Origin of the sequence: Actinomadura sp. 21ATH, assembly GCF_041951345.1 — a bacterium.
Lineage (GTDB): Bacteria > Actinomycetota > Actinomycetes > Streptosporangiales > Streptosporangiaceae > Spirillospora.
The window spans coordinates 163413-220429 of sequence record NZ_JBGNUR010000006.1; the positions used below are offsets into that span (position 1 = coordinate 163413).

Sequence of the window (57017 nt, forward strand, 5' to 3'; positions counted from 1 at the left end):
GCCACCGTTCGTCGGTACGTATCCGACGTTCTCCGCGGTTCCGGACGTCGTACTTCCCCACATCGCGTGTCCGGAGGGGAGGGCCTCCCCGCCGTCGCCGTTCGTTTGGGGGGATTCAACGGAGCGGTCAGGCCGGCCCGGTCCTGTGCTCATGAAGACCTCTTCTTCCTGGACCCTTTGGTGCGCCGGGGGGCGCGTTCCCGTTCGGCGACCACACGGACAAGCGTCGTCGGCGGGTCGACCATACCGCGCCCTACTTGGAGCAGTTCGGCGGAGCGGACACCGAAGCGCTTCAGTACGGGCTGCGCCTCCTCCAGCTCCATCGCGGCGCGCTCGCCCTTGAGCGCCAGCAGCTCCCCGCCGGGCCGCAGCAGCGGCAGCGCCCACTTCGCCAGCCGGTCGAGCGGTGCGACGGCGCGCGCGGTGGCGACGTCCATGGAGAACTCCTGGACGACCTCCTCGGCCCGCGCCCGGCGCACCTCGACGTTCGGCAGCTCCAGCATCTCCACGCATTCCTGGAGGAACGTCGTGCGGCGCAGCAGCGGCTCCAGGAGGGTGACGGAGAGGTCCGGCCGGACGATGGCCAGCACGATCCCGGGCAGGCCGGCACCGGAGCCGATGTCGACGACGCGCGCCTCGTCCGGTACGGCCTCGGCGACCACGGCACAGTTGATCAGGTGGCGTTCCCAGAGCCGATCGACCTCGCGCGGTCCGATCAGGCCACGCTCGACCCCGGCGCTCGCGAGGAACTCCGCATAGCGTTCCGCGACCGGCAGCGTTTCCCCGAAAACCTCACTCTGAATCCCCACCGTACGAATCGTTCCACATAAGGCCGGGACGGCGCACAGCACACACTGCTCCGGAAGCCATAGGAACCTTACGGATCGCCGTGCGGGCAAGGGCGCACGCATACTCCTCGCCCTCAGGGTAAGGAACGGGCAATGCCGACCACCTGATCACGGAAACGGAAGGAGGCTCCGAACCATGGGGATCGGAGTCAGTCTCGCCTTCATCGCCATCGGCGCGATCCTCGCGTTCGCGCTCCAGGTCGACCTCAGTGGAATCAACATCGATCTCGTGGGCTGGATCCTGATCCTGGTCGGCTTGGTCAGCATGTGGTTCACGTACAAGTACACCCGCCCGCGCCGCCGCGCGAACACGATGGCCGGCGCCGACCCGGGGTACGTGGAGGCCGAGGGCGCCGCGCCGGCCGAGACGGTCGTCCACGAGGAGCGGATCATCGAGCGTCCCGTCGACGGCCCGGTGGAGCGCGTCGAACGTGTGATCGAACGCCCGGTGCCGCCGCGCGACCGCACCACCCACTCCCAGCCGACCGGCCATCCGGCCCAGGACCCCGCGGTGGCGCAGGACCCGGCGATCGCCCAGGACCCGGCCCGGGAGAACGTCACCCCGACCCGCCGCCGTTCTCCGTTCCGCCGCTGATTTCCCGGTACGACCCGCTTTCGGGATATCGGATCGGGACGAAAAGGGCCGCGCCACGCGCGACTGAGAGCCGGAGCGCCGCCGCGCGCGACGACCCGGCTTTCAGGAGAATCGTTCTCCACGAACTTTTCGACCCCCTCCCACCCCCGGACGAGGACCCGAAAAAGCGAATCGCTCCGCGTCTCTTCCCGCCCGAGGCGGAAGGTGACACGGAGCGATTCGGGTGCGGGCCGCGAGTGCGGGCCCGCTGACGCGAACTACTCGGGGTGGACGACCACGTACCGGTCCGGCTCCTCGCCCTCGGACTCGCTGCGCAGCCCCGCGGCCGCGACCGCGTCGTGGACGATCTTGCGCTCGAACGGGGTCATCGGAGCCAGCGGCTTGGCCCTGCCCTCCTGCTTGACCTCGTTCGACACGTCCTGGCCCAGCTTGGTCAGCTCGGCGCGGCGGCGCTCGCGGTAGCCGCCGATGTCGAGCATCAGGCGGGAGCGGTTGCCGGTCTGCCGGTGGACGGCCAGGCGGGTGAGCTCCTGGAGTGCCTCCAGCACCTCGCCGCGCTTGCCCACCAGCTCGTCCAGGGCACCGCCGACGACGGCCACCATCGCGCGCTCGCCCTCGACGTCCATGTCGATGTCGCCGTCGTAGTCACCGATGTCCAGGAGACCCTCGATGTAGTCGGCGGCGATCTCGCCTTCCTGCTCCAGGGCCTGGACGTCGACCTCGGTGGTGTCGGTCTGGCTCAACGGGGTCTCCTTCTTCGGCGAGGACAGAGGTCAAAACTAGCGCTTCGGGCTGCCGCTGCGCTTGCTCCGCGACTTGCGCGTCGGCTGGTTGCGCACGACCTTCGGCTTGGGCTCCGGCTCCGGCGCGGGCTCGGGGTCCTTGCGGAGCTTGGCCTTGACGCCCGTCGACTTCGCCGGCGCCGCGTTCTTGCCGCCCTTGGCCGGGGCGCCCTTGCCGCCCTTGTCGGCGGAGCCGTTGCCGTCGCCGTTGGCGCCGATCGGCGGGTACTTGGAGTAGATGTAGTGCTGCTGCACAAGGGTCCAGCTGTTCGACGTCACCCAGTACATGAGGACGCCCAGCGGGAAGCCGAGGCCGAAGAGGCCGAACACCGGCGCCAGGAAGACCATCATCTTCTGCGCCTGCATCATCGGGTTGTTCTCGTCCGTGACCGGCTGGCGCTTCATGCTGGACCGCACGGTGAAGAACGTCGTGCAGGAGCTGATGATCACGGCGATGCCGGTGACGGTGATCGCGCTCCAGTTGCGCGGGTCGCCGCTCCAGGCGTTCAGGAACGTGTCCGGGATGTGCGCGCCGAGGATGTTGGCCTTCTGCGCGCTGTCCACCAGCTCGGACGTCATCGCGTAGACGCTCTGGCCCGGGTTCGCGTCCGAGATCTTGCGCAGGACGTTGAAGAGGCCGATGAACACCGGCATCTGCACCAGAAGTGGCAGGCAGCCCGACAGCGGGTTGGCGCCGTTCTCCTGGTAGAGCTTCATGACCTCCTGGTTCATGCGCTGCTTGTCGTTCTTGTACTTCTTGCGCAGCGCCTGAACCTTGGGGTTCAGCTCTTGCATCTTCCGGGAGGCGTGGATCTGTTTGACGAACAGCGGCACCATCAGCAGGCGCAGCAGCACCGTCAGCAGGATGATGGAACCGCCCCACGCCCATCCACTGTCCTTGGGGACGACAGTGCTCAGCCCCGTGTGAATCCACACGATCAGCTGGGCGACGATTCCGTACAACCAGTCAAGCACCGGGCAGCTCCTTGGGCTCTGCTAGGGCGGGGCCGCTCTCCGCGCGGCCGGAGTCTGTGGAGGGGGCAGCGCCCTTCGCGGACGGTACGGGGTCGTACCCGCCGCGATTGAAGGGGTGACACCGGCCGATCCGGCGCGCGGTCAGCCAGCTGCCGCGCAGCGCGCCGTGCACCTGGAGGGCCTCCAGGCCGTACGCGCTGCAGGTGGGCTGGAAGCGGCACTGCTGTCCGAGCAGGGGGCTCAAGAAGCGGCGGTAGGCACGGACGAGGAGCATGAGCGCACGGGCCGCCGGGCTGACGCCTCCGGCCGCGCGCTCCGAGGGGGACCGCCCCTCTGGATGGCTCGTCATCTCCGCCCCTTGGACGTGGGCCGCAGCAGCCGGTCGAGCGCCGACTCGAGATCCGCGGCCAGGTCGTCGTTGCGCGCCGCACCCGCGGCGGGATTGGCGCGCACTACGAGCAGGCTACCCCGCGGCAGCCGGTGGAGGTGATCCCGCACCAGGTGCCGGAGCCGCCGGCGGGCGCGGTTGCGGACGACCGCGTTCCCCACCGTACGGGCCACGATGAAGCCGACCAGGGGGTCGGCCTCGCCGTCGGGAACGTCGTCCCGGCGGAGCAGATGCACGACGACGGTCGGCCGTCCCGCGCGGCGCCCGCGCCGGACGGCCAGGGTGAACTCGTCCCGCCGCCGCATCCGGTTACCGGAGGGCAGCATGCGAGGGGAGAGGTCAGACCGCGATGCGGGAGCGGCCCTTGCCGCGCCGCGAGGAAATGATGGCGCGCCCGGCGCGGGTGCGCATGCGCAGCCGGAAGCCGTGCTTCTTGTGGCGGCGACGGTTGTTCGGCTGGAAAGTACGCTTGCTCACTCGATGCTCCAGTGCTGCGGTCGGCTTGATTGACAGGCGCGATGGCTCGCATCGAGGGCCGCGTCCGGTCCCCCGCAGCGGGGGCCCGTCCGTGCCTGCCCGGGTCTCTCGGCGAGATGGTGGGACAAGACGGCGGGCACGCGTCATCTCCGTCGATGCGACTCGACCTCAGAACGTTACGGGCTACCAGGGCACACGGTCAAACGGAGCGGGGGTGTACGGCGGGAAGTGAATATCACATCGCCGCCATTCCAGGCCCTGTGGACGCCGCCGGCCGGGGCGCGCCTCTCCGTGCTCCCGAGGCCGGGCCGGGCGCGAATCCACCCGAAGTTCGCATGGCCTTCTTCCGGTTGCAGCCGAACATCGGGCTCGCTAGTGTCTTCCGAGCCGGTCGGCGCCCGTCCATCGGATCGCACCGGCCCGAAGTCTCCGAAGTCTTTCCACACCCGCCGCGTCGCGGGTACCTTCGCAAGCTCCTTCGTACGACTCTTCCTCGCACGTCCCTGTTCGACCCCCTTGCACGTCATCTCCGAGTCCTAGCGCCATCCCCCGGGTGGTGCCGTTCGTGCTCTGCCGGCGCGCCGTGCCGACTTATGCACAGGGCTCCCCATGTTCATGCACAGCGTGTGGACAACTCTGTGGACAACTCGTGAGAGAGTAAGTTCTCCGCGCCGTTCCGAGCCCAGCGGGACCACCGGGACGCGGCGCGGGCCATGGGGAAGCCGGGCAGTTCGGGTGCTCCGGATACGGAGTCGTTGGGGAGGGGACCTTGCGCATGGACGGTCAGGATCTCGCGTCGGTCTGGACCCGCACCCTTACCGCCCTGTCCGAGGGGGAGCTTCCGCCGAGCTACCGCGCGTGGCTTCCGATGGTCCGGCCGCTGGCCCTGGTCGAGGGCACGGCGCTGCTCGCCGCCCCCAACGAGTTCGCCAAGGACGCGCTGGAGACGCGGCTCCGCAACCTGATCACGCAGGCGCTCTCGCACGAGCTGGGCCGCGAGATCCGCGTCGCGGTGACCGTCCAGCCGGAGCCGCCGGCCGGCGCCGGAGCCGAGCCCGGCCCGGCCCACCACGACCGGCCGCCCGACTCCTTTACCGAACGGCCTTACTCCCCGGAGCAGTCTTACGGCGAGGGCCGCCCCTTCGAGGAACGGCCGTACGAGGACCGCCCATTCGGCGAGCCGCAGTACAGGGAACAGCCGTACGAGTCCTATGGGGACCGTTCCTATCCCGAACACGGCTATGGAGGGCCGCCCCAAGGAGGCTCTATCCACAGCCCTGGGGGAAGCGGTGGATATCCCGTCCAGGAAGAGGACCGCGGCTGGCCTCAGGGTGGGGATTCCGAGCACGGCGGTGGATATCCGCCGGCGCCGTCCCGCCCTCCCGCGTACGGCGGCGGCCCCCGCGGCGGCGGGCCCTTCGAGGGGCGCGGCTCACGCGGCGGCTATCCCGGAATGGGCGGCGGGAACGGCTCGGAAGGGTTCGAGGGATACGAGGGCTTCGAGGGATACGGGCCCGGCGGTCCCGGCGGTGAGGGCCGTGGCGGACGGCATGGGCAGCAGCCCTTGCAAGGACCCGCTCCTTCCCATCTGAACGACCGCACTCTGGGCGCCCCTCCGGCCCGCAACGGGGAGAACCAGAACGAGCCGCCGCGCGGCCGTACCAAGAACGACGACGCTTTCCCGCAAGGGCAGGGCGCCGAATCGTTCCGGGGCGAGGAGCCCTCCTATAGAGGAGAGGGTTCCGCGTTCCGTGACGATGAGGCGATGGGCGCCATGCCGGAGCCCCGCACCGGAGGCGGCCCTTCGGGCGGCGGCTCCGGGGGCGGCAGCGGCGGAGCCGGGGGCGGCGGCAACCCCGCTCCCAGCGCCGAGCACGCCCGGCTGAACCCGAAGTACACGTTCGAGACGTTCGTCATCGGGTCGTCCAACCGGTTCGCCCACGCTGCGGCGGTGGCGGTCGCCGAGCAGCCGGCGAAGGCGTACAACCCGCTGTTCATCTACGGCGACTCCGGGCTGGGCAAGACCCACCTGCTGCACGCCATCGGGCACTACGCGCAGAGCCTCTTCAACGGGGCGCGGGTGCGGTACGTGAGCTCCGAGGAGTTCACCAACGACTTCATCAACTCGATCCGGGACGGCAAGGCGGACGGGTTCCGCCGCAGGTACCGGGACGTGGACATCCTCCTCGTCGACGACATCCAGTTCCTTGAGGGCAAGGAGCAGACGCAGGAGGAGTTCTTCCACACCTTCAACACCCTGCACAACGCGAGCAAGCAGATCGTGATCTCCAGTGATCGGCCGCCCAAAGAGCTGGTGACGCTGGAGGATCGGCTGCGCAACCGGTTCGAGTGGGGGCTGACCACCGACGTGCAGCCGCCCGAGCTGGAGACCCGGATCGCGATCCTGCAGAAGAAGGCCCGGCAGGAGGGCCTGGCGGCGCCGCCGGACGTGCTGGAGTTCATCGCCTCGCAGATCGCGACGAACATCCGCGAGCTGGAGGGGGCGCTGATCCGGGTGACCGCGTTCGCCAGCCTCAACCGGCAGTCGGTGGACATGAAGCTGGCGGAGATCGTCCTGAAGGACCTGATCCCCAACGACTCCGGCCCCGAGATCACCGCCGCGATGATCATGGCGCAGACGGTCGAGTACTTCGGGACGACGATCGAGGACCTGTGCGGCCCGTCCCGGTCCCGGATGCTGGTGACCGCCCGCCAGATCGCGATGTACCTGTGCCGCGAGCTGACCGAGCTGTCGCTGCCCAAGATCGGCCAGCAGTTCGGCGGCCGCGACCACACGACCGTCATGCACGCCGAACGCAAGATCCGGTCGCTGATGGCCGAGCGCCGCGCGATCTACAACCAGGTCACCGAGCTGACCGGGCGGATCAAGCACCAGGCCCGCAAGCGCTGATCCCCGCCCGTCCCGCCCCGGTCGCCGCCACTGGTGACGGCCGGCCCGTACGGGCTTGTCCACAACGTGGATAACCTCTGGCGCGCCCTCTCCCGCGAGGTGGACAACCGTTCCGCACAGGATCCGAGGCTGTGGACGGCCGTGGCGCGCGACACGCCGAGCGAAGCGCCCCTGGACCCACAACCTGGGGAAAACTCTGGGGATCCCGGTGGATAGTCGGGGGACAACCTGCGGACAACCTGAGGACGGATGGTGGATGGTTTGTGGACCGGCCGTGGACGGCTACCGGCATCATGGGGACGCGCACGTGGACAACCTGGGGACGCCCTGGGGACGGGTGGGGACGGAGCCCGCGGCGGGCCCGCCGCGCCGTGCACACCCGTGGAGAGGCGTGGACGACCTGCGGAAAACCCGTGGACAACCGGGGGATGAGGTGAGGATGACGTGTGGGGACAGATTCTCCGTCCTCAGGCGGCGCTCGCCCGTCCACGGGCAGTGCACAGCCCCGGTGGACAAAAACAGGCCCTCGACCTGGGAGGACACCGCTTGTCCACACTATCCACGGCCCCTATGACGAGTACTGCTCTCTTTATCTATCCAAGAAAAGATCCCTCTCAACTCAGGGCCTGGGGATGAGCGCGCCGAGCGCGCGGATTCCCGAGGCGCGCCCCACCGTTGAACCGAAACCTGCAGGAGGCGGGTCCCCGTGAAGTTCCGCATCGACAGAGACGCCCTCGCCGACGCCGTGGCCTGGACGGCCCGGACGCTTCCGGTACGGCCCCCGGTGGCCGTGCTCGCCGGCATGCACCTGGAGGCCGGCGGTGAGGGCAACGGCGACCGCCTCAAGCTCTCGGCGTTCGACTACGAGGTGTCCGCTCAGGTCGCCACCGACATCGACGTGGAGGAGGCGGGGAGCGCGCTGGTGTCCGGCCGCCTCCTGGCCGAGATCTCGCGCAGCCTTCCTCCACACCCTGTGGAGGTGACCACGGACGGGGCCAAGGTGATGCTCCGCTGCGGCAGCGCGAAGTTCACACTCCTCACCATGCCTGTGGAGGACTACCCGACGCTGCCGGAGATGCCGCCGGCCGCCGGGTCCGTGGGGAGCGACGAGTTCGCCGCCGCCGTCAACCAGGTCGCCATCGCCGCCGGCAAGGACGACACGATCCCCATGCTCACCGGCGTGCGGGTGGAGATCGAGGGCGAGACGGTCACGCTGGCCGCCACCGACCGCTACCGGCTGGCCGTCCGGGAGATGCACTGGAAGCCGGACCGCCCCGACTTCTCCGCCGTCGCCCTGGTGCCCGCCAAGACGCTCGCCGACACCGCCAAGTCGCTGACCACCGGCGCCGAGGTCTCGATCGCGCTCGGCGGCGCGGGCGCGGCCGGCGACGGCATGATCGGCTTCGCGGGCGGCGGCCGCCGCACGACGTCGCGGCTGCTGGACGGCGACTTCGTCAAGTACCGCTCGCTGCTGCCCAGCGAGTACGCGGGCCTCGCCGAGATCCAGACCGGCCCGTTCATCGAGGCCGTCAAGCGGGTGTCCCTGGTCGCCGAGCGGAACACCCCTGTACGGCTCTCGTTCAGCCAGGGAGAGGTCGTCCTGGAGGCCGGGACCGGGGATGAGGCCCAGGCCGTGGAGGCGCTGGAGGCGACGCTTGAGGGCGACGACATCGACATCGCATTCAACCCCGGGTTCCTGCTCGACGGCCTGGCGGCGATCGGCTCGGACGTGGCGCGGCTGTCGTTCACGACCCCGACCAAGCCGGCGGTCCTGACCGGCAAGCCCCCGCAGGACGGCGAGAACCCCAACTACCGCTACCTGATCATGCCCGTCCGCCTCTCCGGCTGAGCGGCCGGGCAGGCTGGTCGCGCGTCCATGCGTAGGCGTACGTGTGCGGGTACTCCTAGGCGCGGACAGCCATGCGCGAAAGGGTCACGCCGGTCCTCCGGCGGTCGACGACGTAGAACGCTGAACACGGCAGGGACAGGGGAGAAGCAATGGAGCTGGGGATCATCGGCCTGGGCAAGATGGGCGCCAACATGGCCGAGCGGTTGCGCCGCGGCGGGCACACCATCGTGGGGTACGACCGCGACCCTGACATCAGCGACGTCGCCTCGGTGGAGGAGCTGGTCGGACGGCTTTCCGCGCCGCGTGCCGTGTGGGTGATGGTGCCCGCGGGCGGCCCGACCCAGGAGACGATCAACAAGCTCGGGGACGTCCTGGACGCCGGCGACATCGTCGTCGACGGCGGCAACTCGCACTATGTGGACGACCAGAAGCACGGCGAGGAGCTGGCCGCCAAGGGCATCGGGTTCGTCGACTGCGGGGTGAGCGGCGGCGTGTGGGGGCTGGAGAACGGCTACGCCCTCATGGTCGGCGGCGACGAGGAGAACGTGAAGCGGCTGATGCCGATCTTCGAGACGCTCAAGCCGGAGGGCGACTACGGCTTCGTGCACTCGGGCAAGATCGGCGCCGGCCACTTCGTGAAGATGGTCCACAACGGCATCGAGTACGCGATGATGCAGGCGTTCGGCGAGGGCTGGGAGCTGATCGAGGCGAGCGACGTGGTGACCAACGCCGCCGAGACGTTCCGCAGCTGGGAGCAGGGCACCGTCATCCGGTCGTGGCTGCTGGACCTGATGAACCGCGCGCTCCAGGACGATCCACAGCTCGACGAGATCCGTGGATACGCCAACGACTCCGGCGAGGGCCGCTGGACCGTCCAGGCCGCCGTCGACCACGCCGTCCCGCTGCCCGCCATCACGGCCTCCCTGTACGCGCGCTTCGCCTCCCGCCAGGAGGACTCCCCCGCGATGAAGGTCGTGGCGGCCCTGCGCAACCAGTTCGGCGGCCACGCCGTCGAGTCCGCGAAGGGCGCCGACTCCCCCGGCGCCGACGTGGAGGCCCCGCCCATGTGACGCGGGCGCCGTCCACAGGCTGTGGACGCGCCCGGCTCCCGCGCGGGCCCCTGCCTGCGTCGTCCCATAGGGCGGGAGGCTCTACTCTCTTTCGGGTGCACGTTGCCCACCTGTCGCTCCAGGACTTCCGCTCCTACGCCACCGCAGAGGTCGCGCTGGAGCCGGGGGTCACGGCGTTCGTGGGGCCGAACGGGCAGGGCAAGACCAACCTGGTCGAGGCCATCGGGTACGTGGCGTCGCACGGCAGCCACCGCGCGGCCACGGACGCCCCGCTGGTGCGCCAGGGCGCGCCGCGGGCGATCGTGCGCGCCGGGGTGGTGAAGGACGACCGCAAGGCCCTGATCGAGCTGGAGATCAACCCGGGGAAGGCCAACCGGGCGCGGCTCAACCGCTCGCCCGTCCCCAGGCCGCGCGAGATCCTGGGGATGCTGCGGACCGTGCTGTTCGCGCCCGAGGACCTCTCCCTGGTGAAGGGCGACCCGGGGGAGCGGCGGCGCTTCCTGGACGAGCTGCTGACGGCGCGCGCGCCGAGGTTCGCGGGCGTGCGCTCCGACTACGACCGGGTCCTGAAGCAGCGGAACGCCCTGCTGAAGTCGGCGGCGGCCCATCGGCGCTCCCCTGGGCCCGAGGTGCTGGCGACGCTCGACGTGTGGGACTCGCACCTCGCGCGCACGGGGGCGGAGCTGCTCGCCGCCCGGCTGGAGCTCGTCGCGGCGCTGCGCCCGCTCGTCGCGCGCTCGTACGCGGCGCTCGCCCCTGACAGCGGGATCGCCGATCTCATCTACAGGAGCTCGCTGGGCGACGTCGAGTTGTCCACAGACCGTGCACAGCTCGCGGAGCAGCTTCTCGGCGGTGTGGCCGAGGCGCGCCGGCAGGAGATGGAGCGCGGGGTCAGCCTCGTGGGGCCGCATCGGGACGAGCTCGTACTGCGGCTGGGGGAGCTGCCCGCGCGCGGATACGCCAGCCATGGGGAGTCGTGGTCGTTCGCCCTGGGGCTGCGGCTCGCCGCGTTCGATCTGCTGCGCGCGGACGGGGACGATCCCGTCCTGATCTTGGACGATGTGTTCGCCGAGCTGGACACGGGCCGGCGTGACCGGCTGGCCACGATGGTGGCGCCGGCGGAGCAGGTTCTCATCACCGCGGCCGTCCCCGCCGACGTCCCGGCCGAGCTGACGGGCGGCTCGTACACCGTCGCGGGCGGGCGGGTCACACGTGAGCAAGGGGAGCGCGAGCACGGTGATCGCCAGCACGGTGATCGCGAGCACGGGTCGGCCAAGGAGGGGACGCCGGGTGAATGACCGTCCACAGGGTGTGCATAACTCGCCCGACTCGGTGAATATCGAGGGCAGTGCCGACAGTGGGGACACCGCCCCTTCGTCCGCACCCTCCGGGGAAGAGGCCGGTCCGCCCGCCAAGTCCGGCATCGAGCTGGCCCGCGAGGCGCTGGCCCAGGCGAAGGCGGACGCCCGCAAGCGCGGTTCCGTGCCCGGGCAGGGCAAGCGCAAGGGCGGCGGGCGTCCCGCGGGAGCGGTGCGCGACCCCGGCCGCGGCGGCGACCCCAAGGCGTTCGGGACGGCGATCCGGGAGCTCATGGCCGCGCGCGGCTGGGAGCAGCGCGCCGCGGTCGGCGGCGTCTTCGGCAACTGGCCGGGCATCGTGGGCCCCGAGCTGGCCGAGCACACCCGTCCGGAGAAGTTCGAGGACGGCGAGCTCACCGTCGCGGCCGACTCCACCACCTGGGCCACCCAGCTGCGGCTGCTCGCGGCCACCCTCGTCCGGCGCCTGAACGAGGAGCTCGGCGACGGCACGGTCCGCCGGGTCAAGGTCGTCGGCCCGTCCTCGGGGCCGCGGCGGCCCGGCGCCTGGCGCGTCCGCTGATCCGCTGATGCGCGTACCGGTACGGAGCGGCCGCGGTTCCCACCCAGCGTGATCGGAACGGCCGCCGGCGGACACGAAGTGTCAGTGGCGTGTGACAGCCTTCGTTCCGCAAGAGCAAGACCACCACAAGAGAAGATGCGGACCGACGACCGGAACGTGATCGCCCGTGCACGCGGGGTGGCGGATCGGGTGGGAACATCTGTTCGGTGTGACGCCAGATGAATTCCGGCGCCAGCGCGCCGTGGGCTTCACAACCCCCCGGGGGCTGTGGGGGGAGTCATCTCCTCGCCTACTCGCCCGCCACACGCGCACACAGCGCCCGACAGTGCCACTTTTTGCCTGGGGACCCGGTAGAATGAAATCGGGTTCAGGATGCTGCGCCGCCATGGGTCGCCCGGGTCTCTGGCCGTTGGACCAGAGCGCGAGGGGCGCCCTTATGTGTGTTACGGGGCACGCCGCGTTCTCTTCGCGGGCGACGGGCATCCCCGGCAGGAGGATCTCCTTTGGCGTACGACGCTAGTTCGATCACTGTCCTTGAAGGTCTCGAGGCGGTGCGCAAGCGCCCGGGCATGTACATCGGCTCGACCGGGGAAAGGGGCCTGCACCACCTCGTCTACGAGATCGTCGACAACTCCGTCGACGAGGCGCTGGCCGGCTATGCCGACGACATCGTCGTGACGCTGCTCGCCGACGGCGGCGTGCGCGTCCAGGACAACGGCCGCGGCATCCCGGTGGGCGAGCACCCGGTCGAGAAGCGCCCCGCCATCGAGCTGGTGCTGACCACGCTGCACGCGGGCGGCAAGTTCGACGGCAAGTCGTACGCGGTCTCCGGCGGCCTGCACGGCGTCGGCTCCGCGGTCGTGAACGCGCTGTCCTCCCGGCTGACCGCCGAGGTCAAGGTGGACGGCCACGTCTGGCGCCAGTCCTACACCTGGGAGGGCCCCGAGGCCCCGCTGGCCAAGGGCGAGCCGACCGACGAGACCGGCACCACCATCTCCTTCTGGCCCGACGGTGAGATCTTCGAGACCCTCGAGTGGAACTTCGAGACACTCTCGCGCCGCATGCAGGAGATGGCGTTCCTCAACCGCGGCCTGTCGATCACGCTGCGGGACGAGCGGCCCGACCACTCCAACGGCGAGCCGCGCGTCGTCCGCTACCACTACGAGGGCGGCATCGAGGACTTCGTCCGCTACATCAACAGCAAGCGGGAGTCGGTCCACGACTCGGTCGTCTACTTCGGCGACGACACCGACGGGATGTCGGTGGAGATCGCCATGCAGTGGAACTCCTCGTACGCGGAGTCCGTCCACACCTTCGCCAACACCATCAACACGGCGGAGGGCGGCACCCACGAGGAGGGCTTCCGGGCGGCGCTGACGAGCATCGTCAACCGCTACGCCAGGGAGCAGAAGCTCCTCAAGGAGGGCAAGGACGACAACCTCACCGGTGAGGACGTCCGCGAGGGCCTGACCGCGATCATCTCGATCAAGCTGGCCGACCCGCAGTTCGAGGGGCAGACCAAGACCAAGCTCGGCAACACCGAGGCCAAGTCGTTCGTGCAGAAGGCGTGCCACGAGCACCTGCGGGACTGGTTCGACCGCAACCCCGGCGAGGCCAAGGAGATCATCAACAAGGCCACGCAGGCGGCGCGGGCGCGGATCGCGGCCCGGCAGGCGCGCGACCTGACCCGGCGCAAGAGCCTGCTGGAGTCGACCTCGCTGCCCGGCAAGCTGTCGGACTGCCAGTCCACCGACCCGGCCAAGTCGGAGCTGTTCATCGTCGAGGGCGACTCGGCGGGCGGCTCGGCCAAGGGCGGGCGCGCCGTGCAGTACCAGGCGATCCTCCCGATCCGCGGCAAGATCCTCAACGTCGAGAAGGCGCGGATCGACCGCATCCTCAAGAACAACGAGGTGCAGGCGATCATCACCGCGCTGGGCACCGGCGTGCACGACGAGTTCGACATCTCCCGGCTGCGGTACCACAAGATCATCCTGATGTCGGACGCCGACGTCGACGGCCACCACATCAACACGCTGCTGCTGACGCTGCTGTTCAGGTTCATGAAGCCGCTGATCGAGGCCGGCCACGTCTACCTGTCCCAGCCCCCGCTCTACAAGATCAAGTGGGACGCCCGGGGCCAGGACTCCGACTACGCCTACTCCGATCGGGAGCGGGACGCGATCATCGAGGCGGGCGTCACGGCCGGCAAGCGCGACCCCCGCCCCCGCGACCTGGTCCAGCGCTTCAAGGGCCTGGGCGAGATGAACGCCAACGAGCTGTGGGACACGACGATGGACCCCGACAACCGGGTTCTCCTCCAGGTCACGCTCGACGACGCCGCCCAGGCCGACGAGCTGTTCAGCGTGCTCATGGGCGAGGAGGTCGAGCCGCGCCGCGACTTCATCCAGCGCAACGCCAAGGACGTCCGGTTCCTGGACATCTGACGGTGCGCGGCCGGCCCGGCGGTGACGCCGCTCCCGGCCCCCGGGGCCTCCAGGGCTCCCGGGGCGCCCGCCGGAGCGCCGGCGCGATCGAGCTTCCTTCCACTACGTAGAAGAGGTCTTTCAGAGTGACGGACGTGACCACCGAGGGCGGGGGCCCCGGCGAGCGGATCGAACCGGTCGACATCCAGGTCGAGATGCAGCGCAGCTACCTCGACTACGCGATGTCGGTCATCGTCGCGCGGGCGCTGCCCGAGGTGCGCGACGGCCTCAAGCCGGTGCACCGCCGGGTCCTGTACGCGATGTACGACGGCGGCTACCGCCCCGACCGCGGCTACTTCAAGTGCGCCCGCGTCGTCGGCGACGTCATGGGGAACTACCACCCGCACGGCGACTCGGCCATCTACGACGCGCTCGTCCGGCTGGCCCAGCCCTGGTCGATGCGCTACCCGCTGGTCGACGGCAACGGCAACTTCGGCTCGCGCGGCAACGACCCCGCGGCGGCCATGCGTTACACCGAGTGCCGCATGGCGCCCCTGGCGATGGAGCTGCTGCGCGACATCGACAAGGAGACCGTCGACTTCTCCCCCAACTACGACGGCCGTTCGCAGGAACCGGACGTCATGCCGTCGCGGTACCCCAACCTGCTGGTGAACGGCTCCGCCGGCATCGCGGTCGGGATGGCGACCAACATCCCGCCGCACAACCTCCGCGAGGTCGCCGAGGGAGTCCGCTGGTACCTGGCGAACTACGGCGCCTCCGACGAGGAGCTGCTCGACGCGCTGATCGAGCGGATCAAGGGCCCCGACTTCCCGACCTCCGGACTGATCGTCGGCCGCAAGGGGATCGAGGAGGCGTACCGCACCGGCCGCGGCTCGATCACCATGCGGGCCGTCGTCGAGGTCGAGGAGATCCAGGGCCGCACCTGCCTGGTCGTCAGCGAGCTGCCGTACCAGGTCAACCCCGACAACCTCGCGCTCAAGATCGCCGAGCTGGTCAAGGACGGCAAGCTCGACGGCGTCGCCGACGTCCGGGACGAGACCTCCGGCCGCACCGGCCAGCGGCTGGTGATCGTCCTCAAGCGGGACGCCGTCGCCAAGGTCGTCCTGAACAACCTCTACAAGCACACGCAGCTCCAGGAGACGTTCGGCGCCAACATGCTGGCGCTGGTGGACGGCGTGCCGCGCACGCTGCGCCTCGACCAGTTCGTGCGGCACTGGGTGGCGCACCAGATCGACGTCATCGTCCGGCGCACCCGGTTCCTGCTCCGCAAGGCCGAGGAGCGCGCCCACATCCTGCGCGCCCTGCTCAAGGCGCTCGACCGGATCGACGAGGTCATCGCGCTGATCCGGCGCTCCCCCTCGGCGCAGGAGGCGCAGCGCGGCCTGATGGGCCTGCTGGAGATCGACGAGGTCCAGGCGCAGGCCATCCTCGACATGCAGCTGCGCAAGCTGGCCGCCCTGGAGCGCCAGCAGATCACCGACGAGTACGACAAGCTCATGGCGGAGATCGCCGACTACAACGACATCCTGGGCTCGCCCGAGCGGCAGCGCCGGATCGTCGGCGACGAGCTGGCCCCGATCGTCGACAAGTACGGCGACGAGCGGCGCACGCAGATCATCCCGTTCGAGGGCGACGTCTCGTACGAGGACCTCATCGCCGAAGAGGACGTCGTCGTCACCATCACCCGCGGCGGCTACGCCAAGCGCACCAAGACCGACCTCTACCGGGCGCAGCGGCGCGGCGGCAAGGGCGTGCGCGGCGCGCAGCTGAAGCAGGACGACATCGTCGACCAGTTCTTCGTCACCACGACGCACCATTGGATCCTGTTCTTCACCAACAAGGGCCGGGTCTACCGCGCCAAGGCGTACGAGCTGCCCGACGCCGGCCGCGACTCGCGCGGCCAGCACGTCGCCAACCTGCTGGCGTTCCAGCCGGACGAGCACATCGCCCAGGTGATGGACCTGCGCGACTACGACGTCGCGCCGTACCTCGTCCTCGCCACGAAGCGGGGCCGGGTCAAGAAGACGGCCCTGCGCGACTTCGACTCGCCCCGCACCGGCGGCATCATCGCGATCAACCTGGTCGACGACGACGAGGTGATCGCCGCGCGGCTGGTCTCGCCGGACGACTACCTGCTGATGGTCTCCACCGGCGCCCAGGCGATCCGGTTCCGCGCCGACGACGAGTCGCTGCGGCCGATGGGCCGGGCCACCAGCGGCGTGATCGGGATGCGGTTCGACGACGACCAGCACGTCCTCAACATGCTGGTCGCGCAGCCGGGCGCGGCGGACGTCCTGGTCGCCACCCAGGGCGGTTACGCGAAGCGCACGCCGATCGACCAGTACCCCGTCCAAGGGCGTGGGGGTAAGGGTGTTCTGACCGCTAAGATCGTGGAAACTCGCGGCGGATTGGTAGGGGCGCTGATGGTCGGCCCCGACGACGAGGTGTTCGCGATGACGTCGAACGGGGGCGTCATCCGCACCACCGCGGCGGAGATCAAGCAGTCAGGCCGGCAGACCATGGGGGTTCGCCTGATGAACCTCGCCGAAGGGCACAGCGTGGTCGCGGTCGCGCGGAACGTAGAGTCCATGGAGGACTCGGACACCGAGGCGGACGGGGAGAGCGACGGTGAATGACGCCTCCCGGTCCGTCCCCGAGCCGCCGGGGCGTGGCTCTCGGACCTCGCCCATGGCGGAGCCGACGGAACACGCCCTAGGCCAGGAGGACACGTGAGCACCCAGTCCGGCAAGAACAAGGGCCGTGCCGGCAAGGGTCCCGGCGACTCTGCGGGCGGTAAGCCGAAGAAGACCGTCGCCGCCTCGGCCGCCAAGCCGGGGCGGGACGAGACCACCGTGGAGATCGACTCCGCCGAGGAGACCAAGGTCGATCTGCCCCGGGTCGAGCCGGACGGCAAGAAGGACGGCGCGGCCGCCAAAGCCGACCCCAAGGCGGACAAGGACGGCGAGGCCGCGTCCCCCGAGATCGCCCCGGTGACGGACACGGCGGACGCGAGCTGGGCCAAGCCCGCCGAGCCGGCCGACTCGGTCTCCGCCCGCCGGGTGGAGCCGGAGGCGGCCAAGAAGCCCGCGGCGGGCTCCCCGAGCCCCGCCGCCGGCTCCGCGGGCCCGGCCGGGTCCGCCGGGCCCCGCCCGGCCCAGCCGCCGCAGCCCGGCGCTCCGGGCGGCCCCGGCAGCCCCCTGCCCGGGGCGGGCTCGGGCCCGACGTTCGCCGAGCCGCCGCCCGCGGCGGCCGCCTCGCCGTCCCCGAACTCCCCGGCCGGCTTCGCCAAGGCGATGCTCAAGAACCGCACGGCCGCCAGGACGCCCTCCTCGTCCGGCAAGACCGCACGCAAGGCCCAGCTCCAGCTGGCGCGGCTGGAGCCGTGGTCGGTCATGAAGTTCAGCTTCGTGATGTCGCTGGTCTGCTTCGTCGTCCTGCTCGTCGCGGTGATCGTCCTGTACGGCATCCTGTCCGGCCTGGGCGTCTTCTCGACGATCGGCGACACGGTCAACGACCTCACCCGCAACCCAGGTGAGACCTCTGGCGGCCTGGACGCCGGCAGCTGGTTCTCGTTCTTCCGCGTCTTCGGCTACACGATCCTGGTCGGCGCCCTGAACGTGCTGCTCATCACGGCCCTGTCGACCGTCGGGTCGGTCATCTACAACCTCGCCGCCGACCTGGTCGGGGGTATCGAGGTCACCCTGAAGGAGGCCGACTAGCCCGTGCCCGCCGCCGGGCCGCAATGGATTACCGATTGCCCTGCCAGATGGGGTAATCTCTCGTTGCGCCGCAAGGCGGCGGCAGAGCGGGCGTATAGCTCAGTCGGTTAGAGCGCATCCCTGATAAGGATGAGGCCCCAGGTTCAAGTCCTGGTACGCCCACCAGCTCAGAAGCCCCCACCGGGTACGGTGGGGGCTTCTTTGACGGCAGCCGTGACGGCAACGGCCCTAACTCCCCGGCTTCCCGAACAGCTCGCCGGCCACCCTGTCGAGCCCCGACTGCGAGACCTCATGGCCGCAGCACCAAGCGGCACCTGAGGGACTTCACCACAGAGATTGGGGTCCGTCTGTGACCGAGTCCGAACGCCGCAACTTCCTTTACGTCATCGTGTGCGCTGCTGGTCCCGCCTCCGGCGTCGGCGGACTCGTCACCCTCGCCCAGCAGCGGGGATGGGATGCGCAGATCATCGCTACCCCGTCAGCGCTGGAGTTCATCGATGTCGAGGCCCTTGAAGCTCAAACCGGCCGCCCGGTACGCCATCGGTACCGCAAGCCCGGGGAGCCCCGATCCCCGAAGGCAGACGCGATCATCGTCGCCCCCGCCACGTACAACACCATCAACAAGTGGGCCAACGGCATCAGCGATACCTACGCCCTGGGCATCCTCGCCGAAGCCCCCGGCCTAAGCGTCCCGGTAGTCATCCTTCCGTTCGTCAATACCGCGCTTGCGATGCGACGCCCGTTCCAACGCAGTATTGAGGCCCTCCGCCAAGAGGGCGCGCGGATCCTGCTCGGCCCCGGACAGTTCGAGCCCCATGCCCCCGGTACCGGCGGCGACCGCATGGACTCCTATCCCTGGCACCTCGCCATGGACGAGGCCGAGCGGCTGCACTCCCGAGCCGACGATCCGCAGCGCTGACCGCACTTCGTTGCCGAATCAAGCCGTTTGAGATCAAGGGGCGGCGGCGCTCGGGTCGCCGCACCGGCCGCCCGGCTCCGCCGGTCGGCGCGTGCGGCGTGGGCGCCGGTCACCGACCGGCGGCCCGGACGGCCGCGCACCGCGCGGCCACCGGCCGACTCTCCGGCTGACGGCGGTCACAGGGTCACGCGCCGCCGCCTTACGCTCACCGCATGCCACCCGAGCCGTCCAGCATTCCGCCAGAACTCAAAGCCGCACTCCGAGAGCTACGTCGAGTACGCGCCCAGCGCCCTGAACAGTCAGCCGATCCTCTCGCCTTCGCGAGCTGGCGCGAGGCCATGGCAGATGTACTAGAGGCCCTCTCCCAACACCTTGTCTTTGACAGTGACCGCACCCAGGCAGCCGACAAAGCCGCCGAGGCGCGAGAAGAGGCAGCCCGCATCCGCAACCAGAGCCAACGTGACGCCGATAGCGCCTCCGGCGGGGGCCTCTGACTCTGGGAAGCTCAGCCCGCAGGGTGACGGTTGCCGAAAGGTTGAGGTGGAAGCCTGATCGCCCCGCCTGCCGACGTCCCAGGCAAAGCCAAGCAGACCAGGGCCAGGGGCGAAGGTCGTTCATCCAGTGGGGCGCTCCGACTGCCGTCGCGCGAAGCCGATTGCCGCCCATCCTCTACTCAAGGGATGATCAGCCGGACAGACGGAGGCTCGAATGTCCGTGCTCGCAACTCTGCTTGAGACCACACAAACCCGCCCGACAGCAGGGGGAGTGCCGACGTTGCTGGGCGGAGTGGTCATGTCGGCGTTTGGTCTGCCTTTCGCGACCAACTACCGAGGCTGCTTGGTTCGCTGGGCTCGCTCCCAGTCGAAGCCGCGCCACGGTCCCCGTCCCCGTACGACCATGCAACTCGTCAGCACGATGTTCGCCGTACTGGGGCCGTTCGCCGTCCTTCTTGGTGTGGCCCGCATCCTGGTCGGCGACCTTTGAAAGCCGCCACAGTGACGGCAACGTTGACGGCAACACCAGCAGACGCCACCGAACTTGATCAGCCTTCAGCCGAAGGTCAGTTGTGTAACCCGAGGCTGTGGTCTTGGGGTCGAACGAACTGAAGGATGAGGCCCCAGGTTCAAGTCCTGGTACGCCCACCGCACCAGAACCCCACCGGACTCCCGGTGGGGTTTCTGCGTTGTACGGCGGGCTCACCCGTTCGGGGGAGCGGTTCCGCCGGTGGCGGGAGCCGCCCGCCGGGCGATCCCGGCAGGGTTGGGGACATGAATCCGTCTGTGGACCGGAACGTGCAGCGCTGGGCGGTCTGGACGGCGCACGCGGCGGCGCTCGTCGCCCTGCCGTCGAGCCTGTGGAGGGTCGGGCTTGCCCTGGGCCTCCCGCTCGGCTACACCGAGCAGGGCCTGCGGGACCTGATCGGGCCGGGCACCCTGGGACCGGTCGCCCTCATCGGCCTCAGCGTGCTGGCGGAGGTCGCGGCGGTGCTCACGCTCGCGCTGGTGCACCGCTGGGGCGAGGTGGTGCCGGGGTGGGTTCCGCGGCTCGGCGGCCGTACGATCCCGGCCAGGGCCGTGGTGGTCCCCTCCTGGATCGCCGTCGCGGCGCACGCGCTGCTGTGGACGCCGTTCCTCTACTGGTGGCAACTGCCGCACCCGGACATGACCGGGACGGGCCGGTTCGTGGTCGGCTTCCTGTACCTGCCGCTGGTGGCCTGGGCACCGCTGATGGCCGCGGCGACCGTCGCGTACCAGCGCCGCCGCGCCGCCTGGGGACGGCGGAGCGCGCAGGCTGTGGAGAGTGGTTATCCACAGGTTGTGGAAATCTGTGGATGGTTGTGCGTCGTCGCAGGTGAAGGACTTGTGAGGAGTTGTTTCACGGGAAACGATCGGGGGATGGGCGGTGGACGACGCGGCGGCCGGCTGGGGACGGGCGCCGTCCACATGTGGATGACCCCGCCCCGCCGGCCGTGTGGCGCCTTCCTCGCGGGTGTGGACGTCCTCGCGGGCCGGCCGGGAGGAATCGGCAGGTAACGACTTTCGGCGGTGGTTGTCGGGGCGGAGCGCTAGATTTCTGGGCATGGCTCGTGGATCCGCGTTTGGTGAGTTGCCGCAGGGACTGCCTCCCGGCCGCCTGGTCGCCCCCGATCCGGACTACTTCGACGATCCGACCTGGTCGCGGGACGTGCTGTGGGTCTCGGACGAGCGCGTCCCGGACGCCGCCGCCCGCTGGCACCACCTGTACGAGGACCGGGCGCGGACCGGCCTGTACCCGCTCCTTCTCGACACGCTCGACGGGGAGCCGGAGCGGCCGTGGCGCGCGGGCGAACTCAGCCCGGCGCCGGTCGGCACGATCGACCTGCTGAGCGCGGACGGGGTCCTGCGGCGGTTCTGGGACGACGTGGCGCTGCCGGAGGACGGCGGCTGGCCCGGGCTCGCGGCGCCGGGCGAGGGCGGGCGGGACGCCGACGACGCCGCGCGGGGGCTCGCGGAATCGCTGGCGGAGGAGCGGGACTGGTCGCTGGGGCTGGTGCCGGCCGCGCGGGGCGCGGACGCCCCGGCCCTGGTGGGCTGGGACGGGCCGTGTGATCACACCGACCACACGCAGGAGATCTCGGCCGTGCTGCGGTCGTGGGAGGACCGGTTCGGGGCGCGGGTCGTGGCGGTCGGGTTCGCGACGCTGGAGGTCGCGGTGGCGGCGCCGCCGGTCTCGATCGAGCACGCGGTGCGGGTCGCCGCCGAGCATCTCGCGTTCTGCCCCGAGAACTGGGTGGATCACTCGACGCCGGAGGACTACGCCGAGACGATCCTGAAGGCGGACCGCTGGTCGTTCTGCTGGGACTGAGGGCCGTCCACAGGCCGTGGACGGGGGCGTGGTGGGGGTAGCCCCACCCGAAGTCTGGAGCCTGCCCCGCTGATCCGGGTCCGCCCAGACGGTGGAATCGGTTGCATGAGCCCTTCTCCGCCGCGCTTCGTTCAGATCACGATCGGCACCGTGGTGGCCGCCGTGCTGGTCGCCGGGATGGTCCGGACGTCGCCCGCGCGTTCCACGGTGTCCGCGGCGTGGCGGGACGCCTCGACGACGGCGTCGTGGGCGGGCGCGTGGGGCGCGGCCGTGCAGCCTCCCGTGGACGGCTGGTCGAGGAAGGGCTTCGAGGACCAGACCGTACGGCAGGTCGTCCGGCTCAGCACGGGCGGCTCGCAGGTGCGGATCCGCCTGTCCAACCTGTACGGCACCCGGCCGCTGCGCGTGGACGGCGCGACGCTGGGGCGTTCCGCGGGCGGCGGGGCGGTGTGGCCGAGGACGCTCGCGCCGCTGACGTTCGACGGCAAGGCGAGCGTCGTCATCCCGGCGGGGCGTGACGCGGTCAGCGACGCGGTCGCGTTCCCGACGTCGGCCCTGGAGCGCCTCTCGGTCTCGCTGAGGTTCAGCGGGCGCACGGGGCAGGCCACGTTCCACCGGCACGCCATGAACGCGTCGTACCGCGCGGAGGGGGACCGCCTGTCGGACCAGGGGGCGGGCGCGTTCACGGAGTCGAGCCCGTCCTGGTACTTCCTGAGCGGGGTGGAGGTGTCGGGCGCGGCGGTGCCGCGCGACCGGAACACCGTCGTCGCGTTCGGCGGCGCGCTGGTGGACGGGGTCGGCTCGACCGCGGGCGCGGACCGGCGCTTCCCCGATCTCCTGGCCGAACGGCTGGTCGCCGCGCACCGCCCGCTGGCCGTGACGAACGCGGGGATCGGCGCGGGGAAGCTGCTGAGCGACTCCGACTGCGGGGGCGAGGAGGGGCTGACGCGGTTCCGCCGGGACGTCCTGGAGAGGCCCGGCGTCCGGTCGGTCATCGTCTCGCTGGGCGCGCAGGACATCGGCGCTCCGGAGAGCGGCGACCCGTGCGTCCGGCCGGCTCCGCGGGTGACGGCGGAGCAGGTCATCGCGGGGCACCGCGCCCTGATCCGGGCCGCGCACGCGCGGGGGATCAAGGCGATCGGGATGACGATCCCGCCGATGAAGGGGGCGCTGGTCCCGTACTGGAGCCCGCGGGGCGAGAAGGTCCGCCAGGAGGTCAACGCGTGGATCCGGTCCGGCGGCGCGTACGACTCGGTCGCGGACGCCGACCGGGCGATGGCGGACCGGGCGGACGCGCGGCTGCCGCGGTCCGGCTACGTCCATGTGGACGGCGTGCATCCGAACGACGCGGGCCATCTCGCCATCGCCGGGACGGTCGACCTCGACGCCCTGTGAGGTCGTGGGCGCCGGGCAGGCTAATCAAGTTTGACTAGCAGGCGGGGCGCGGCCTACGCTCCCGGCATGGCAGAGCGAACCGTCCCGATCTTTCCGTGCCGCTCGATCGACCGGACCGCGGAGTTCTACGAGGCCCTCGGCTTCGAGCTGCTCCTCCGGCAGACCCGCCCCAACCACTTCGTCCAGCTGCGCCGCGGCGACCTGGAGCTCCAGTTCTACGGCTGGAAGCAGCACGATCCCGCCGCCTCGATGCACATGTGCTACGTGCCGACCGACGACGTCGACTTGCTGTACGAGGCGTTCCGGGGCGGGCTGAAGGCGGCGTTCGGCCGCGTCCCGTCCCGCGGGCTCCCCCGCCTGGGGCCGCTGAAGGACATGTCGTACGGCGTGCGCCAGTTCCTGATGACGGACCCCGACGGCATCCAGCTCCGGGTGGGGCAGCCCATCGCCGAGAGCTTCGAGCACGTCGAACGGCCCAAGGAGAAGTTCGCGCGCGCCGTGCACGACGCCGCTCTCCTGGGCGACTCCAAGGAGGACCCGGAAGCGGCCGCCAGGGTGCTCGACCGGCTGCTCGAAGCGGACGACGTGGCGAAGACGCCGCCGCAGCTCGTGCAGGTCCTCGTCATGCGCGCCGACATGGCCGTCCGCGTGGGGGACCTGCCGCGCGCCGAGGAGATGGCCGCCCGGGCACGCTCGGCCGCCACGGACCTCGCGGAGGGCGAGCGCGCCGCAGTGCGGGACGACCTCGACCGGCTGGCGGATCTGGAGAGCGAGATCGCCGCCTCCTGAGGTCAGGGGGCGGCGGGGCCGAAGGCCGCCTTGAATCGGGCAGAGGCCCCTGAACAGGGCATCCCGGTGTGTCGGCTGGAGCGCGCCCGCGGGCACCCGCGAAGGTGTTGTGCACAGGCGGGTGCTGTTGACGCCACTGGGGAAAACCGGTGGGCAACGGATATCCACCGGAAGGCCCCCGCTGTGGACGTACTCCGCCCACAGGCTGTGAACGGGGTGTGGGCAGGCCCCGCGCCGAGGCCACCTCCTCGCTGGTCAGGAGGTTGTCCACGGCGTGGACAACCGGCGGGTCCCCATGGGGAGGACCGGTGGACGAGCGGGCGGGGCCGCGACCCACACCTTGTGCACAGAAGTTATCCACAGGGTGTGGATTCCACAGTGTGGACAAGCGGACGATCTTGAACGGGCGGCGCCGCCGGCGGATGTCCGAAAGGCCGGTTCTCCTGGGGATATCCGTGTGGATGCACCGCCCCGGAAGCCCCGCCCGCAGGGCCCGCAGGGTGTGCATGGGGCCGCCCCCAGCCTGTGGATAGCGGGCCCGGCGGCGGGAAAGGGGCGGCGTGGAACGGGCGTCCGACCGGGCGCGGCCGCGCTGTGGACACGGCCGCCGGGCTTGCGCCTTAATGTCGGGCATGAGGTCAAGGCCCGCGCCACGCCCGCCCCGCGGAATTCCGTGCGCGCACGAACCGCCGGCCCTACCGTGAGAGCCGCGCCCGCCACGCTTCCATGGCCTCCGACCTGCGAACACCAGTTCGAATCGGTGCTAGGCTCGCGAAACCATGGGGCACCTTCTCAACGAGCCGATCCGGGCCGAGCACGACCCGGCGGGGCGGCTCACCGCGTACGAGTGGCGGGGGTCGCGCTACGCCGTGGACGCGATCCTGAAGACCTACGGGACGTCCCGCGAGGCGCGCGTCTACCGGGTCCGGATCAACGGCGACGACGGGGTCGCGATCGCGGAGCTGAGCCGTGACGCCGACCGCTGGCGCATCCGCCACCTCTTCTCCGCCTGAGCCCGCCGGCCGGCCGGACCTGACGCTCCGGCCCGATCAGGCCGTGTGGACGCGGGTCGACGGGATCGGGGACTCGCCGCTGGACCTGATGGCCGCCCGGATCGGCCGCCGGCACTACGCGCCGCACGCGCACGAGGAGTTCGCGATCGGCGTGTGCACCGGCGGCACCGAGGTGATCGACTACCGGGGCGAGCGCCACCGGGTGGGCCCCGGCGGCGTGGTGATGCTGGAGCCCGGCGAGCCGCACACCGGCGGCCCGGCCGACGACGGCGGCTTCTCGTACCGGGTGCTCTATCCCCCGCCCGGCCTGTTCGCGGGCGCGGCGCTCCCGCACTTCCGCGAGCCGGTCGTCGCCGACGCGCGGCTGGCCCGCGACCTGTGGACGGCGCACCGCGCCCTCAGCGGCCCCGGGACCGTGGAGCCGCTCGAAGGCGAGTCGATGCTCCTCGGCCTCCTCGGCGGCCTCGTCCGGCGCCACGCCGACCGTCCCCTCATCACCGGCACCCGCGACGGCGCCGCCGACAGCGCGGCCGCCCGGATCGCCCGTACGGTCACCGAGCGGCTCGCCGACGAGCTGACCGCCCCGCCCACGCTCGCCGAGATGGCCGCCGACCTGGGCCTGTCGCGCTACCGGCTGCTGCGCGGGTTCCGCCAGGTGATGGGGATGCCGCCGTACGCCTGGCTCGCCCAGCACCGCGTCGCCCGCGCCCGCCCGCTGCTGGAGGCGGGGCACCGCCCGGCGGAGGTGGCGGCGATGGTCGGGTTCGCCGACCAGGCCCACCTCAACCGGTGGTTCCGCCGCGTCCTGGGGATCACGCCCGGCGCGTACCGCAACAGCGTTCAAGACAGCGTCCGCCTGCCGCGCCGACACTGACGGGGAAGGGGCAGGTCTCGCCCCTGGTCCGGAAGAACGCGCGGAGGTAAGTGTGAGTCGTCGCGGGTGGGTGCTGTTCGCGCTGATGAGCGTGCTGTGGGGGATCCCCTACCTGATGATCAAGGTGGCGGTGGAGGGCGGCATCTCGGTGCCCGTCCTGGTGTTCGCCCGGACGGCGCTCGGCGCGCTCGTCCTGCTGCCGCTGGCGATCTGGGGGTCCTCCGGCGGCGGGCTCGCGACGCTGCGCCGGCACTGGAAGCCCATCGTCGCGTTCGCCGCCCTGGAGATCCTCGGCCCCTGGGCGCTGCTGTCGGACGCCGAGCGGCACCTGTCCAGCTCGATGACCGGGCTGCTGATCGCGGCGGTGCCGATCGCCGGCGTGGTCCTCGCGCGGCTGGCCGGGGACGCCGAGCGGCTCGGGCCGCTGCGCTGGCTCGGCCTGCTGACCGGGCTCGCCGGGGTCGCGGTGCTGGCGGCGCCGCACCTGAGCGGGGACGGCAGCGCCTGGGCGATCGGTGAGATGGCGCTCGTGGTGCTCGGGTACTCGATCGCCCCGATGATCGCCGCGCGGCGGCTGGGGGACGTTCCGGGCGTCCAGATGACCACGGCCTGCCTCGTCCTCGCCGCGCTCGTCTACGCCGCCCCCGCGGCCGCCACCTGGCCCGCCGAGATGCCGGACGGGAAGGTGCTCGCGGCGCTCGCCGGGCTCGGCGTGGTCTGCACGGCGCTGGCGTTCCTGGTCTTCTTCGCGCTGATCCGCGAGGCCGGCACGTCCCGGGCCATGGTGTTCACATACGTGAACCCGGCCGTGGCCGTCACCGCCGGCGTCCTGCTCCTGGACGAGCCCCTCAGCGGGACGATCATCGCGGCGTTCGCGCTGATCCTCGGCGGCTCGGTGCTGGCGACGGTACGCGCCCGTACCGACGGCGAGGAGCCCGCGCGGCGGCCCGGCACGGCCGCGGAAGCGGACACGGACGACACGGACGACACGGACGACACGGACGACGCGGGCGCCCCGATCAGCGCAGAGTCACGATGAACCGCCGCGGCTTCCCGGCGTTCCCGGCCGGGTCGATCGCCCGGTACTCGATCGTGTGCCGGCCCTTGCCGATCCCGCCGTACGAGAGGTGGTCGATCACCGTCCCGTCCGCGGTGAACCGGAACGGCGCGGTGGAGTCGGTCGGCCAGCCGAAGTAGTGGTACCAGCCGTCCCCGTCCACGCGGAACTCCCCGACCACGGTGCCGGGGCGGTCGTCGGACGGGGACAGCCGCATCGTGAACGGGCCGTCGAAGACGTACTCGGGCGGGCGGCCGGGCCGCCGGTGCGTCGCCGCCGCCTCGGACAGCTCGTACGCGACCGCCGGCGGCCTCGCGTCGATCGTCCACGCGCGCTCCGCGTTCCCGACCCGGGCCGTCAGCCGGTGGGTGCCGGGGGAGAGCCGGATCCGGCCGAGGTCGATGGACCGCTCGCCGCCCCGCACCCGGCGGCCGTCGATCTCCCACCGGATCCGCGGGATCTCCCGGACGGGATGGGTCGTGTCGGCGTGGACGACGTCGCCCGCGCCCACGGCCCGGTCGGTCGGGGTCGTCCCGGTGAAGCCGGCGGGGACCGCGGCCGGCGGCGTCGCCACCCGCGTGTCGACAGCCCAGGTGCGGGTCTGCGTCAGCGCGGCGGACGCCCGGATCGCCGGATCGCGGACGAACTCGGTCGGATCGGTCACCGTCGCCGTGACGGTGTGGGTGCCGGGCTTCAGGCGCAGCCGCGCGAGGTCCAGGTTGCGGGTCCCGCGCCGCACGGTCCGCCCGTCGACCGTCCAGGTCACCTCCAGCTCGTGGGCGTTCGGCTGCGGGGTCTCCACCCACAGCACGCGGTCGTCGCCCACCGGCGCGGCGTTCGGCGTGGCGTCCTGGACGAGGCTCACCTTGCCGGAGATCCGCTGCGTCATCCGCTCGCGCGCGGGCTGGTCGAAGTAGTACCCGAGCGTCTTCATCATCGAGTGCCGGCTCGGCCGCCAGACGCCCTTGGTGGTGTAGAGGCCGCCTTCGTAACGGCCGATCGTCCCGCCGGACTCGCTCGGCTCCCCCAGCCAGCGCCACCACTTCAGCTTCCGGTCCCGCATCTCCTGCTCGGTCAGCAGCGTGTGGTGGATGGAGGCGGGTTCGGGACCGGTGTACGTCCCGCCCGGGACGCCGCGCTGGTAGTAGTCGTACTCGTCGTCCAGGCCGCCGAGGGAGTGGCCCAGCTCGTGCGGCGTGATGAGGGCCGACAGCGCGTTGCCGCCGGAGGCGGTCGCGTACGTCCCGCCCGCGCCGCCGTAGGTGTCGCTGTTGGCGAGCGCGAGGATCTGCCTGTTGGCGGCGGTCGTGCCGGTCACCATGTCGGCGTACGACTTCGCCGCGCCGGAGTCCATCGTGAGCAGCCGCTGCGGGCCCGCCTCCCGGCAGCCGCCCCAGAAGGCCATCTTCAGCGGCGTCGTACGGCGCGCCGAGGACAGCTCGGGGTCGCAGCCGACCCCCGACTCCGCCGAGTCGATCTCGACCGCGTAGACGTTGACGTAGTTGCGGTACGACTTGAACGGCTCGATCGTCCACAGGGCGTTCAGGTGCCGGTCCACATGCGCGCGGAACCGCGCCTGGTCGCCGGCCGTGTAGCCGTCCCCCAGGACCACGAGGTTGAAGCGCCGCGCCGGGTCCCCGGTGACCTGGACCGGGACGACCCGTGCCGCCGCGGCCTCGGCGGCCTCAGCGGGGACGGACACGAACGTGAGCGGTAGCGCGAGCGCGGTGGTGGCGGCGGTGGCCGCCAGGCCCTTCCCCATGCGCGGACCTTCCTGCGAAGGGCGCGCGGTGAGGCGGCGCGCCGGCTCGGCCCGCTGCTGATCAAGCGGACTGAGCCGGATTATCGCTACTGAATCGCGATTTGTCGCGGTTCGTACGGCGTAAATTCAGGCGAGAGCGTCCAGTTCGGCCACTTCCTCCGCGGTCAGCGAGATCCCGGCCGCCGCGTTGTTCTCGTCCAGATGCGCCACCTGGGACGTGCCCGGAATGGGCAGCATGACCGGCGACCTGTGCAGCAGCCAGGCCAGCGCCAGCTGCGCCGGCGTCGCCTCGTGCCGCTCCGCCGCCGCGGCCAGCACGCTCCCCGGACCCGCCAGCTTCCCGGTCGCGAGCGGGAACCACGGGATGAACGCGATCCCCTCGCCCTCGCACACCTCCAGCAGCTCCTGCGACTTGCGGTAGGTCAGGTTGTACAGGTTCTGGACCGAGACGATCTCGACGATCTCGCGGGCCGCCGCGAGCTCGGCCACCGACACCTCCGACAGCCCGATGTGCCGGATCTTGCCCTCGTCCCGCATCTCCTTCAGCAGCCCGACCTGCTCCTCCAGCGGCACCTGCGGATCGATCCGGTGCAGCTGGTACAGGTCGATCCGCTCCAGCCTCAGCCGCCGCAGGCTCATCTCGACGCACTGCCGCAGGTACTCCGGCCGGCCCAGCGGCGGCCACACGTTCGGCCCCGGCCGCGTCAGCCCGCCCTTGGTCGCGATCACCAGATCCGCCGGGTACGGATGCAGCGCCTCCGCGATCAGCTCCTCGCTGACGAACGGCCCGTACGAGTCGGCCGTGTCGATCAGGTTGACGCCCGACTCCACCGCCCGGCGCAGCACCCGGACGCACTCGTCCCGGTCCGCCGGCTCGCCCCACACGCCGGGCCCGGTGAGCTGCATCGCCCCGTACCCGAGCCGGTGCACCGGCAGATCCGTGCCGATCGCGAACGTCCCGCTCGCGGCCACCGTGCTCCCACTGGTCTCACTCATGCTCACGTCACTTCCCTCCTGAACCCCATTGGACCAGGAAAGGATCAACGTTCGCCGCGCCGCCCGCCCGCGAGCACCCGCCCACCACGCGGCGCCACTTCCGCCGCCCCGTCCTGGCCGGAACCGGACGGCCTCACAGCCCCGCCCGCCACAGCAGCAGGATCACCGACGACAGCACCAGCCCGGCCGCCCCCAACGGCACCTGCCCCATCGTGATCAGCGCCGTGCAGCCCGCCGCCGTCAGCGCCGCGACCAGCACCATCGCCCGCCCGCCCCCACCGGCGTCCGGCGCCCCGCACTCCAGCTCGCGCTCCCAGAGGCCGAAGTCATCCTCGGTGCCCATGGCCGGATTATCCGGCCGCCCGCCGCGCCCCGCGAGAACCCCCACCGCCACACCCGGCACACCACCGCCGGAACGCCCACCGAGTTGGACGATCGGTCCGATACCCCCGACTGGGGTGCGGACCGTCCGGGAACGGTTGCTAGGCTGCGGAGAGCCTGGGGGAAGCACCAATCGATCCGAACACCCTCAGGCTTGGCTTCATAGTCGAGGTGAAGGGGTCCCCACCGTGAAGAAGCTGCTCGTTCTCGCTGTTGTCGCTCTCGGTGGCTTCGTGGTCTGGCGTCGGCTGCAGCAGGACCGCGCCGAGCTCGACCTGTGGACCGAGGCGACGTCCACCGACTGAAGACCGCGCCGCGTTCCCGAAAGCCCGGCCGCAACACGACAGGCCCGGCCCCGGGCGAGCGCGACATCGCTTCGCGATCCGTCCGGGGAGGCTCGCCTCCGGCCCCGCCTCCCCGGACAGGCAACGCTCGCGCAGCCGATCGACATACCTGGCCGCCCGGGCTGACATCGCCGTGCCCGGACGCGTTCCCCGCACGTTGCGATAGCCTCTGAAGCGACTCGGGGTCATAGCTCAGTTGGTAGAGCGCCGCCCTTGCAAGGCGGAGGTCTGGGGTTCGACTCCCCATGGCTCCACTCGAGTTTTCTTTTTTGCCCTTGGCGTCGGGCGTTGGACGCCCTCCTTCGGCGGGCAAAAGCGGCGATCGCTGCATCGCTCCGACTCGCCCAGGGGCTCGCTGCGCGATCAGGACCTCGCTCGCGCTCGGTCCTGCCTTCGGACGCGATCGCAACGCCTCGGGGGCGTGACCGCCTCAGGCGGCCCTCAGGTCGTTCTCCATTGGCGGGAGTAGGCGGAGGGGGTCGTCTTCATAGTTCGGGTGAAGTGGTGGCGGAAGGTCGCGGGGGTGGCGAAGCCGACCTGCGCTCCGACCTTCTCGATGGGGAGGGCGCCGGACTCCAGCAGGGGGAGGCTCGCCATGACGCGCTGGTGGATGACCCAGCGGAGCGGGCTCGTGCCGGTCTGGTGGTTGAAGCGGCGGATGAACGTCCGGGGGGACAGGGCGGCCTGGCGGGCCAGGTCGGCGACCGTGACGGGGGCCGCCAGGTTGGCCAGGGCCCAGGCGATGCTGCGGGCTATGGGGTCGTCGGCGGCGGGTTCGGAGACCGCGGCGGAGACGAACTGGGCCTGGCCGCCCTCGCGGTGCGGGGGGACGACCAGGCGGCGGGCGACGGTGTTGGCGACGCGGGCGCCGTGGTCCCTGCGGACCAGGTGCAGGCACAATTCCAGGCCGGCAGCGCTGCCCGCGCCGGTGAGGACGTCGTCGCCGTCCACGTACAGGACGTCGGGGGTCACGCGGATCCGCGGGTAGCGGGCCTGGAGGACGCCCGCGTGGCGCCAGTGGGTGGTTGCCTCGCGGCCGTCCAGGAGGCCCGCGGCGGCCAGGGCGAAGGCGCCCGAGCAGATCGAGACGATGCGGGAGCCGCGGGCGCGGGCGCGGTGCAGGGCCTCGATGACGGGCGCGGGTACGTCGCCGTGGACGTCCGGTACGGCGACGACCATGACGGTGTCGGCGGACGCGAAGTCGTCCAGGTCGTGGCCGGTGCTCAGGGTGAAGCCGCCGACGGCGCGCATCGGGCCGCGTTCCAGGGAGCAGACGCGCAGGTCGTACCAGGGGACGTCCAGTTCGGGGCGGGGGAGGCCGAAGACCTCGACGACCGATCCCAGCTCGAACGGGGACATGCCGTCGAACGCCAGGACGGACACCGTGTGCATGGCGGGATCTTAGCGATATGCGGCGTTCATGCCGCTGTTGTGCCTGGTGGGCGGGCCGTCATGATTCTTCCTATGAACAGTGCGGTTGCTTACTTCTCGGGTCGGCTGGCGTTCGAGACGGACGTCGCGGACGTCGCGCGGGGGATCGACGGTGTCGTGGTGGACGCGCGGAACGCGGAGAGCTGGCGGCAGGGTCACGTGCCGGGGGCGGTCCACCTGCCGACCGCGGAGATCGCGGAACGGGCCGCCGAGGTCGTCGGGCGCGACGTCGAGGTGGTCGTCTACTGCTGGGGGCCGGGGTGCAACGGCGCGACCAAGGCGGCGCTGGAGTTCGCGCGGCTCGGGTACGCGGTCAAGGAGATGATCGGCGGGTTCGAGTACTGGGCGCGGGAGGGGTACCCGGTCGAGGTGGACGGCGTCGTGGAGCGGCGCTCCCCCGACCCGCTGACCGCTCCGGTCTCGGGCGTCGCGTGCGCCTGTTGAGGTGATGCTGGTCACGCGAGGGAGGTGGGAGAAAGGGGCGATGAAGGCGTTAAACGGTTTACATGCCGGGGCTCGGGCATAAGCAGGGGCGTCGCCGACGTTAGACTGACCGAATCACTCTTCGACGCCGTACGCGTCAGGCTCGTCCTTGCAGCCCACCGATCTGATCGTGGTGCCTCCCGAGACGTGCCCCCCTCTCGGAAGGTAATGCGTGTCATCTGTGCCTGCTGGTAACACCCTGTCCGTGCCGACGTTCGCCGAGCTCGGACTCCCCCAGGCCCTCGTCGCGGCGCTGTCGCGGCAGGGCATCGAAGCACCGTTCCCGATCCAGGCCGCGGCCATCCCGGACATCATGGCCGGACGGGACGTCCTGGGCCGCGGCAAGACCGGGTCCGGTAAGACGCTGGCCTTCGGGCTGCCGATGCTGGCCCGGCTGTCCGGCCGGCGCGCCGCGTCCAAGCGCCCGCTCGGGCTGATCCTCGTCCCGACCCGCGAGCTGGCCCAGCAGGTCCAGACCAACCTGGAGCCGCTCGGCCGGGCGCTGGGCCTGCACTTCAAGACCGTCATCGGGCAGACCTCGATGTACAAGCAGATCGACGCGCTGCGCCGCGGCGTCGAGATCCTCGTCGCCACGCCCGGGCGGCTCAAGGACCTGATGCGCCAGGGCGCCTGCGACCTCTCGGACGTCGAGATCGCCGTCCTGGACGAGGCGGACCACATGGCCGACATGGGGTTCCTGCCGGACGTGACCGACATCCTCGACCAGGCCCGGCCGGACGGGCAGCGGCTGCTGTTCTCGGCGACGCTGGACAAGGACGTCGACGTCCTGGTGAAGCGGTACCTGAACGACCCCGTCACGCACGCGATCGGCCCGGTCGACGAGCCGGTCGCCACGATGGACCACCACCTGCTGCTGGTCGCGCCCAAGGAGAAGGGCGCGGTCACCGCCGAGATCGCCAACCGCGAGGGCCGGACGATCCTGTTCGCCCGGACCAAGCACGGCGTCGACCGGCTGGCCAAGCAGCTCACCGAGGTCGGCGTGCGCGCCGCGGGCCTGCACGGCGGCAAGAGCCAGGGGCTGCGGACGCGGACGCTCGCCGAGTTCCGCGAGGGCTCGATCAGCGTGCTGGTCGCCACCGACGTCGCCGCCCGCGGCATCCACGTCGACGACGTCAGCCTGGTCATGCACGTGGACCCGCCGGCCGACCACAAGGACTACATGCACCGGGCCGGCCGTACGGCGCGGGCCGGCGAGCGCGGCACCGTCGTGACGCTGGTGCTGCCGCACCAGGTGCGCTCGACGTCCGCGATGACCCGCCGGGCCGGTATCAACGCGCCGCGCACCCGGGTCGCGGTCGGCGACGCGGAGCTGGTGAAGCTGACCGGCGCCCGCACCCCGTCCGGCATCCCGATCGAGGAGCCGATCATCCCCGAGCGGCCGCGCCGCGAGAACGGCCGCGGCGGGCGTCCGGGCGGTGGCCGGCGCGGCGGCGGCCGCGGCTTCAACGGCCGCGGGCCCCGCTCGTTCGACCGCCAGAACGGCGACGGCGGCCGGGCCCCGCGCCGCGAGGACGGCGACGGCTCGTACGCCCCGCGGCGTGAGGGCGGCGGCCACGGCGGCGAGCGGCGCGGTTCCGGGTACGGCGAGCGGCACGGCGGCACGCCGCACGGCAACCGCCGGAGCGGCCCGTACAACGGCGGCGGCAAGCGCCAGGGCGGCGGCGACCGCCGCGCGGCCCGCTACAACTGATCTGAGGAAAGGCCCCCGTCCGTCCGGGCGGGGGCCTTTTCAGCCCGCTTCCTCGCGGAGCTTGTCCTGGAGGATCTGCAGGCCCTCCAGCCCGTCCACCGACAGGGCGGCCAGCTCGTCGAGCGACATCAGCGGGGCGGTGCGCAGCGGCGGCTGCCAGCCCTCGTCCGCGTCGTACGTGCGGAGCACCTTGGCGGGCACGCCGCCGATCACCGAGTGGTCGGGGAACTCGCCGCGGACGACCGCGCCGCCCGCCACCGCGACGTTCCGGCCGAGCCTGGTGCCCGGCAGGATGATCGCGCCGGTGCCGATCCAGCAGCCGTCCCCGATCACCACCGGGTTGTTCTCCGGCCACTGCCGCCCGATCGGCATGTCGGTGTCGCCGTACGTGTGGTTCTGGTCGGTGATGTAGACGTTCGGGCCGGTGAAGACGTCGTCGCCGATCTCGATCGACTGGTGGCCGACGATGTGCGTGCCGCGGCCCATCGAGCAGCTCTTCCCGATCTTCACGATGACGTTCGGGCCGAGGTCCAGGCCCGGGACGAAACCGGCGGAGATCGTGCAGTGCGTCCCGACCAGCGTGTGCGCGCCGATGGAGATCCACGGCTCGTTGTAGATCGCTCCCACCGGGAAGCCGATGCAGGCGCCCTCGCCCAGGTGCGCGAACCGGCGCCGCCCGGGCGTCTGCGGAGTGATCTCGCCCTGCCGCTGGAGCCACTCCCATCCGCGGTGTACGGCCGTGTGCAGGAAACGGCGGACAGGACCGGTCATAGGCGACATGGCGTAACCGTACCGGGTGGTAGGGCATGTGAAAGGCCCGGCACCCGGGCCGGGCCTTCCACGCACAAAAGGCGGCTACGGCGTGCGCACCTCCGCGCGCTCCGTATCCGTCACGTCATGCGACGACCGCGCGTTGCCGCGCCGTGTCAGCAGCGCACCGGCCAGTCCGACCGCCATGACGCCGGCGAGCGCCGTCATGGCGAAGTTCCGGCCCTGCTTCTCGGGCTGGGGCGGCTCGACCCGGCGGGCGGCGTCCGACAGCATCGAACCCATCCGCGGCCCCAGCTCGCCTTCCACGTACCGGGACGCCTGGTGCAGCCGGGGCGCGCCCCAGCCGCGGGCCATCAGCATGCGCTCGGCGGCCAGGTCGCGGGTGCGCTGCGCCGCCGGGCCGATCCGCTCGGCCGCGCCGGACGCGCCCTGGCGGCACGCCGTCTGAACACGGCTCATCCGCGAGAGAGCCTCTTCTCGCGGCTTCCGGCGGATACTCATCGTTAGGGACACGCTAACCTCCCTGTTTGCGAGGTCCTGCCCAGCAGCCTTCCCGAGGTGCGCGGGGTAAACCACGTGTGATCATGCACTGCCGACGTCAACCGAGGAGGCGGCCCACCGTGGCTGAAGAACTCTTTGCGACCCTGAACACCAACCACGGCAAGATCGTCGTACAGCTCTACCCGGACAAGACCCCGGTCACCGTCGAGAACTTCGTCGGCCTCGCCGAGGGCACCCGCCCGTGGACGCACCCGGCCACCGGCGAGAAGAAGCAGGAGCCGCTCTACAACGGGACCATCTTCCACCGGGTCATCGACCAGTTCATGATCCAGGGCGGCGACCCGCTCGGCCGCGGCACCGGCGGCCCCGGCTACGAGTTCCAGGACGAGTTCCACCCCGACCTGAAGTTCGACCGCCCGTACCTGCTGGCCATGGCCAACGCCGGCCCCGGCACCAACGGCTCGCAGTTCTTCATCACGACGAACGTCGCCAACACGCGCCACCTCACCAACCGGCACACCATCTTCGGCAAGGTGATCGAGGGCACCAACGTGGTGGACGCGATCTCCAACGTGGAGAAGGGCGCGAACGACCGCCCGGTCAACGATGTCGTCATCGAAACGGTGACGATCGAGCGCCGCCAGTCGTAGTACTACATAGGAGAGGAAAACCGCCAGGCCGACGGAGAGCCGCCGCATGAGCACAGACCCCGAAACCCAGGTGCCGACCTGCTACCGGCATCCGGGCAGGGAGACCTACGTCCGCTGCACCCGATGCGACCGCTACATCTGCCCGGAGTGCATGCGGGACGCGGCGGTCGGGCACCAGTGCCCCGAGTGCGTGGCGGAGGGCAACAAGAACGTCCGCGAGGCCCGCACGGTCCTCGGCGGCCGCGTCACGTCCGGCCGCCCCACCGTGACGTACGGCCTGATCGGCATCTGCGTCGCGGTGTACCTGGCCGAGCTGGCGTCCACCGAGGTCGTCCGCGACTTCATGATGGTGGGCCTCGGGCTCGGCCGCGGGGGCGCGCTGATCGGCGTGGCCGAGGGACAGTGGTACCGCCTGTTCACGTCCATGTTCCTGCACCAGCCGCCGAGCGGCGGCTCCTTCGGCATCACCCACATCCTGTTCAACATGTGGGCCCTGTGGGCGATCGGCCCGGCGCTGGAACAGGCGCTGGGCCGCTGGCGGTTCCTCGCCCTCTACGTCCTGTCGGGCCTGGGCGGCTCGGTGCTGCTCTACCTGGTCGAGCCACTCAGCGGCGCGGTCGGCGCGTCCGGGGCCATCTTCGGCCTCTTCGGAGCGTTCTTCATCATCGGCCGCAAGCTGGGCGGCCAGGTGGGCCCGATCGTCTTCCTGCTGGTGATCAACCTGATCATCACGTTCGCGGTGCCCGGCATCTCCTGGCAGGGCCACATCGGCGGCCTGGTGGTGGGAGCCGCCCTGGCCGTCGCGTACGCCTACGCGCCGAGGAACCGCCGCGAGCTCACGGCCGTCCTGGCCTCGGCCGCGATGCTCGCGCTGCTGATCGTCCTGGTCGTCGTCAAGACCGCCGAGGTGACCGCGGCCACCACCTGAGCCCCGTCCACAGCCTGTGGACGACTTTGGTGGATTGCCCGGTCCAAAAAGGGGTACGCGCGCAGCGTTCGAGACCACCCCGGGCGGCCCGCCGAGGTGGTCTCGATTCCAGGCGCTCGGCTAACGCCACCTGGTCGAAAGGATGACGCCCAGGATGATGGCGGTGAAGCCGATGCCGAGGTTCCAGTTGCCGAGGTCGCTCATCCACGGGACGTCGGTGCCGGTGCTGGCGGTCACGTAGAAGGTCGCGATCCAGGCCAGGCCGAGGAGCCAGAGGACGCACATCGTGGGGACCAGCCAGCGCGGGCTGACCTGCGGTGCCGTGGACTTCTGCGGCGGCGTGTAGACGGCCTTCTTGCGCACTTTGGACTTGGCCACGTTGCTTCGGTCTCCTTGGGCGGCCGGAGTGCCGGTCCGCGCATGGGTGGTTTGTCGGCTAGCGTAGTCGCTGGTGAGCAGCGTACGGCGTTCGGCGTGGGGAAGCATCATCCCAGCCCTCACGCTTCTCGCGGGAACGTTGTTCGCGGCGAGCGCGAGCACGGCCCGCGGGACGGACCTGCGCGAGGACGGGCGGACCCGGCTCACCGAGCTGATCGGCGCCGAGCAGCGCCGCGCGCGCGGCACACGGGCAGACTACCGGCGGCTGCGCGCCGAGGTCGACGCGCTGTCGCGGCGGGCGGGCCGCCACGACGCGCGGGTGAAGGAGGCGCGGGCGCGGGCGGACGCGCTGGCGGCACGGTCCGGGTTCGCGCCGATGGCGGGTCCCGGCGTGCGGGTGACGCTGGACGACGCGGTGCTGCGGCCGCAGGGCGTCCGGGCGGACGACCTGGTGGTGCACGAGGTGGACGTGCAGGCGGTGGTGAACGCGCTGTGGGCGGGCGGCGCGACCGGCATGCAGATCATGGACCAGCGGGTGATCTCGACCAGCGCGGTACGGTGCGTGGGCAATACGCTGATCTTGCAGGGGGTCGTCTACTCGCCGCCGTTCAAGATCACCGCCGTCGGGGATCCGGAGCGGTTGCGGGACGCGCTGGGCGCCTCCCCGGAGATCACGGTCTACCGGAGGTACGTGCGGGAGTACGGGCTCGGCTACAAGGTGCGGGACGTGCCCCGGGCGGCGCTTCCGGCGTACACCGGGAACGTGGCGATGAAGCACGCGACGGTGCCGGACGAGGGCGACTGACGACGAGGGCGACCGACAGGGAGGACGCGCGGTGCGGGTGCTCATCCGCGGCCTGGGCGAGCTGTGCATCACGGCCGGGCTGGTGCTGCTCCTGTTCGTCACGTACGGGCTGTGGGGCACCGGCCGGTACACGCGGGCGCAGCAGGACGAGCTGGGGAAGGACCTCCAGGCGTCCTGGTCGTCGAAGGTGACGCGGGAGAGGGTGGCGCTGGGCGCGGGCATGGCGCTGATCAGGATCCCGCGGTTCGGGAAGAAGTACCGTTTCGTGGTGGTCGAGGGCGTCACCCAGAAGCATCTGCGCAAGGGGCCGGGACACTACCCGGGCAGCGCGATGCCGGGCGAGGTCGGCAACTTCGTCGTGTCGGGGCACCGGACGACGTACTCGGCGCCGTTCAACCGGATCGGCGAGCTGCGCAAGGGCGACCGGATCCTGATCGACACCCGGGAGAAGCAGTTCGTCTACCGCGTGACCGGGAGCAGGGGCGTCGAGCCGACGGCAGTCGAGGTGACGGCGCCGGTGCCGATGCGGCCCAAGGCGAAGCCGGACGAACCGCTGATCACCCTCACCACCTGCCATCCGAAGTACTCCGCCGCCGAACGGCTGATCGTCTTCGGTGAGCTGGCGGAGACGGTCCCCCGGGCCGGCTCGGCCGTCCGCTAGGAGGTTTCCGTGTACGCGTGGATCTGGCGCCGGCTGCCCGGCGACTGGAAGGTCAAGACCGCGGTGGCCGCCGCGCTCGTCCTGGTCGTGGTGCTCGTCCTCTGGTACGGCGTGTTCCCGTGGCTGGAGCCGAAGATGCGGTTCGACCACGGCGTCGTCGACTCGCCCGCGCCCGACCCGGCGCCCGGTGGCGGGTCCGGAAGCGGCTGACCGTGCGCGTCCTGGTCGTGGACAACCACGACAGCTTCGTCTTCACGATCGTCCAGTACCTGCGGGGGCTGGGCGCGGACTGCCTGGTCAGGGACCGGTCGGACGTCGTCCCGGCCGATGCCGCCGGGATGGCCGGCATCCTGGTCAGCCCGGGCCCCGGGCATCCGGCGGCCGCGGGGGTCTGCCTGGACCTCGTCCGGCACGCGGCGGTGCCCGTGCTCGGCGTCTGCCTCGGCCACCAGGTCATCGCCGCGGTGTACGGGGCGACGGTGGCCCGCGCGCCGGAGATCGTGCACGGTTCGACGAGCCGGATCCACCATGACGGCCGCGGCGTCTTCGCGGGGCTGCCCGAGCCGTTCACGGCGACGCGGTACCACTCGCTGGCGGTGGTGCCGGAGACCGTGCCGGCCGAACTGGAGATCACGGCCCGTACCGCCGGCGGGGTGGTGATGGGGCTGCGGCACCGCGCCCGGCCGCTGGAGGGGGTCCAGTTCCATCCCGAGTCGGTGCTGTCGGAGCACGGCCACGCGCTGCTCCGGAACTGGCTCGCGACCTGCGCATCCGCGGGACGGCCGGGGCCGCCGCGAGCCGTTCGCCGGGCGGCCGCGAAAAAAATCGGTGGAACACGTAACACTTCCGGCTCATGATCCGAAGTCCATGGTGAGGGCTTCCGCCATTGCCCCCGAGTGGCGGAAGCCCTCACTTCATGCCCGGAGAAGGTCCGGAGAGAGTCCGGGAGACGTGAACGGGCCCCGGCTCTCCTGCCGAGAGCCGGGGCCCGTTCGTCGTTCCGCCGCGTTCCGCCGGATCAGCCGTCGCCGGGACGCGGGATGTTCGGGATCTCCGGCCCGGACGGCGTCGGCTCCGGCTCCTCCGCGATCTGGATGGTGATCGTGTCACCGGGCGCCACGGTCGCGTCCGGACCGGGCGACTGGGCGAACACCTGGCCGGGCGACACCTGCCGGTCGGGCGGTGCCACGCCCTTCTCGGCCTTGCACTTGAGCCCCAGCTGGTTGAGCTGCTGGCAGGCCGAACGCTGGCTGGTGTTGAACAGGTCGGGCACCTTGATGTTGCTCGGGCCGAGCGACACCACGACGGTCACGTTCGAACCCTTGGCGATCTTCTGGCCGGCGCCCGGGCTGCTGCGGATGACGTTGTTGCGCGGCACCTCGTCATCGGTCTGCGTGTCGCGCCGCACGTCGAAGCCCCTGGCCTCCAGGAGCTGCTTGGCCACGACGTACGGCTTGCCGGCCACGTCGGGGACCTCGACCAGCGCCGGCGGCTTCTTGCCCTTGGACACCACGAGCTTGACCGTGCTGCCCTTCACCACGCTGGTGCCGGGGGCCGGGTCGGTGCTGATGACGTGGTCCTTCCTGACCTCGTCGTTCCAGTCCTCGGAGACCTCGCCGACCTCCAGCCCGGCCTTCTGCAGCGCGGCGCGGGCGTCGGTCTGCGAGGAGTTCACGATCGTGGCGGGCACGGCGACCTTCTCCTCGCCGCCGCCGCCCGACATCGCCCAGCCGATCAGGCCGGCGCCGCCGATGAACAGCACGGCCAGCGCCACCCAGAGCGCGGCCTTCTTGCCGCCGCCGCCGCGGCGGTCGTCCATCCGCTCGTCGTAGTGGACGGGCGGCAGGTCGTAGCCGTTGCCCATGGGCCGCTGCACCTGGGTGCGGGCCGGTCCGCCGCCCGGCACGGCGCCCATCACCTGGGTGCCCTGCGGCTGCGCGCCCATCATCATCGTCGAGGCCGCGGTGGACGCCACCGGCTGGCCCTGCAGGACGCGCTGGATCTCCTGCCGGAACTCGGTGGCGTTCTGGTAGCGGTGGTCGGCGTCCTTCGCCATCGCCTTGAGGACGATCGCGTCGGCCCACTGCGGGATCTCCGGGTCCACCTGGGACGGCGGGACCGGCTCCTCCCGCACGTGCTGGTAGGCGATCGCCACCGGGGAGTCGCCGGTGAACGGCGGCTGGCCGGTGAGCAGCTCGTACAGCACGCAGCCGGTGGAGTAGATGTCGCTGCGGAAGTCGACCCGCTCGCCGCGGGCCTGCTCCGGGGAGAGGTACTGGGCGGTCCCGATCACCTGCGCGGTCTGCGTCATCGTGGACGCGGAATCGGCCATCGCGCGGGCGATGCCGAAGTCCATGACCTTGACCTCGTGGTTGCGGGTCAGCATCACGTTGGCCGGCTTGATGTCGCGGTGCACGATGCCGCCGCGGTGGCTGTAGTCCAGCGCGCGCAGGATCCCGTCGGTGATCTCCAGGGCCTTGTCCGGCATCAGCGCGCGGTTCTCCCGGAGGAGGTCGCGCAGCGTGCTGCCGTCCACGTACTCCATGACGATGTACGGGATGGGGGTGTCGCCCACGACGTCCTCGCCGGTGTCGTACACGGCGATGACGGAGGGGTGGTTCAGCGAGGCCGCGGACTGCGCCTCCCGCCGGAACCGGGCCTGGAACGTCGGGTCGCGCGCCAGGTCGGAACGCAGGGTCTTGACCGCGACCACTCGATCGAGGCGCAGGTCTCGGGCACGGTAGACCTCGGCCATGCCGCCGCGCCCGATGACGACATCGAGCTCGTAGCGGCCGCCGAGCAGCCGAGGTTGACTCATATGTGCACTTTCCCTTGTACCTCTACACCTTGTCCTCTGAACCTAGTTCCCCGCTATCGGTGGGCGAGGGATCCGAGGTCGGAGTTGACGGAGTCGTGGTGCTCCCCGTCGGGCTCGGTGTTGGATCTGGGGCGCTGGGGGTCGCCCTGGGCGGTTTCCTGGTTGGCTTGTGTGAAGGGGACGCACGGGGATACCGGGGCGTTGACGAGCGGGGGTCGCGGGTTGGAGAGGGCCTGGTGGTCTCCTGGCCGGGGCGCTCGATCTCGTAGAGCCGGGTCGCCCCGTCGTCCGGGAGCCGCCGGGCGGGGTCGCCCTCGCCCGGTTGTACGGCCGGGAGCCTCTCCTGGTTCTCCCGGAGGGGTTCGGTGGTGCCGATGCCCCGCCACATTGTGCCCACCACGATGACGCCGAGCAACAGTGTCCCGGCGGCCACCGAAGTGTAGGCGAGTGCCGAGCGCCGTCGCGCGGTCACTTTCCCGGAGGCGAGGCTATCCGGCCTGTCTCCCCCGTCAAATTCCGACAAATCCCCCGAGGTGGTCGGAGTGCCGTCCATCCCCCGCCGCCCGGCGGCCGCGGGCATCCGCACCGTCCCGGCCGTGGCCGACACTTCATGCCGTACCGGACCCGGATTCTCGATCACGTCCTCGGCGCGAGCGGCCCGATCGGCGGCCGGGCTCGCCGGCGGGGTCCGGACGGGAACGGCCGGGGCCGGCGGGGCGGCGGCGACGGCCGGCCGGTGCGGGTAAAGGCCGGGACCCGGGCCGTGGCCGGGGCCGGGGCCGCCGGTCCAGCGGCGCAGCCCGGGACCGACGATCCCGGCGCGCTCGCGGATGGCCAGGGCGCGGTCGGCGGTCGCGTCGGCGCCGCCGGGACGGTCGCCGGGCAGCTTGCCGAGCAGCTCGTACACCAGGTCGCGGACCGGGGCCGGAACGCGCCCGGGCAGCGCGGGCGGGGCCTCGCGCACGTGGCGGAGCGCCACCGCGACGGGCGTGTCGCCGTCGAACGGGACGTGCCCGGTCAGGCACTCGTACGCGACCACGCCCAGCGAGTAGAGGTCGGCGGACGGGGTGAGCTCCTGCCCGGACGCCTGCTCGGGCGAGATGTAGTAGGCGGTGCCCATGACCATGCCGGTCTGGGTCTGCGAGACCGCGTCGCGCAGCCGCCGGGCGATTCCGAAATCGGTGATCTTGACGGTGCCGCCGCCGGTGACCATCAGGTTGGCGGGCTTGATGTCGCGGTGCACGATCCCCGCGTCGTGCGCGGCGGCCAGCGCCCGGCCGGCCTGGGCGAGCAGGTCCAGCACCGCCGCCGGCGGCAGCGCCCCGGCCCGGGCGATGACCTCCGCCAGCGGCTCGCCCTCGACCAGCTCCATGACCAGGTACGAGCGGCCGTCCTGGACGCCGACGTCGTACACCTGCGCGATGCCGTCGTGCTTGAGCGCGGCCGCGAACTGCGCCTCGGCCCGGAACCGCGCGCAGGCCGAGGCGTCCGAAACGAGTTCGGGCCGCAGCAGCTTGACCGCCACGGCCCGGGCCAGCGCCTGGTCGGCCGCTCTCCAGACCTCGCCCATCCCGCCGGTGGCCAGCCGTTCCACCAGCCGGTACCGGTCGTTCAGGACGAGGTCATGGCTCACTTGCGCAGCACCGCCTGCATGATCGCGCCCGCGACCGGGCCGGCGGCCTCGCCGCCGCTGCCGGTGCCCTCGGTGACGACGGCGAAGGCGTACTTCGGCTTGTCCATCGGGGCGAAGCCCATGAACCAGCGGGCGTTGGGGTTGCCGGGGCCCTGCTCGGCGGTGCCGGTCTTGCCGGCGATGTTGAACTGGGCCAGGTTCTTGGCGGTGCCCTCGGTGACGACGGCGCGCATCATGTCGGCCAGCTGGTCGGCGTGGTCGTTGCTGAGCGGCTGGGAGTACTGCTTGGGCTCGGCGTTGTACAGCTCGCTCTGGTCCTTGGCGCGGACCTTCTCCACCAGGTACGGCGTCATGATCTTGCCGTCGTTGGCCACGGCCTGGGCGACCATCGCCATCTGCAGCGGGGTGGCGCGGACGTTCTCCTGGCCGATGCCGGAGCGGGCGGTGCCGTCCTTGCCGGTCTGGATGGTCTCGCCGGTCTTCGGGTCCTTGATCGACACCGGGACGTCGCTCTCGGCGGCGAACAGGTCGGGCTCGATCTCCACCCGCTTGTTGAAGCCGAACTTGCTCGCGCCCTGGTTGAGCCGCTCGATCGACATCTGCATCGCCAGCTCGGCGAACGTGGTGTTGCAGGACTCGGCGAACGCGCCGCGCAGGGTGGCGCGGCCGGCGCACTGGCCGGTGTCGTGCGAGTTGGGCAGCGGCCGGTTGGACTCCGGCAGGACCAGCTGGCCGGTGTTGACGATGCTGGAGCTGTTGAGGTTCATCTGCTCCATCGCGATGGCCGCGGTGACCGTCTTGAACGTGGAGCCGGGCGGGAACGTCTGGCTCATCGCGTTGTCGATCAGCGGCTTGATCACGCCGGGCTGGTTCTCCAGCTGCTCCAGCCGCTTGCCGCCCTTGAGACCGGTCTGCGGCGCGATCTCGTTGGGGTTGAACGAGGGGAAGGACGCCAGCACCACGATCGCGCCGGTCTCGATGTCGACCACCGCCGCGCCGGCGCGCCGGGACGTGCTGGACTTGAGGCGGCTGTAGGCCAGCGACTGGGCCTGCGGGTTCAGTGCCAGCTCGACGTCGGCGCCCTCGGCCTTCTTGCCGATGAAGGTGTCGAACCAGCGCTGCTGGGTGATCCGCTTGTCCTTGCCGCCCAGCAGCGAGTTGTAGGACATCTCGACCTTGGACGCGCCGCCGTTGAAGAACCCGGTGGCCGGGGAGAAGATCAGCCCGTCCTTGTAGGTGCGGCCGTACTTGGGGTTGTCCTTGCCGGTCAGGTCCGACTTGGCCAGCACCTGCCCGCCCGCGATGATCTGCCCGCGCGGCGAGTTGAAGACGTCGGCGTACTGCCGGCGGTTGTTCTTGTCGGTCCGCAGCGCCTCCGCCTGGCTGCCCTGCACGTAGTTCACCTGGGCCATCAGCCCGAAGAACAGCAGCAGCGCGAAGATCGCGACCCGGCGCACCGGCTTGTCCATGTTCATGGTGTATCGCCCCCCTCAGCGCCCGTGGTCATCGGTCGGCATCGCATCGGCTCGTCATCGCCCCGTCACCGCAGGCTCACGACCTGCGTCATGCCCTCGTCCTGGATCGCCTGCGGCGCGGGCTTGCGCGCGTCGTGGCTCATCCGCACCAGGATCGCGATCAGGATCCAGTTCGCCATCATCGACGAGCCGCCCTGGGACAGGAACGGCGTCGTCAGTCCCGTCAGCGGGATCAGCTTGGTGACACCTCCGACGATGACGAACACCTGGAGTGCCAGGACGAACGACACGCCACCCGCGAAGAGTTTCAGGAACGGATCTCGCGCGGCGACCGCCGTCTTCATCCCCCGCTGCACGATCAGGGCGTATATCAGCAGCAGCGCCATCAGGCCGGTGAGCCCGAGCTCCTCACCCATCGAGTCGAAGATGAAGTCGCTGAACGACAGCGGGATCTTCCACGGCTCGCCCTGGCCGAGCCCGGTGCCGAGCACGCCGCCCTGGCCGAGCGCGAACAGGCCGTGCATCAGCTGCGCGCTGTCGGAGTAGTCGCCGCCCAGCTCGGCGCACGCGGCCAGCCCGGGGGACTCGCTGCCCTGCGCCTGGAACCGCTTGAAGATCTCGGTGTCGGGGTTGACCGGGACGACCCGGCCGCTCTCCAGCATGCAGCCGCCGTCGAAGTACGGCGTCGGGTTCTGCCAGATGCTGATCCGCTGGTTGACGTGGCCCATGAACGGCAGCAGCGTGGCGATGAAGATGCCGACCGCCAGCAGCCCGACGCCGATGACCACCCAGGACACCCGCTGCGTGGCGATGTAGAGCATCGACACGAACAGGCCGAAGTACAGCAGCGCGGTGCCGAGGTCCTTCTGGATGAACAGGACGCCCAGGCAGAAGATCCAGATCACCATGATCGGACCCAGGTCGCGGGCCCGCGGCAGGCTGATCGGGCCGATCTTCTTGCCGATCAGCGACATCGCCTGCCGCTTGTTGACCAGGTAGCCGGCGAAGAACACGACCAGCAGCAGCTTGGCGAACTCGCCCGGCTGCACCGAGAACCCGGCGATGTTGATCCACACCCGGGCGCCGTTGATCTGCTGCCCGATGCCCGGCACGATCGGCAGCAGCAGCAGCACGATCGCGGACAGCCCGATCAGGTACGTGTAGCGCTGAGCGGTCTTGGGCGTGAACGACAGCGGGGCGTCGGTCTTGTCGGTGTCCCGCATGATCAGCACCGCGATCACGAACAGCGCGATCCCGACGAACGTCCACATCAGCTGGGACGGCGCGTCCGCGGCGTCCTTGGCGACCGTTCCCTCCACCAGCGCCGTCTGCTTGTCGGCGCTGGTGTCGAGGTCGAGCCGGTAGATCATCGCCAGCCCGATGCCGTTCAGCGCGACCGCGAGCGGCAGGAGGAGCGGATCGGCGTACGGGGCGAACTTCGCCTGCACGAAGTACGCGCCGAACGCCAGCACGGCCAGGGCGCCGCCGTACCCGAACAGGCCGGCCGGGATGCGGCCGTCACGGGCCAGGCCGACCTCCGCGAACGCCGACAGCGTCAGCACCATCGCGAAGACCAGCAGGACCAGCGAGGCCGCGTTGCGCCGCTGGAACGGCACCTGGGCCCGGATCTGCTCCCCGATCGAACTCACTTACGATCGCCCCCCAGCGGATGGGCAGTCCTGGATGCTCGGCCGGTCGGACTTGCAGTCGTCCCGCCGTTCGGTGAGCTTGGTGATCTCGGCGTCCGCCGCGGCCCGGCCGATGAACGCGCGCTTGCCCGCCTGGATCGCGGCCGCGTCGCCGTCGGGCAGCTCGCTCATCGCCAGCCCGCTGTCCTTGACCTTGGTCTCGCCGCACTCCTGCCGGCCCTTGCCCTTGACGACGACGACCTTGCCGCGCTCCGGGGTGAGGGTGTACCTGCAGACGATCCGCGTCAGCTCCCGGATCTTGGCCGGCTTGTCCACGGTGTAGGTGGCCTTGACCTCCTGCTGCTTCGTCTCCGGCAGGTCGGCCACCGCGATCGGCGGGTTCAGCTGGTCCTTGGCGGGGGCCTTCTCCGACATGTCGAGCAGCGGCAGCTCCTGCGTCGTGCCCTTGAACAGGACGACCTGGCCGCCCTGCTCGCCGACGTAGTAGCCGCTCTTCATGCTCTGCACCGCGAAGACGCCCGCGGCGGCCACGCCGACCACCATCACGCCCGCCACACCGATCAGCCACGCCCACCTGCGCGCGCCGCCGCCGCGCACCGGGGCGGGCGCGGGCTGGGCCATCGCGCCCGGCTGCGGCGGCGCCTGGCGCGGGTCGTTCATCGGGTACGGCTGCGCCTGCTGGGGCGGCGGCATCTCGTCCACCACCACCGGCGGCTGCGGCATCGTGTCGCGCAGCTGCGCGGCACGGCCGGCCGGGGTGTCGGCCGCCGCGGCGCCGGGCCCCCCGCCGGGCCCGCCCGGGCCGTCGGCCGGACGCGCGTTCGCCGCCGCCCCCACGGCCGTTCCGGGGGACGACGGCGGCGGCTGCTGGCCCAGCTCGACCACGTCGGCCACGACACAGGTGATGTTGTCGGGGCCGCCGCCGCGGTTGGCCAGGTCGATCAGCTGCCGGACGGCCTGCTCGGGGTCGTCGATGTCGGTCAGCACCTGGAAGATCGTCTCAGCGGTGACCACCCCGGACAGGCCGTCCGAGCACAGCAGGTAGCGGTCGCCGACCTTCGCCTCGCGCAGCGACAGGTCCGGATCGACCTCGCCCCGCCCGTCCAGCGCGCGCAGCAGCAGCGAGCGCTGCGGGTGCGAGGCCGCCTCGTCCGGGCTGATCCGCCCCTCGTCCACCAGCGACTGCACCAGCGTGTGGTCGTGGGTGATCTGGAAGAGGCTGCCGTCGCGCAGCAGATAGGCGCGCGAGTCCCCGATGTGCACCAGCGCGATCTGGTTGCCCGCCCACAGCATCGCGGTGAGCGTCGTCCCCATGCCCTGCAGCGCCGGATCCGACTCCACGATCCGGTGCAGGTTGTCGTTGGCCGCCTTGACCGTGTGCTCCAGCGCGGCCAGCAGTTCGGGGGCGGGGAGGTCCTTGTCGAGCTTGCGCAGCTCGGAGATCGCCGCGGCGCTGGCGATCTCGCCGCCGACGTGGCCGCCCATCCCGTCGGCCACCGCGAGCAGGTGCGCGCCCGCGTACGCCGAGTCCTCGTTTCCCTCGCGCAGCATGCCGACGTCGGAGCGCGCGGCGTAGCGGATTCCCAGAGTCATTTGCGCAGCTCGATCACGGTCTTGCCGATACGGACCGGCACGCCCGGGGGCACCGGCATGGGGCGGGACACCTTGGTACGGCCCAGGTAGGTCCCGTTGGTCGAGCCGAGGTCTTCCACGATCCACTGACCGTCCTGCGCGAAGATACGGGCATGGCGGCTCGAAGCGTAGTCGTCGGTCACCACCAGCGTGGAGTCATTCGCCCGACCCACGGTGATCGGGACCCCGGTGAGGTCGATGACGGTGCCCGCCCGTTCTCCCTGGACGACCACCAGCTTGGTCGGGGCGCTGCGCTGCGGAGCCCGCTGCGCCTTGGGCTGTCTGCCCGCTTTAGGGGGCTTCGGCTGGGCCGCCCGGCCGGCGGCCTTCGAGCCGAACAGATCGGCCCGGATCACGCCGACGGCCGCGATGACGAAGAGCCAGAGCACCGCGAGGAACGCCAGCTTGATCAGCGTGAGGGTGAATGGGGACATCGGAGTCGGGGTTACTCCCTATCGCGGCGGAACACGAGTGTCGTCCGGCCCATCGTGACGCGGGAACCGTCGACGAGCGTGACCCGCCTGATCGGCTGACCGTTCACGAAGGAGCCGTTGGTCGACCCTAGATCGACGAGAGCGATTTCGGGACCTTCTACACGGATCTCGGCATGATGCCGGGAGACGCCCGGGTCGACAAGCCGCAGGTCGCAGTCCGTCCCCCGGCCCAGCAGCGTCACCGGCGTATTGATCTCGTACGTGCGCTGGGTGGCGTCGCCGCCCTCCACCGCCGTCGTGACCAGCAGCCGCGGATGGCCCCCGAACACGCCGCCCCGGCTCTGCGGGACGTCGCTGACCGGCTGGCGGATCTCGCCGCCCTCGACCGTCGAACCGCGGATGACGCCGGACCGGATGCGGAACATGCCCGTGGCCAGATCGCCGGCGTTCTCGAAACGGACACGCACCGGCCCGACGAAGGAGTACCCCTGTTCCTTCGCGTACTCCCGCGCGAGATTCGCCAGCTCCTGGCTCAGGCTGTCGGCGTACACCTGCAGCCGCTGCCCGTCCTGCTGGGAGATCTCGACGACGAAGTCGTTCGGCACCAGGGTGCGTCCCTGTGCCACGATCGCGGCCCGGTCATCCATCTCGCGCTGCACAGCACTGGCCACCTCGACCGGCTGCAGCTCCGACTTGAAGGCCCGGGCGAAGGCTCCTTCGACCATGCCTTCGAGCCGTCGCTCGAAGCGCTGAATGACGCCCACGGGCACCTCCCTTCCCCACTGGTAGACGATCGTATCGGTGCGAAGGTTCGTACGGAGTATCTGGCTACCTAACCACTCCTCAGACCGTGCTAGCCTTTTCGAGCACCCGGAAACGGGGCGCTACCCGGGCGGGTGGCGGAACGGCAGACGCGCACGGTTCAGGTCCGTGTGTCCGAAAGGACGTGAGGGTTCAAATCCCTCCTCGCCCACGATGGGGTACCGACGCAAGTCCTCCCCTAACAGTGACGGAACAGGCCCCCCAGCGACAAGCTGGGGGGCCTGTCCGCTTTGTCGAGGTCCCCGGTTGCTCAGACGGCCGGGGCGACGGTGAAGTTCCCGTGGAACACGTTGTCGGGGTCGTAGGCCCGCTTCACCTGCCGTAGCCGTTCCAGCGTGGCGGGCGGGAACGCGCGGGTGAGCGCCGCGTCCTGGTCGTGGGTCTCGAAGCTGAGGTAGACGGCGTCGTCGCCGACCTCGTCCCACGCCCGCGCCGCCTCGGCCGCGCGGTCGCCCGATCGCGGCCGGATCACCGCCGACAGCGCGAAGGCGCGGTCGCGGTGGGCGAACGCCGTCTCGCCGGCGGGGGTGTCCGCGACGGCGCCGTCCATCGAACGGACCTGGGCGAGGCCGGTGTGCCCGTCGTCGAACATCGCGGCCAGCGCCTTGGCGGTGCGGTCGTCGAGGTGCGGGACGAGCGCGGACCGCGAGCGCAGCTCGCCGTCCTGCCCGACTCCGGCGGGCAGCTCGATCGGGTGGACCTCCTGGAACTGGCCTTCGCGGATCCTCCAGTCGACGGGGTTCACGCCCGCGGCCCGTACGGCGATGCGCACCTGGCCGGGGCCCGCATGGGGCTCTTCCGCGTCCACGAGGCGCAGGACCTCCGGACCGCCGAACTCGGCGAAGCTCACTCTCTTCATGCGGCGACCGTAACACTAACGGTTAGTTTTTTGAAACTGATACGTTCTCATATCTGGTAGCGTTGGCTCATGACCGTGCCGTCCGGGCGCCGCGAGCGCAAGAAGGCCGCGACCCGCCAGAAGATCGCCGACACCGCGCTGCGGCTCTTCCTGGAACGCGGGTACGACGCGGTGGGGATCCGTGACGTGGCCGCCGAGGCCGACGTGGCCGTCACCACGCTCTTCTCCCACTTCGCCTCGAAGGAGGCCCTGGTCTTCGAGCAGGACGACGACTTCGAGCAGCGCCTCGCGCGGGCGGTCACCGGCCGTGCGCCGGACGAGCCGCTCATCCCCGTGCTGCGCCGGGAGGTCCTGGACCTGGTGCGGCACTGCACGGCCGAGGGCGCCGCGCCGGTCTGGCGCCTGATCGACGGGTCGCCGGCGCTGCGGCAGTACGAGGAGTCGATGCGGCTGCGCCACGCGCGGTCGCTGGCGACGGCCATCGCCGCCGAACCCGGCTCGTCCCGGACCGCCACGGCCTGCCGGACGATCGCGCGGTTCGTGGTCGACGCCTATTCGCTGGCCCGCGAGTCGGCCGACCCGGAGGCCGCGCTGGACGAGATCTTCCCGATGATCGAAGCGGCCTGGGACGCCGCCTGCCCGTCCACACGTGCGTAGAGAACGCGGGGAACGCGGGGAACGCGGGGAGCGCAGGGAACAAGGAGTGGTGGCGGAGCGGGGCCGGGCGGACGTCGGTACCGGGCGGGCGCGGCTCGTCGCCGTCGCCGTGCTCGGGGCGCTGGTGGGGGTCTACGCGGTCGCCGCCGTGGGGCGGCCCTGGGCGGCGGTCGCCGTGCCGGTGGCGGTGGGGATCTTCGTGGTGCAGCTGCGGTACGTGCTGGCACCGTTGCGGCGGTTCCGTACGTGGCCGTGGATGGCGGTGCAGGTCGTCCTGAACGGGCTCGCCGTGCTGTGGCTCGGGTTCTCGGTCGCGGTGCTGGGGCTGCTGGCGGGGGCGCTGCTGCTGGAACGGGCCAGGGCGGCGGCCGTGCTGGTGGCGGTGGCGGCGCCCGCCGTCGCGGCGGGCCGGGGCGGGACGGTCCGGGAGATCGCGGACTACGCGATCACCACGGTGCTGGTGGCGCTGGTGGCGGTCGGGCTGTCGCGGCTGATCGACCGGATCGACGAGGTGCACTCGGCGCGGATCTCCCTGGCGGTGGCGGCCGTCGAGGAGGAGCGGCTGCGGCTGGCGGCCGGGCTGAACGAGGGGATCGGCCGGGGCCTGGACACGATCGCGGCCGCGCGCGGGCCCGCGGACCTGGACCGGGTGCTAGAGGTGGCCCGGGAGGCGCTGGCGGGGGCGCGCGGTGCCGCGACGGAGCTGCGCAGCCTGTCGCTGACGCCGGAGATCTCCGCGGCGCGGGGGCTGCTGGCGGCGGCCGACGTGGAGGCGGCGGTACGAGTCGGGCATCGCGAGCCGCTCGGCCAGGCGGGCGCCCTGCTGGCGGCCGTGCTCCGGGAGGCCGTCACGGACGTGGTCCGGCAGGGCGGGGCGCGGCAGTGCGCCATCGAGACGGAGGAGCGGGCCGGCCTGCTGGTGCTGCGGGTGACGAGCGACGGGGTGGCCACGGCCGCGCGGGGCGCCGAGGCGCTCGCCGGGGTGGCCGCCCGGGTGGAGGCGGTCGGCGGGCGGCTGGCCGCCCGGATGGAGCCGGACGGTCGGTTCACCGTGGAGGCGGCGGTGACCGGGGCGCCGGCGCCGACCGCCGAGGCGTCCAGTGCCGAGCACCGGTTGTCGGTGGCGCTGCTGGCCGCGGTGCTCGCCGGGTTCTGCGCCAAGGGGCTGCTGCTGATGACGCCGTGGCAGGTGCCGTTCGCGGTGCCGCTGCTGGCGATGATCTGCGCCCTCCAGCTCCGGTGGATCGGGCGGCGCTGGGCGCTGGCCCTGCAGGCGGTGCTGAGTTTCGTGCCGCTGCTGTGGCTGGGGCACGCGTGGGGCGGCGTGCCGGGGTTCCTGGTGGGATCGCTGCTGGTGGTCCTGCCCGCGGCGGTCGCCTGGCCGCTGACCGCCGGGGTCATGGCGAGCATGGGGGTGATCGCCTGGGCGCTGGGGCAGGGCGCGGCCGTGGTGGCGAACTCGGTGATCAGCGTGCTGGTGACGGGTCTGGTGGTGTACGGGCTGGTCCGGCTCGCCGGGCTGGCGGACGAGCTGCGCGCCGCCGGGGCGGGCATGGCGCGGGCCGCGGTCGTCCGGGAGCGGCTGCGCGCGGCCCGGGACCTGCACGATCTGCTCGGGCACAGCCTGGCGGCCGTCCTGCTCAAGGGGGAGATCGCGCGGCGGCTGGCGGTGGCCGACCCGGAGCGGGCGCGGCGGGAGTTCGCGGACCTGGTGCGGATGGCGGCGCAGGCGCGGCGGGACATGGCGACGGTGACGGGGGCGGCGCCGCGGCTGGAGTTCGGGCCGGAGCTGGAGTCGGCGCGGTCCGTGCTGGAGGCGGCCGGTATAGAGGTACGGGTGGTCCGGGACGCTCTCGGGAAGGGCGAGCCCGTGGCGGGGGCCGTGCTGAGCACGGTCCTGCGGGAGGCCGTGACCAACATCCTGCGGCACAGCGCGGCGAGCCACTGCGAGATCACGGTGGGCGCCGCGGAGCTGGTGGTCGTGAACGACGGCTGCCCGGCCGAGGTCACGCCGCCCGGGGCGGGGATCGGCAACCTCGCGACGCGGCTGGGGGAGCTGGGCGGGCGGCTGGACGCGCGCCCGCTGGGGGACGGCCGGTTCCGGGTGGCCGCGTCGCTAGATCCAGCCGGCCTCGCGGGCGATGCGGACGGCGTCGGTGCGTCCCCGGGCGTCCAGCTTGGCGACGATCGCCGTGAGGTGGTTGCGGACGGTCCCGGCCGACAGGTGTAGCCGGCCGGCGATCTCGGTGACCTCCGCGCCGCCGGAGAGCAGCCGCAGCACGTCCTTCTCGCGGGGCGTGAGCGGGTCGTCGGCGAGGTCCCAGGCGGTGACGGCGAGGCCGGGGTCCAGGACGCGCTCGCCCGCGTGGACGCGGCGGATCGCGGCGGCCAGCTCGTCCGGGGGCGCGGTCTTGAGGAGGAAGCCGTCCACCTTCTCGGCGAGGGCGCGGCGGAGGTGGCCGGGCTTGCCGTGGGCGGTGAGCATCAGCGTCCGGCAGGACGGCAGCTTCGCGCGCAGCGCCCCGGCGGCGGTGAGCCCGTCGGTGCCGGGCATGTCGATGTCCAGCACGGCCACGTCGGGCAGGTGGACGAGCGCCGCGGGGACGACGTCCGTGCCGGAGCCGACGTCGGCGACCACGTCGAGGTCGGGTTCCAGGCCGAGCAGCGTGACCAGCGCGGTGCGGATCACGTGCTGGTCCTCCGCGAGGAGCACCCTGATCATGGTTCACGACCCTACCCGTGACGATCTCATGGGTGATCGATGACGTGCGCTCTGCCGTACGGAGCCGCAGGTCAGCAGAGTTGTCTCCATGGATGAGGCAGTGGTGCTGGACGCGGTGAGCAAGGTGTACGGGAAGGGCGCGAGCGCGGTGGCGGCGCTCCGGGAGGTGTCGATCTCCCTGCCGAGGGGCGGGTTCACGGCGGTGATGGGCCCTTCGGGGTCGGGGAAGAGCACGTTCCTGCATTGCGCGGCGGGGCTCGACCGGCCGACGTCGGGGTCGGTGCGGCTCGGGGGCACGGAGCTGTCGGGGATGAGCGAGGCGCGGCTGACCGAGTTGCGGCGGAAGCGGATCGGTTTCGTGTTCCAGGGGTTCAACCTGCTGCCGGCGCTCACGGTCGAGCAGAACGTGACGCTGCCGCTGAAGCTGGGCCGCGGCCGTCCCGACCGCGCGTGGCTGGCCGAGATCCTGCGGCGGGTCGGGCTGGACGGCCGCGCCGGGCACCGTCCGGCGGAGCTGTCGGGCGGCCAGCAGCAGCGGGTGGCCATCGCGCGGGCGCTGGTCACCCGGCCCGAGGTGATCTTCGGGGACGAGCCGACCGGCGCGCTGGACACCATGACCGCGAAGGACGTGCTGGTCATGCTGCGTGAGATCGTCGACGACCTGGGCCAGACGGTGGTGATGGTGACGCACGATCCGGTGGCGGCCTCGTACGCGGACACCGTGCTGTTCCTGGCGGACGGCCGGATCGTCGACTCGGTGAGCGCGCCGACGGCCACCGATGTCGCCGAGCGCATGACGCGTCTGGGGGCGTACGTCTGATGTTCTCTCTGGCACTGAGCACCCTGCGGTACCGGCGGGCCGCGTTCGCGGGCGCGTTCGTCGCGCTGTTCTGCGCGGCGGCCCTGGTCACGGCCTGCGGCATGCTGATGGACACGGGCCTGCGGGGCCATGTGGCGCCGGTGCGGTACGCGGGCGCCCCGATCATCGTGGCGGGCGATCCGGAGTCCCACTTCGTGCAGGACGACGGTGACCGCAAGAGCAAGCCGAACACGGCGCGGGCGTGGATCCCGGCGTCGCTGGCCGACAGGCTGCGGGCGGTGCCGGGGGTCCGTTCCGTGGCCGCCGACGTCACGTTCCCGGCGCTGGTCGCGGGCAGGACGGCGGAGGGGCACGGCTGGGAGTCGGCCGCGCTGGCGCCGGTCGCGCTGGCGGCGGGCCGCGCCCCGGCCGCCGCGGGCGAGATCGTGGTGGACCCGGCCGCGGGCCGCGGCGTCGGCGCCACGGTCCGCGTGACGCACGCCCTGGGCGCGGGCGACTACCGCGTCGTCGGCGTGACCAGGGCCGGGACCGGCGGGCCGGCGGCCTTCTTCAGCGGCGGCGAGGCGGCGCGCCTGGCCGCCCGGCCCGGCAAGGTCACCGCGATCGGCGTGTGGGCGGAGCCGGGCGGGCCCGCCGAGGCGGCCGTGCGGGCCGCGGTGCGCGGGAGCGGCGCGACGGTGTCGGCGGGGATCGAGCGCGGCCGGGCGGAGTTCCCGGGCAGCGGCGGCGCCCGTACCAAGCTGGTCAGCATGGGCGCCGCGCTGGGCGGCACCTCGCTGATCGTGGCGCTGCTGGCGGTCGTCGGGACGTTCGGGCTGGCGATCCAGCAGCGCGAGCGGGAGCTGGCCGTGCTGCGCGTGGTCGCGGCGACGCCCCGGCAGGTGCGCCGGATGATCGGCCGCGAGGCGGTGCTGATCGGGCTGGCGGCGACGGTGCCGGGCGCGGCCGCGGGCCTGTTCCTGGGCTCCCGGCTGTACGCGGCGTTCGCGGATCTGGACGCCATCCCGGCCAACCTGCCGCTGGTCGTCGGCCCGTTCGCGCCGGCCGTCGCGGTGGCGGTGACCGTTCCGGCGGCATGGCTGGCGGCGCGGATCTCGGCGCGGCGGATCGTCCGGCTGCGTCCGGTGGAGGCGCTGGGCGAGGCGGCGCTGGTCCCGGCCCGGACGCCGTGGTTCCGGCTGGTGGCCGGGTTCGCGGCGCTGGCCGGCGGAGCGGTGCTGACGTTCGTGCTCCGGTCGGTGCACACCGAGGCCGCGTCGGGCCCGCTGACGCCGCTGACCGCGCTGCTGTTCGCGACGGCGGTGGGGCTGCTGGGCCCGGTGCTGTCCCGGGCGCTGATCGGGACGGCGGCCCGGCCGTTCCAGCGGGCCGGCGGGGTCGGCGGGGTGGCCGCCGCCAACCTGCGCGCCGGTGCCCGCCGGCTGGCCGCCGTGATCGCCCCGCTGACCCTGATGATCGCGCTGGCCTCGACGCTGCTGTTCGCCGAGACGTCCGTGAAGGAGGCGGCGGCGTCGCAGGCCGCGGCCGGGACCGTGGCCGGCCACGTGCTGGGCCCCGCGGTGCCCTCCCCCGCCGCCGAGGCGGTACGGCGCGTACCCGGCGTGCGGACGGTCACGGAGGTCCTGCGCACCCGCGTGCGCACCGACGACAGCCCGTACAGCGTGCAGGGCGTCACCCCGGCGGGCCTGGCGCGGACGATGGACCTGGACGTGCGGTCGGGCTCCCTGGACGGCTTCGGCGACGGCACCATGGCCGTCCGGGAGAACCTGGGCATGGAGGTCGGCGAGCGGGTGTCGTTCGCGATGGCCGACGGGACGCCCGTGACCCTGCGCGTCGTGGCCGTCTACGGCCGCGGCCTCGGGTTCGGCGACTTCACGGTGCCGCACTCGCTGGTGGCCGCGCACGTGGACGTGCCGATGGGGACGGTGCTGGTGGACGCTCCCGGGGTGAGCCGGGACGCCCTGGCCAGCGTGGTCGCCGCGTACCCCGGGGTCGGCGTGCGGGAGCCGGCCGGCGCTCCCGAGAAGGCGAGCGGCAGCGCGGTGAACTACCTGTCGCTGGGGCTGATCGTCGCGTTCGCCGCGATCTCGATGGTCAACACGCTGGCCATGGCCGTCGCGGGCCGCGTCCGCGAGCTGGCCCTGATGCGGCTGGCCGGGGCCACCCGGCGGCAGGTGCTGCGGATGCTGCGCTGGGAGACGCTGGCGGCGGTCGCCGTCGCGGCGGTCCTGGGCGTCGCGATCGCGTGGGTCACGCTGACCGCGTTCAGCGCGGGCATGACCGGCTCCGCGCCGCACGTGCCGCTGCCGGGCCTGCTGGGGATCGTCGGCGGGACCGGGCTGCTGGCGCTGCTCGCCACCGCCCTGCCCGCCCGGCCGGCGCTGCGCCGGGCGCCCGCGGCCGTCGCCGGCGCCCGGGACTGACGGCGCGCACGCCCGCCTGCTCCCCTGGACCGCGGTCTAGGGGAGCAGGCCGCGTTCGTACGCGGTGGCCACGGCCGCGGCACGGTCGTTGACGTCGAGCTTGGCGTAGATGTGGGTGAGGTGGGTCTTGACCGTGGCCTCGCTGATGAACAGTTCGGTGGCGATCTCCCGGTTGCCGGTGCCGCGCGAGACCAGCCGCAGGACCTCCAGCTCGCGGCCGCTCAGCGAGCCGCTGCGGGGCTCGCGCACGCGGGACACCAGCCGCGACGCGATGGCCGGGGACAGCACGGTGCGCCCCTCGGCGGCGGCGCGGACGGCGTCGAAGAGGTCGTCGCGCGGCGCGTCCTTGAGGAGGTAGCCCGTCGCCCCGGCCTCGATCGCGGGGATCGTGTCGGTGTCGGTGTCGTACGTGGTGAGGACGAGGACCTTGCTGGGGAGGCCGCG

Annotated in this window: 52 protein-coding genes, 3 tRNA genes and 2 pseudogenes (1 of these 57 only partly in view); 33 read left to right on the forward strand and 24 right to left on the reverse strand. The window is 71.7% G+C overall.

Annotated features, from left to right (window positions below; translation table 11 throughout):
- Positions 1–149 precede the first annotated feature (149 nt).
- Positions 150–809 (reverse strand): 16S rRNA (guanine(527)-N(7))-methyltransferase RsmG, encoded by a 660-nt coding sequence (gene rsmG / locus ACA361_RS20240; RefSeq protein WP_375013840.1) that lies wholly within the window; start codon positions 807–809, stop codon positions 150–152.
- A 175-nt stretch (positions 810–984) separates the two neighbouring features.
- Between rsmG and ACA361_RS20245 the strand changes: the two genes are divergently transcribed.
- Positions 985–1443, forward strand: a complete 459-nt coding sequence (locus ACA361_RS20245; RefSeq protein WP_375013842.1) for a DUF6458 family protein — start codon at positions 985–987, stop codon at positions 1441–1443.
- Positions 1444–1700: 257 nt separating this feature from the next.
- Here ACA361_RS20245 and ACA361_RS20250 read toward each other — a convergent pair whose 3' ends face one another.
- Genes ACA361_RS20250 through rpmH form a run of 5 tightly spaced genes read right to left on the reverse strand, consistent with a single transcriptional unit; the run spans position 1701 to position 4065 of the window.
- Complete coding sequence (locus ACA361_RS20250; protein WP_375013844.1) at positions 1701–2186, reverse strand: protein jag; 486 nt, start codon at positions 2184–2186, stop codon at positions 1701–1703.
- A gap of 36 nt (positions 2187–2222) precedes the next feature.
- The gene (gene yidC / locus ACA361_RS20255; protein ID WP_375013846.1) at positions 2223–3200 is read right to left on the reverse strand and encodes a membrane protein insertase YidC; all 978 of its coding nucleotides are present in this window, start codon (positions 3198–3200) and stop codon (positions 2223–2225) included.
- Positions 3193–3549 (reverse strand): membrane protein insertion efficiency factor YidD, encoded by a 357-nt coding sequence (gene yidD, locus ACA361_RS20260; protein WP_375013848.1) that lies wholly within the window; start codon positions 3547–3549, stop codon positions 3193–3195. Before yidD ends, yidC begins: the two co-directional genes overlap by 8 nt.
- Positions 3546–3914, reverse strand: coding sequence for a ribonuclease P protein component (gene rnpA / locus ACA361_RS20265; protein ID WP_375013850.1), 369 nt, complete (start codon positions 3912–3914; stop codon positions 3546–3548). The genes yidD and rnpA overlap by 4 nt, the downstream gene beginning before the upstream one ends.
- Before the next feature lie 13 nt (positions 3915–3927).
- On the reverse strand, positions 3928–4065 hold the full coding sequence (gene rpmH, locus ACA361_RS20270) for a 50S ribosomal protein L34 (RefSeq protein WP_366618605.1): 138 nt from the start codon (positions 4063–4065) through the stop codon (positions 3928–3930).
- Between the two features lie 775 nt (positions 4066–4840).
- On the opposite strand from rpmH, the gene dnaA reads away from it, so the two are divergent.
- The 17 genes and pseudogenes from dnaA (at position 4841) to ACA361_RS20355 (ending at position 26809) form a co-directional block, all read left to right on the forward strand.
- Positions 4841–6976, forward strand: coding sequence for a chromosomal replication initiator protein DnaA (gene dnaA / locus ACA361_RS20275; protein ID WP_375013851.1), 2136 nt, complete (start codon positions 4841–4843; stop codon positions 6974–6976).
- A gap of 706 nt (positions 6977–7682) precedes the next feature.
- Positions 7683–8825 (forward strand): DNA polymerase III subunit beta, encoded by a 1143-nt coding sequence (dnaN, locus tag ACA361_RS20280; RefSeq protein ID WP_375013853.1) that lies wholly within the window; start codon positions 7683–7685, stop codon positions 8823–8825.
- Positions 8826–8974: 149 nt separating this feature from the next.
- Positions 8975–9895, forward strand: a complete 921-nt coding sequence (gene gnd / locus ACA361_RS20285; RefSeq protein WP_375013855.1) for a phosphogluconate dehydrogenase (NAD(+)-dependent, decarboxylating) — start codon at positions 8975–8977, stop codon at positions 9893–9895.
- Between the two features lie 95 nt (positions 9896–9990).
- Positions 9991–11115, forward strand: a pseudogene (gene recF, locus ACA361_RS20290) (DNA replication/repair protein RecF); the annotation flags it as partial.
- A gap of 91 nt (positions 11116–11206) precedes the next feature.
- Positions 11207–11773, forward strand: a complete 567-nt coding sequence (locus ACA361_RS20295) for a DUF721 domain-containing protein (protein WP_375013857.1) — start codon at positions 11207–11209, stop codon at positions 11771–11773.
- Positions 11774–12276: 503 nt separating this feature from the next.
- On the forward strand, positions 12277–14217 hold the full coding sequence (gyrB, locus tag ACA361_RS20300; RefSeq protein ID WP_375013859.1) for a DNA topoisomerase (ATP-hydrolyzing) subunit B: 1941 nt from the start codon (positions 12277–12279) through the stop codon (positions 14215–14217).
- A gap of 125 nt (positions 14218–14342) precedes the next feature.
- Positions 14343–16853: a DNA gyrase subunit A gene (gene gyrA / locus ACA361_RS20305; RefSeq protein WP_375013860.1), complete on the forward strand. Its 2511-nt coding sequence runs from the start codon at positions 14343–14345 to the stop codon at positions 16851–16853.
- 93 nt (positions 16854–16946) lie between these two features.
- Positions 16947–17936: a DUF3566 domain-containing protein gene (locus tag ACA361_RS20310; RefSeq protein ID WP_375013862.1), complete on the forward strand. Its 990-nt coding sequence runs from the start codon at positions 16947–16949 to the stop codon at positions 17934–17936.
- A gap of 88 nt (positions 17937–18024) precedes the next feature.
- Positions 18025–18101 (forward strand) — tRNA-Ile (locus ACA361_RS20315).
- Between the two features lie 184 nt (positions 18102–18285).
- Complete coding sequence (locus ACA361_RS20320) at positions 18286–18855, forward strand: flavoprotein (protein WP_375013863.1); 570 nt, start codon at positions 18286–18288, stop codon at positions 18853–18855.
- A 1268-nt stretch (positions 18856–20123) separates the two neighbouring features.
- Positions 20124–20888 (forward strand): hypothetical protein, encoded by a 765-nt coding sequence (locus ACA361_RS20325; protein ID WP_375013865.1) that lies wholly within the window; start codon positions 20124–20126, stop codon positions 20886–20888.
- 46 nt (positions 20889–20934) lie between these two features.
- Positions 20935–21699, forward strand: a complete 765-nt coding sequence (locus ACA361_RS20330) for a DUF4253 domain-containing protein (protein ID WP_375013867.1) — start codon at positions 20935–20937, stop codon at positions 21697–21699.
- A 105-nt stretch (positions 21700–21804) separates the two neighbouring features.
- Positions 21805–23094: an SGNH/GDSL hydrolase family protein gene (locus tag ACA361_RS20335; RefSeq protein ID WP_375013869.1), complete on the forward strand. Its 1290-nt coding sequence runs from the start codon at positions 21805–21807 to the stop codon at positions 23092–23094.
- A gap of 66 nt (positions 23095–23160) precedes the next feature.
- A complete protein-coding gene (locus tag ACA361_RS20340) occupies positions 23161–23883 on the forward strand; it encodes a bleomycin resistance protein (RefSeq protein ID WP_375013871.1) in 723 nt (240 codons plus the stop codon).
- A 779-nt stretch (positions 23884–24662) separates the two neighbouring features.
- Positions 24663–24896 (forward strand): hypothetical protein, encoded by a 234-nt coding sequence (locus ACA361_RS20345; protein WP_375013873.1) that lies wholly within the window; start codon positions 24663–24665, stop codon positions 24894–24896.
- A gap of 43 nt (positions 24897–24939) precedes the next feature.
- Entirely contained in the window at positions 24940–25770 is an 831-nt protein-coding gene (locus ACA361_RS20350) for an AraC family transcriptional regulator (protein WP_375013875.1), read from the forward strand.
- Positions 25771–25822: 52 nt separating this feature from the next.
- Positions 25823–26809, forward strand: a complete 987-nt coding sequence (locus ACA361_RS20355; protein ID WP_375013877.1) for a DMT family transporter — start codon at positions 25823–25825, stop codon at positions 26807–26809.
- Here ACA361_RS20355 and ACA361_RS20360 read toward each other — a convergent pair.
- From ACA361_RS20360 to ACA361_RS20370, 3 genes are all read right to left on the reverse strand, one after another.
- Positions 26790–28589, reverse strand: coding sequence for a M64 family metallopeptidase (locus ACA361_RS20360; RefSeq protein WP_375013879.1), 1800 nt, complete (start codon positions 28587–28589; stop codon positions 26790–26792). The genes ACA361_RS20355 and ACA361_RS20360 overlap by 20 nt on opposite strands.
- 126 nt (positions 28590–28715) lie before the next feature.
- Positions 28716–29585, reverse strand: coding sequence for an aldo/keto reductase (locus ACA361_RS20365; RefSeq protein WP_375013880.1), 870 nt, complete (start codon positions 29583–29585; stop codon positions 28716–28718).
- A 133-nt stretch (positions 29586–29718) separates the two neighbouring features.
- Positions 29719–29928 (reverse strand): hypothetical protein, encoded by a 210-nt coding sequence (locus tag ACA361_RS20370; RefSeq protein ID WP_375013881.1) that lies wholly within the window; start codon positions 29926–29928, stop codon positions 29719–29721.
- A gap of 226 nt (positions 29929–30154) precedes the next feature.
- Here ACA361_RS20370 and ACA361_RS20375 point away from each other — a divergent pair, with 226 nt between their 5' ends.
- Both ACA361_RS20375 and ACA361_RS20380 read left to right on the forward strand, forming a co-directional pair.
- The gene (locus tag ACA361_RS20375; protein WP_366618562.1) at positions 30155–30271 is read left to right on the forward strand and encodes a DLW-39 family protein; all 117 of its coding nucleotides are present in this window, start codon (positions 30155–30157) and stop codon (positions 30269–30271) included.
- Positions 30272–30491: 220 nt separating this feature from the next.
- Positions 30492–30564: transfer RNA gene (locus ACA361_RS20380), tRNA-Ala, on the forward strand.
- 187 nt (positions 30565–30751) lie between these two features.
- On the opposite strand, the gene ACA361_RS20385 is transcribed toward ACA361_RS20380, so the two are convergent.
- A complete protein-coding gene (locus ACA361_RS20385) occupies positions 30752–31702 on the reverse strand; it encodes a helix-turn-helix domain-containing protein (protein WP_375013882.1) in 951 nt (316 codons plus the stop codon).
- Between the two features lie 72 nt (positions 31703–31774).
- Between ACA361_RS20385 and ACA361_RS20390 the strand changes: the two genes are divergently transcribed.
- On the forward strand, positions 31775–32185 hold the full coding sequence (locus ACA361_RS20390; protein ID WP_375013884.1) for a rhodanese-like domain-containing protein: 411 nt from the start codon (positions 31775–31777) through the stop codon (positions 32183–32185).
- A 244-nt stretch (positions 32186–32429) separates the two neighbouring features.
- A complete protein-coding gene (locus ACA361_RS20395) occupies positions 32430–33935 on the forward strand; it encodes a DEAD/DEAH box helicase (protein WP_375013886.1) in 1506 nt (501 codons plus the stop codon).
- A 39-nt stretch (positions 33936–33974) separates the two neighbouring features.
- Here the strand turns inward: ACA361_RS20395 and ACA361_RS20400 are convergent, their stop codons facing one another.
- Together ACA361_RS20400 and ACA361_RS20405 are read right to left on the reverse strand one after the other, a co-directional pair.
- Entirely contained in the window at positions 33975–34706 is a 732-nt protein-coding gene (locus ACA361_RS20400) for an acyltransferase (protein ID WP_375013888.1), read from the reverse strand.
- Between the two features lie 84 nt (positions 34707–34790).
- A complete protein-coding gene (locus tag ACA361_RS20405; RefSeq protein ID WP_375013890.1) occupies positions 34791–35165 on the reverse strand; it encodes a hypothetical protein in 375 nt (124 codons plus the stop codon).
- Positions 35166–35326: 161 nt separating this feature from the next.
- Between ACA361_RS20405 and ACA361_RS20410 the strand changes: the two genes are divergently transcribed.
- On the forward strand, positions 35327–35857 hold the full coding sequence (locus tag ACA361_RS20410) for a peptidylprolyl isomerase (protein WP_375013892.1): 531 nt from the start codon (positions 35327–35329) through the stop codon (positions 35855–35857).
- 46 nt (positions 35858–35903) lie between these two features.
- Complete coding sequence (locus tag ACA361_RS20415) at positions 35904–36785, forward strand: rhomboid family intramembrane serine protease (RefSeq protein ID WP_375013893.1); 882 nt, start codon at positions 35904–35906, stop codon at positions 36783–36785.
- Positions 36786–36905: 120 nt separating this feature from the next.
- Here the strand turns inward: ACA361_RS20415 and ACA361_RS20420 are convergent, their stop codons facing one another.
- Positions 36906–37163 (reverse strand): cell division protein CrgA, encoded by a 258-nt coding sequence (locus tag ACA361_RS20420; protein ID WP_375013895.1) that lies wholly within the window; start codon positions 37161–37163, stop codon positions 36906–36908.
- A 73-nt stretch (positions 37164–37236) separates the two neighbouring features.
- On the opposite strand from ACA361_RS20420, the gene ACA361_RS20425 reads away from it, so the two are divergent.
- From ACA361_RS20425 to ACA361_RS20440, 4 genes are read left to right on the forward strand one after another with little or no spacing between them, the layout of a single operon-like run.
- Positions 37237–37968: a DUF881 domain-containing protein gene (locus ACA361_RS20425; RefSeq protein ID WP_375013897.1), complete on the forward strand. Its 732-nt coding sequence runs from the start codon at positions 37237–37239 to the stop codon at positions 37966–37968.
- A 31-nt stretch (positions 37969–37999) separates the two neighbouring features.
- On the forward strand, positions 38000–38629 hold the full coding sequence (locus tag ACA361_RS20430; protein WP_375013898.1) for a class E sortase: 630 nt from the start codon (positions 38000–38002) through the stop codon (positions 38627–38629).
- 9 nt (positions 38630–38638) lie between these two features.
- Entirely contained in the window at positions 38639–38839 is a 201-nt protein-coding gene (locus tag ACA361_RS20435; protein ID WP_375013899.1) for a hypothetical protein, read from the forward strand.
- The gene (locus tag ACA361_RS20440; RefSeq protein ID WP_375014235.1) at positions 38836–39486 is read left to right on the forward strand and encodes an anthranilate synthase component II; all 651 of its coding nucleotides are present in this window, start codon (positions 38836–38838) and stop codon (positions 39484–39486) included. The genes ACA361_RS20435 and ACA361_RS20440 overlap by 4 nt, the downstream gene beginning before the upstream one ends.
- 161 nt (positions 39487–39647) lie before the next feature.
- Here the strand turns inward: ACA361_RS20440 and pknB are convergent, their stop codons facing one another.
- The 7 genes from pknB to ACA361_RS20475 form a co-directional block, all read right to left on the reverse strand.
- A complete protein-coding gene (pknB, locus tag ACA361_RS20445) occupies positions 39648–41447 on the reverse strand; it encodes a Stk1 family PASTA domain-containing Ser/Thr kinase (RefSeq protein WP_375013901.1) in 1800 nt (599 codons plus the stop codon).
- A 22-nt stretch (positions 41448–41469) separates the two neighbouring features.
- On the reverse strand, positions 41470–43080 hold the full coding sequence (locus ACA361_RS20450; RefSeq protein WP_375013902.1) for a serine/threonine-protein kinase: 1611 nt from the start codon (positions 43078–43080) through the stop codon (positions 41470–41472).
- On the reverse strand, positions 43077–44549 hold the full coding sequence (locus ACA361_RS20455) for a peptidoglycan D,D-transpeptidase FtsI family protein (RefSeq protein ID WP_375013904.1): 1473 nt from the start codon (positions 44547–44549) through the stop codon (positions 43077–43079). Before ACA361_RS20455 ends, ACA361_RS20450 begins: the two co-directional genes overlap by 4 nt.
- A gap of 71 nt (positions 44550–44620) precedes the next feature.
- Positions 44621–46204 carry an FtsW/RodA/SpoVE family cell cycle protein gene (locus tag ACA361_RS20460; RefSeq protein ID WP_375013906.1) on the reverse strand — a complete coding sequence of 528 codons (1584 nt, stop codon included), beginning with the start codon at positions 46202–46204 and terminating at the stop codon, positions 44621–44623.
- Positions 46205–47797: a Stp1/IreP family PP2C-type Ser/Thr phosphatase gene (locus ACA361_RS20465; protein WP_375013908.1), complete on the reverse strand. Its 1593-nt coding sequence runs from the start codon at positions 47795–47797 to the stop codon at positions 46205–46207.
- Positions 47794–48270, reverse strand: a complete 477-nt coding sequence (locus ACA361_RS20470; protein ID WP_366618526.1) for an FHA domain-containing protein — start codon at positions 48268–48270, stop codon at positions 47794–47796. The genes ACA361_RS20465 and ACA361_RS20470 overlap by 4 nt, the downstream gene beginning before the upstream one ends.
- An 11-nt stretch (positions 48271–48281) precedes the next feature.
- A complete protein-coding gene (locus ACA361_RS20475) occupies positions 48282–49034 on the reverse strand; it encodes a DUF3662 and FHA domain-containing protein (RefSeq protein WP_366618524.1) in 753 nt (250 codons plus the stop codon).
- 126 nt (positions 49035–49160) lie between these two features.
- Here ACA361_RS20475 and ACA361_RS20480 point away from each other — a divergent pair.
- A tRNA-Leu gene (locus tag ACA361_RS20480) sits at positions 49161–49243 on the forward strand.
- Between the two features lie 99 nt (positions 49244–49342).
- Here the strand turns inward: ACA361_RS20480 and ACA361_RS20485 are convergent.
- Positions 49343–49684 (reverse strand): BBE domain-containing protein, encoded by a 342-nt coding sequence (locus tag ACA361_RS20485; protein ID WP_375014237.1) that lies wholly within the window; start codon positions 49682–49684, stop codon positions 49343–49345.
- Positions 49685–49753: 69 nt separating this feature from the next.
- A pseudogene (locus ACA361_RS20490) lies at positions 49754–49951 on the reverse strand (alcohol dehydrogenase catalytic domain-containing protein); the annotation flags it as partial.
- Between the two features lie 69 nt (positions 49952–50020).
- On the opposite strand from ACA361_RS20490, the gene ACA361_RS20495 reads away from it, so the two are divergent.
- Together ACA361_RS20495 and ACA361_RS20500 are read left to right on the forward strand one after the other, a co-directional pair.
- Positions 50021–50608 carry a TetR/AcrR family transcriptional regulator gene (locus ACA361_RS20495; RefSeq protein WP_375013910.1) on the forward strand — a complete coding sequence of 196 codons (588 nt, stop codon included), beginning with the start codon at positions 50021–50023 and terminating at the stop codon, positions 50606–50608.
- A 49-nt stretch (positions 50609–50657) separates the two neighbouring features.
- Positions 50658–52838 carry a sensor histidine kinase gene (locus ACA361_RS20500; RefSeq protein ID WP_375013912.1) on the forward strand — a complete coding sequence of 727 codons (2181 nt, stop codon included), beginning with the start codon at positions 50658–50660 and terminating at the stop codon, positions 52836–52838.
- On the opposite strand, the gene ACA361_RS20505 is transcribed toward ACA361_RS20500, so the two are convergent.
- Entirely contained in the window at positions 52725–53330 is a 606-nt protein-coding gene (locus ACA361_RS20505) for a DNA-binding response regulator (protein WP_375013914.1), read from the reverse strand. The two genes, ACA361_RS20500 and ACA361_RS20505, sit on opposite strands and share 114 nt — an antisense overlap.
- 88 nt (positions 53331–53418) lie before the next feature.
- Here ACA361_RS20505 and ACA361_RS20510 point away from each other — a divergent pair, with 88 nt between their 5' ends.
- Both ACA361_RS20510 and ACA361_RS20515 read left to right on the forward strand, forming a co-directional pair.
- Positions 53419–54150, forward strand: a complete 732-nt coding sequence (locus tag ACA361_RS20510; RefSeq protein ID WP_375013916.1) for an ABC transporter ATP-binding protein — start codon at positions 53419–53421, stop codon at positions 54148–54150.
- Positions 54150–56573, forward strand: coding sequence for an FtsX-like permease family protein (locus tag ACA361_RS20515; RefSeq protein WP_375013919.1), 2424 nt, complete (start codon positions 54150–54152; stop codon positions 56571–56573). The genes ACA361_RS20510 and ACA361_RS20515 overlap by 1 nt, the downstream gene beginning before the upstream one ends.
- A 36-nt stretch (positions 56574–56609) precedes the next feature.
- Here the strand turns inward: ACA361_RS20515 and ACA361_RS20520 are convergent, their stop codons facing one another.
- Positions 56610–57017 carry the 3' portion of a response regulator gene (locus tag ACA361_RS20520; RefSeq protein WP_375013920.1) on the reverse strand. It continues 219 nt past the right edge of the window, so the window shows 408 of its 627 coding nt (coding positions 220–627); its start codon lies off the right edge, out of view; its stop codon occupies positions 56610–56612.

Bases quoted from the DNA above. Each gene is read 5' to 3' on its own strand.
- ACA361_RS20465 (WP_375013908.1), bottom strand. From the start codon at position 47,797: ATGACTCTGGGAATCCGCTACGCCGCGCGCTCCGACGTCGGCATGCTG.
- ACA361_RS20245 (WP_375013842.1), top strand. From the start codon at position 985: ATGGGGATCGGAGTCAGTCTCGCCTTCATCGCCATCGGCGCGATCCTC.
- ACA361_RS20360 (WP_375013879.1), bottom strand. From the start codon at position 28,589: ATGGGGAAGGGCCTGGCGGCCACCGCCGCCACCACCGCGCTCGCGCTA.
- ACA361_RS20470 (WP_366618526.1), bottom strand. From the start codon at position 48,270: ATGTCCCCATTCACCCTCACGCTGATCAAGCTGGCGTTCCTCGCGGTG.
- ACA361_RS20325 (WP_375013865.1), top strand. From the start codon at position 20,124: ATGAATCCGTCTGTGGACCGGAACGTGCAGCGCTGGGCGGTCTGGACG.
- ACA361_RS20400 (WP_375013888.1), bottom strand. From the start codon at position 34,706: ATGACCGGTCCTGTCCGCCGTTTCCTGCACACGGCCGTACACCGCGGA.
- ACA361_RS20455 (WP_375013904.1), bottom strand. From the start codon at position 44,549: ATGGACAAGCCGGTGCGCCGGGTCGCGATCTTCGCGCTGCTGCTGTTC.
- ACA361_RS20385 (WP_375013882.1), bottom strand. From the start codon at position 31,702: ATGCACACGGTGTCCGTCCTGGCGTTCGACGGCATGTCCCCGTTCGAG.
- ACA361_RS20345 (WP_375013873.1), top strand. From the start codon at position 24,663: ATGGGGCACCTTCTCAACGAGCCGATCCGGGCCGAGCACGACCCGGCG.
- ACA361_RS20505 (WP_375013914.1), bottom strand. From the start codon at position 53,330: ATGATCAGGGTGCTCCTCGCGGAGGACCAGCACGTGATCCGCACCGCG.
- ACA361_RS20335 (WP_375013869.1), top strand. From the start codon at position 21,805: ATGAGCCCTTCTCCGCCGCGCTTCGTTCAGATCACGATCGGCACCGTG.
- ACA361_RS20510 (WP_375013916.1), top strand. From the start codon at position 53,419: ATGGATGAGGCAGTGGTGCTGGACGCGGTGAGCAAGGTGTACGGGAAG.
- ACA361_RS20415 (WP_375013893.1), top strand. From the start codon at position 35,904: ATGAGCACAGACCCCGAAACCCAGGTGCCGACCTGCTACCGGCATCCG.
- pknB (WP_375013901.1), bottom strand. From the start codon at position 41,447: ATGAGTCAACCTCGGCTGCTCGGCGGCCGCTACGAGCTCGATGTCGTC.
- ACA361_RS20485 (WP_375014237.1), bottom strand. From the start codon at position 49,684: ATGTTCGACGACGGGCACACCGGCCTCGCCCAGGTCCGTTCGATGGAC.
- yidD (WP_375013848.1), bottom strand. From the start codon at position 3,549: ATGACGAGCCATCCAGAGGGGCGGTCCCCCTCGGAGCGCGCGGCCGGA.
- ACA361_RS20365 (WP_375013880.1), bottom strand. From the start codon at position 29,585: ATGAGTGAGACCAGTGGGAGCACGGTGGCCGCGAGCGGGACGTTCGCG.
- gnd (WP_375013855.1), top strand. From the start codon at position 8,975: ATGGAGCTGGGGATCATCGGCCTGGGCAAGATGGGCGCCAACATGGCC.
- ACA361_RS20390 (WP_375013884.1), top strand. From the start codon at position 31,775: ATGAACAGTGCGGTTGCTTACTTCTCGGGTCGGCTGGCGTTCGAGACG.
- ACA361_RS20405 (WP_375013890.1), bottom strand. From the start codon at position 35,165: ATGAGCCGTGTTCAGACGGCGTGCCGCCAGGGCGCGTCCGGCGCGGCC.
- rnpA (WP_375013850.1), bottom strand. From the start codon at position 3,914: ATGCTGCCCTCCGGTAACCGGATGCGGCGGCGGGACGAGTTCACCCTG.
- ACA361_RS20515 (WP_375013919.1), top strand. From the start codon at position 54,150: ATGTTCTCTCTGGCACTGAGCACCCTGCGGTACCGGCGGGCCGCGTTC.
- ACA361_RS20330 (WP_375013867.1), top strand. From the start codon at position 20,935: ATGGCTCGTGGATCCGCGTTTGGTGAGTTGCCGCAGGGACTGCCTCCC.
- dnaA (WP_375013851.1), top strand. From the start codon at position 4,841: ATGGACGGTCAGGATCTCGCGTCGGTCTGGACCCGCACCCTTACCGCC.
- ACA361_RS20495 (WP_375013910.1), top strand. From the start codon at position 50,021: ATGACCGTGCCGTCCGGGCGCCGCGAGCGCAAGAAGGCCGCGACCCGC.
- ACA361_RS20370 (WP_375013881.1), bottom strand. From the start codon at position 29,928: ATGGGCACCGAGGATGACTTCGGCCTCTGGGAGCGCGAGCTGGAGTGC.
- ACA361_RS20340 (WP_375013871.1), top strand. From the start codon at position 23,161: ATGGCAGAGCGAACCGTCCCGATCTTTCCGTGCCGCTCGATCGACCGG.